The sequence below is a fragment of the Actinomyces glycerinitolerans genome, assembly GCF_900098745.1.
GTDB classification, from domain to species: Bacteria; Actinomycetota; Actinomycetes; order Actinomycetales; family Actinomycetaceae; genus Actinomyces; species Actinomyces glycerinitolerans.
The window spans coordinates 220,237-276,944 of sequence record NZ_FQTT01000011.1 but is presented as its reverse complement, the minus strand read 5'-3'; the positions used below and the strand labels follow the sequence as shown (position 1 = coordinate 276,944).

The window sequence follows — 56,708 nt, the reverse complement described above, 5'->3', positions numbered from 1 at the left end:
TGCTGGAGGGCGCCCTTCGGGTCGGGCATGTCGGCCTTAGCGGCCTGGAGGCGCTTGACGCCAAGTAGTGCGGCGATGGCGGCGACGATCAGCAGCACCACGGCGACGATGAGCTTGGCCGCCCACAGGGGCAGCGCGAGCGCAATCAACTCCACGATGGTTCCCAGCAGGAAGCCCACGCCGTACAGGGCGACGACCCCGCCCACGGCAAGCAGGGCACCGCCCACGCCCATGGTGGTGGCCATGCGCTTGCCCTTTGCCTTGGCCAGGTCGATCTCACCATGCACCAGCGCGGAGATGTTGTCCGAGATCCGGGTCACGAGCTCGCCGAGCGTCGGCTGCGCCGCCGAGGCGGATGACGAGGACGCCGCTGGGGGCTGTTTGGGTTGTTGGGCCTGCTGGCTCATGGAACCGACCTTCTCATGCCTGCTGATGAACAATCCCGGGGCGGCGGACGGCCGCTCCTACTGCTTGCACCAGAATCTCACATGCCGGGCCTGAGCGGCAGCTTGCCGCCCCTGCGTAAGTGTCTGATTCGTCGGCAGCAGGAGTAGTGCAACCGAATGGTGACGTTGCGGCGCGTCGGTGTGGTCGTGTCCCGGCCCCTGTCCTCGGGGAGTGCGCCTCCGGGGATCTGCTTGGACCGCTTACGCGCGGTTGGACCGCTTACGCGCGGTTGGACCGCCGTAACCGGCGGCTACGGCGGTCCAACGGGGGCGCGGCGGTCCAACGGGGGCTCAGCGGTCCAACGGCGTGGCACTCGCTTTCCCATGTGGAGGGCGGCCGCGTCGCCGAAGTTCACCAAGGTCCACAGGCCGGGTTCGCGCAGGGCACCGCTCGGCGCATTCACAGGCCTTCGGATGCACGCCACTGCCGGTGTGCACAGTGGAAACATGTGGACTTCACCGATTCCGATCATTTTGTCTTCGGATCTCGCCGGACAGGGGCGGCGTAGCGACGTCCTCGCTCAAGAAGCCGCGCGTTCTGGAGGAGAACTCATTCGTATCCGTCGCGGTGTCTACGTGCGGCGAAGTGAGTTCAGCAGTTTGAGTAGGCAGCAGGCACACGTGGTCAAGGTGATCGCTGCCCAACTCACCGGGGCACTGGATGGTGCCGTACTGGCCAGGGAGTCTGCTGCCGTGATACACGGCATCCCTCTCGTAGGAGCGATTCCTCAACAGGTGCAGGTGGTACGACCCGGGCGCGACGGTGGACGAATGTCGTCGGGGATTCGTACGCTGCGTGCCGGCCACGGCTTCCAGACCGTGCTGGACGATGGCGTCCCGGTGGCCTCGGTGGCGCAGACCTTGGCGGATCTTGGACGTCGTCGCCCACTGCGCGATGTACTGGCCGGCTTTGACGCCATGCTGAGAGCCGGTCGAGTGACGAAGGAGGATATCGCCGCTGCGGCTCCGGAGCGCTCGCGGGGACGACCAAGGCTGTACCGGACGATCGAGGTGGCCGATCCGAATGCCGAGTCACCGGGAGAGAGCCTGAGCCGGGCGGTGATGATCGAACATCACCTACCCATGCCCGCTTTGCAGGAGCCGGTGCGGGATCGGCACGGCGGGCTGCTTGGACGGGTGGACTTCATCTGGCCTGAGCACGGCGTGATCGGGGAGTTCGACGGTCGGGTTAAGTACGGACGGGAGCTGACGGGCAGACCGGTGGATGAGGTCCTACTCGCCGAGCGGCGCCGAGAGCTTGACATTGAGAGCGCTACCGGCATGCGAGTCGTACGTTGGCTTTGGGACGACGCCTGGAGGGAACAAGGTCTGCTGGAGATCCTTGCTGGAGCTGGTATCCGCCCTGTGCGCTGATGCGGTTCAGCCCGGTTGGACCGCTCACGCGCGGTTGGACCGCTTACGCGCGGTTGGACCGCTTACGCGCGGTTGGACCGCTTACGCGCGGTTGGACCGCTTACGCGCGGTTGGACCGCCGTAACCGGCGGCTACGGCGGTCCAACGGGGGCTCAGCGGTCCAACCGGGGAACAGCGGTCCAACGGGGGCGCGGCGGTCCAACGGCATGGCACTCGCTTTCCCATGCGGAGGGCGGGCCTACTCCTGGCTCCAGGCCTCCCACAGGCTCGCGTATTCCCCGCCGCGGGCGACCAGCTCGTCATGCGTACCCAGCTCCACGATCCGCCCATCCAGCATGACGGCCACCCGGTCCGCGTCCTGCGCGGTGTACAGCCGGTGCGCCACCTCGATCACCGTGCGCCCAGCCAGCGCCGTGGACAGCGTCCGCTCCAGGGTGCGCGCGGCGTGGGGGTCCAGCAGGGAGGTCGCCTCGTCCAGGATCAGCGTATGAGGATCGAGCAGCACCAATCGTGCCAGCGCCACCTCCTGGGCCTGCGCGGGCGTGAGCGTCAGGTTTCCCGAGCCAACCCGCGTGTGCATGCCATCGGGTAGCGCCTCCACCCACGCCTGCGCGCCGATGGCCGTGATCGCGCGGGCAATGGTGGCGTCGTCCGCGTCCGGGCGGCCCAGGCGCACGTTGTCGGCAATCGTGCCGGAGAACACATGCTGTTCCTGTGTCACCAGGGCCACATGCCGGCGCAGCTCCGTCTCCGTCAAGTCCGTCAACGGCACACCGCCCACCGTCACCGACCCGGAGGTGGGCGGGTTGATGCCCGCCAGCATTCGCCCCAGCGTCGACTTGCCAGAGCCCGACGGGCCGACGACGGCGAGCCGCTCCCCGGGCACCAGATCCAGGTCGATGCCGTGCAGCACCTCCACGCCCCGGCGGTAGGAGAAGCGGACATCGCGCAGACGCATACGCGTGTCCTCGGGCACGGCCCCGGTGGGAGTACGGTCCTCGGGCACCTCCTCCACCCCCAGGATGCGCGTGAGCGACGCCTGGGACACCTGCACCTGGTCGATCCAGTACATCAGCTGGCCGATCGGCTTGCGCAGCTCCATGGCGTACAGGGTCACGGTGGTGATCGCCCCCAGGCTCGCCCAGCCGCGGGAGGCCAGGAAACCGCCCCACAACAGGATCACCACCACCGGCGCGCGCCAGGCCACGTCCAGCACCAGGTACAGGCGCAGTCGCAGCCAGGCGGTGAACTTCTCCAGGCTCCAGGCCTCCGCGATCGACGCGGCGATGACCTCCTCCCGGCGGCGGCCAATCCCCAGGGCGTCGACGGTGAAGGCGTGGTCGACAGTCTCGGAGACGACGCCGTTGACTCGCGCATCGGCGGCAGAGCCGGCACGGTAGGCGGGCACCGAGATCGGCAAGTACCAGCTCATCATCGCCCACACCGGAGGGCCCACCAGCAGCAGCCCCGCCGCCAGCAGCGGATCCGACACCGCCGCCGCGGCGATCGTGAACACGATCGTCACCGTACACACCATGATCTGGGGCACGCCCACCCGCACCAGGAACTCGATGCGAGAGACGTCATTGGTGGTCCGCCCCACCAGGTCGCCGGTCCCCGCGGACTCGACGGCGGACAGGGGCAGGTGCACCACGCGGGTCATCATGCGCTCACGCAGGTCGGCGAACACCGACTCCCCGAGCGTGCGTGCACGCAGCTGGGCGAACCGATTGATAATCGCGCCGACTAGCGTGACCAAGACGATCACCAGGACGATCTTGTCGACGTAGTCGACGGTGGCGGTGCCTGCGGACACGCGAGTCACCAGCCGACCCAGCAGCTGCGGGGCCACCAAAGTGGCCAGCACCGCCGTGATCTGCAACATCAGCACCCACACGAAGCGCATGCGGTAGGAGGCCATGATCCCGAAGGTCTTGCGCATGGCCACCTTGCCGGGGGCTACGGGCAGTGCCATCAGCGGGTCGCCTCCTCGGTGGGGGCGACGGCGTTCGGTCGCGCCGACGGCGGGGTCCGTGGGGTTTGGGTCGTGCCCGCCTGCGGTTGCTCCCCCGTGGCCCGGGCGACGACGGCGCGGTAGGCGACGGCGTCGGGGTCACCGGCCCGGGCGCGGGCCAGCAGCTCTCGGTGCGGGGCGCGCAGGCGCTCGCGGCCGGCGTCGTCGAGGAAGACGACCTCATCGCAGACCTCCAGCACCAGCGGGGAGGCGGTGGTGACGATCGTGGTGCGCCCCGTGCGGGCGGCGCGTACCCGCCGCGCCACCCGGGCCTCCGTATGCGAGTCCAGAGCGCTGGTCGGCTCGATCAGTACCAGCGTCGGCGCCTGCGTGAGCAGCGCCCGGGCCAACGCCACGCGCTGCCGTTGCCCGCCGGACAGTGACCGCCCCCGCTCGGTGATCATGCCCGCCAGCCCCAGGTCCAGGGAGGAGAGAACGTCGTGGGCGTCGGCCACCTCCAGGGCGGCCAGCAGGCGCTCGTCGCCGTCCGCGCGGGTCACCGCCGCGTGCACGTTCTGGTCCACATCGGCGACCCCGGACCGCTCTCGTTCGGCGGCCACCAGAGTGACAACGTCAACCGGTGCGGGTGCCGCCCCGCCGCGCACGTCCAGCGCCTCGCGCAGGGTGCCGGTGAACAGCTGCGCCGTCGCCCCGGAGACCACGATCGAGGCGCGCACCTGCTCCAAGGGCATGTCGGTCAGGGCCCGCCCGGCGAGCGTGACGGCCGGAGCCGCGTCGTCGAAGCGGCCCAGGCGGGTGGCCAGCGCGGCGGAGGCATCCGGATCGGCGGCGACAAGCGCGGTCATGCGCCCGGGCGCCAGCACCACCCCCGAGGCGGAGTCCACCAGCTCGCCGTCGACCGGCACCGGGCGGGCCGGATCGAGCACCAGCCGTTCGGCAACGCCCCCGGCGACCGGTTCAACCGCGAGCAGGCGCGCCAGGCGCCGACTGCCCACCAGGGCGCGTGTGAAGTCCTGCACCGAGTAGGAGAAGACCATCAGTGGCCAGGACAGGTAGGCGGTGTAGCCGTAGAAGGTGACCAGTTCACCGGCCGTGATCGCCCCGGTGATGGCCATGCGGGCCGCCGCCCACACGACGACGGCGACGAACAGTCCCGGCAGCAGCACCTGCAGGCTCATCAACAGCGACTGGGCCCCGGCGACGTCGACGCCACGGCGCCGCAGCTCCTGGGAGGCCTCCCGGTAGCGGTGGGCGAACACGTCCTCCCCGCCGATCCCGCGCAGAATCCGCAGACCCGCCACCGTGTCGGTGGTGATGGTGGTAAGTGCCGACTGTGCCTCCCGCTGCACCGACTGGCGACGTTGCAACGGCCGGATAACCGGGGTGATCGCCCACGCCACCACCGGCATCCCCACCAGCACGATCACGCCCAGCCGCACCGACGTGCTCAGCATGACCACCGCCACCACCAGGAAGGCGCAGGCGGACCCGATCAGCTCCGGCAGCCGCTCGGCGAAGTTTCCGATGTACTGGGCGTCCGAGGCGACGATTGAGGCGACCTCCCCGGAGGAGACCTGCCGGGGCAAGTCGGCGCCGGTGGTGGACACCTGCCGCCCCACCAGACGCGTGATGTCGAAGTTGATTCGCATCCACCCGTGCACACGGAAGTAGGACAGCAGGGTGTCGCCCACCGCGTAGACCACGAACAGCCCCAGCAGGGTCAGCGCAATCGCCCACACGCGCGGGTTCAGGCCATGCTCGATGCCCGCGTCCAGGGCGGCGCCGAGGAAGGACGGCACGATCGCCTGGATAATGCTGGAGACGATCGCCGCCGCGGTGGCGACTGCCAGCGGTGCGGCGGCGCGGCGCAGCAGCCAGCGCAGCAGTCTCCCCGGTGACGTGCCGACGGGCGGCTGGGGGAGCGGGGCGTCGGGCTGCGGCAGCAGCCGTCGGACGGCGGCGCGGGGCATTCGAGAGTCGGCCATGGTGGCATGAGGCTAGCCGCCCCCGAGCAAACGGGCGCCGCCCGATCGGTGTGGGAAGGGACGCTTCGAAGGCGGGAATAGGCGTCGGCGCGGGTTCCGGTCCATGCCGGGGTGCCCGTGCCGGGAGCGGACCCGGTGTCGGGGCCCCGACACCGGCCGAGCGGCGGGCGCTACTGGTAGGTGTCCAGGATGCGCAGCTTGCGTGAGGTCACGTAGCGGGCGTAGGCCTTGGCCCGCGCCTCCAGGTCGGCGGTGTGCATCGTCGTCGCCCCCGGGGTGACGAAGGGCTCCAGGTAGTCGGTGCCGATGATGACGCTGGTGGCCTGGAAGGGGCGCAGCACGTCGTTCATGGTGTAGCCGGAGGAGGCGGCGTCCCGATCGCGCCGACGCCGTCGGAACAGCACGTCGGTCACCGAACGGCGGGTGTCGAAGCGCCGGTAGTGTGCGGCCACGGCGCCGGCGGACACGGCCAGCAGCAGCTCCTTGCCCTGCAGGGCGTCTCCGTTGGTGCCGTAGGCCCATCCCCAGGTCAGGACGTCGTCCTCCCACTTCTTCAACAGCGGCGGACTGGAGTACCACTGGATCGGGAACTGAAGCACGATCCGATCGGTGCGTTCCAGCAAGTCCTGCTCGGCCTCGACGTCGAAGTTGAAGTCGGGGTACAGGGCGTACATGTCGCGGATCTCGACTCCTTCCAGTCCCTCCGCCGCCTGCGCCAGGCGCAGGTTGATGGTGGACTGGCTGAGATCGGGATGAAAGATGAAGATGGTGGTTTTCGCCATGGCATTCCTCAACAGGCGCGGGCGGGTCTGGTACCTCCAGTGGCCGGGTGCGGCGAGAGCCGACAAGAGTCGACCACCTCATCGCGGGCTTACGGGAAGGTAATGGCATGGTAACGGACTGGGGCGGGGTTATGCAGGCGCCCCGTCCGGTTCTGTGGTTGACACGACTTGCGGTGCTGGTTTCAGCACCGGTGCCAGCGCGGATAGCACGCCGACGCCGCAGCCGATCGCCAGCAGTGGCAGCAGTTGCCGCCAGGGGATCGCGAAGCCGCCAATTCCCTGGTCGGCCAGCACGGCTCCTCCCGCCCCGGCCAGCAGCAGTCCGGTCGCCGCGCCCAGGACCAGTCCGGCTACGCAGGCGAGAGTGAATTCACACAGGAGCTGCGCGGCCCGTTGCCCGCGGCCCTGCCCTACCGCTCGCATGAGCGCACTCTCACCCGTCCGCTCAGCGGCCGATGCCGCCAGGGCTCCGGCTGCGCACAGACCGGCGAGTGCGCTCACACAGATCAGCAACGTGGGCAGTACATCCAGTTGTGCAGCCGCCCGTCCGGGGACGGCCTCATCCGCCACGGTGGCGCGCAGTGAGACGGCGAGCGGCGCGCCCGCGCAGACCGCCGCAGTGGCGAGCAGCGGGGCCACCGCGATGGTGGCCGCACTGCGGGGTGTTGCCGTCATTTGCCGCAGCGCCAGCCGGCCGCTGGAACCGAGTCGCGCCGGCAGTCCCAATACGGCGACCAGCGCGCGCACCGCCTGCGGCAGTGCAATGAGCAGCCCGACGAGCAGCACTCCGGCCGCTGCCCACAGCACGCCGACGCGGTGAGGCAGGACATCCACGCGCCAGACCACGACGCTGCCAACCGCACCCACAACAAGCAACACTGCGCCGATGACGCCGCGTGCCGGCGGTGGCTGCTGCGGTTTGGAGGGCGCGGCCGGCGTCGTCCCCGGTGGGGCGGTGACTGCGCGTAAGGCGGGCGGCAGGGTGCCGACGAGCGTGGCCAGTAGGGCCGTGCCGACGGCGAGCTCCTGCGGCAGCAGCGCCTCGCCGGAGTCCCAGGTCGGCTTGAGGGCCGAGGCGAGTTCGGCGGTGAGCAGGCGCGGCGCCACGATGCTGCCGAGCAGGCCGAGCGCACTGCCCAACAGGCCGATGACGAGCGCCTGGAGGAGGATGGCCCCCGCCAACAGCGACGTGGACGCCCCGGTGGCCCGCAGGAGCGCGAACACCCCGGCGCGCCGACGCAGGCTCGTGCTGAACGCCTCGGCGACGATCAGCGCGAGCATGAGTCCCGTCAAGCCGCCGAGGCCCAGCACCAGTGCATTTGTGCCGGCCCGAGCCAACGAGTCGGCCTGTCCGCTTACCACCGATCCGCCGTCCCGGTCGGCGGCGACAAGCGCGAAGGCGCCGACCATGATGACCGTGGCCGCGGCGACGACCACGGCAAGCAGGAGAGCGGGACCGGGCCGCATGCGCACGCCGCGCCAGGCCGCCCGGATCACTGGTAGCCCCAGGGGTCGTTGCGGTCTGCGCCGTCCGCTCCGGCGCCGCCGGATCCGGCGGCCCGATGCGGCCGTCGCCCGGGTCGGGTCGGACGGTTGCCGGGGTCGTCCCAGTCGTGGGGGGCGGCGTCGTAGTCGCGTGCGGACCTTCCGGGGCGGGGGCGCTCACCGGGGTCGTCCCAGTCGTGGGGACGGTTACCGCGGGTGTGGGAGCGGGCGGATCCTCGAGCGCCGAGCGGTTGCGCCCAGGCCTCCTCCACCTGCGAGACTTCCCGCTCGACGTTGCCGACGCCGATGCTGGCGTTGGCTGTGTCGCCCAGATCGTGTAGAGCATCCAGGAGCCGATCCCGGTCCGGCTGGTTCATCTCGGCAACGATATTGCCGTCTTGCAGGAACAGGACGGTGTCCGCGTGGGCGGCCACGTCGGCGTTGTGAGTGGCGACGATGACGCTCTGCTCCAGTTCGTCGACCGCGGTGCGCAGGATGCGCAGGATCTGCGTGGCGGCCGGCGAGCCGAGGGAGCCGGTCGGCTCGTCGGCGAGCACCACCGCCGGAGCGCCGAGGAGTGCGCGGGCACTGGCCACTCGCTGGGCCATCTCCGGACTGAGCTCGTCGGGGCGGTAATCGAGACGGCCCCGCAGGCCGACGACGTCGACGATCCGGTCCAGGCGCGCGGTATCGATGGGCCGCCGGGCCAGCGTCAGCGGCAGGGTGATGTTCTCGACAACGCTCAGGGAGGGGACGAGGTTGTGGGACTGGAAGATCAGGCCGATCCGTTCACGCCGCAGGCGGGTCAGGCGCCGCTGGTTCAGCAGGGATATCTCTTCGTCGTCGAGGATGATCGTCCCCGAGGTGGGCGTCTCCAGGCCCGCCAGGCAGCGCAGCAGGGTCGTCTTGCCTGCGCCGGAGGGGCCCAGGATGGCGGTGAAGCGGCCTTGAGCGATATGCGCGTCCACCGACTCCAGGGCCGTGACCGCGCTCTCGCCGTCGCCGAAGAGCTTGGACAGGTTGCGGGCGGTTACCACCGGATCCCCGACCGGTCCGTGAGCCATCAGCCCCTCCGGGTGACGGCGGCTCATGCGTGTCTCGCGGCGGGGCGGCGTGGATGAGGTGCTCAGGTGACGCGCCTCGGGCGAGGAGGATTCCCCGGGTGCAACTGTGGTCATAACGGTAGTGTCACACGTAATCGCGCCGGGAGTGAAGCTTGCGCCCCGTGTGAATGTGTACGCCTACTCCCAGCCGAGCTCGTGCAGGCGGGCGTCGGAGATGCCGAAGTGGTGGCCGACCTCATGAATCACGGTTACCGCCACCTGCTCCACCAGTTCCTCCCGGCTGCGGCACCAGCGCTGCAGCGGGCCCTGGAAGATGAGGATGCGATCGGGCAGCGCCAGGGACCAGTCGGCGCCGCGCTCGGTCAGCGGCACGCCGTCGTACAGGCCCAGCAGGGTGGGGTGGCCGGCGGCGTCGTAGTCGCCGGGGCCGAGCATGTCCGCATCCGGTTCGTCCTGGACCAGCACCACCACGTTGTCCATTTCGGCGGCCAGTTCCTCCGGGATGGCGTCCAGGGCGTCGGCGACGGCGGACTCGAACTCGGCGTCGGACAGGCGGATCGGGGTCATGGGAACAGCCTGCCATGCGCCGGCCGGCGGCCGTTTGGGGGAGGCTGTCTGCGGGACTTCGACGGGCGGTGAGCAGAGTCACGCCCGTAAGATTTGCGCGGACGGGTCCCGCCCCAATACCGTACATCCCGGTTCAAGGCGCGACGACGCCAAGGGCACCGGGCCCCCATCGTCTAGCGGCCTAGGACCCCGCCCTTTCACGGCGGTAACACGGGTTCGAATCCCGTTGGGGGTACGATTCACGTAAGTGATGACATATTGGCCTCGTGGCGCAGTTGGTTAGCGCGCCGCCCTGTCACGGCGGAGGTCGCGGGTTCAAGTCCCGTCGAGGTCGCGGATGCGGGTCGCTCAGTCGGAAACGGCTGGGCGATCGCGCACCTCGGCTCTGTAGCTCAGTTGGTAGAGCGTTCGACTGAAAATCGAAAGGTCACCGGATCGACGCCGGTCGGAGCCACGGCGATGGCCCTCGGGACCCACAAGGTCCCGGGGGCTTCGCTCGTTTCTGGCCACGGTTGCGGTGGTTGCCATCATCGGCGTTCGGCGGTATGGGTGCCCCCGCAGTCCTGGTCGTTGAGGCCGCCGCCGCGCTGGAGCGGAGCGCGGCCAGGGGATCGACGTCGTCCCTGTGGACCTCACGTTGCCGCGCGTGTCCGGAGACGGCCCAGACTGGAAACCGCCGGGTGGAGTGGCATGCTGCCGCGCGTGTCCGGAGACGGCCTGCTGGCCCGGTTGCGTGAGCGCGCCGAGACCCACAACCTGCCGGTCGTTGTGGTATCCGTGAAGAGGCTCTTCTGGTTAGTGGGTGTGGGTGGTGTGGGGTGTGTACCCCGGGGGCCCCGCCGTGGGACGGAATGATGCTCCTATGGTTGTCAAAATCGATGACAAACGCCGCCTACGACCGCGAGAGCCGATCTGACACCCGCATGATTCCAACGTTCTGCCCGCGGCTGCTGCCGCCTCCTACCTCGTTTGTCATAGATCTGGACACTCCCTGCCTTCGCCCGCCGGAATATGCGCTAGCGGCAAGCTGCCCGGCGTCGACGGTGACCGGCGAGCAGGCCAGCATCCGACATCGCAGGTGCCAAACACCACGTCACGTCCCCCACTCCACTCCCCGAGTCGAACAAGCCCGTTTTGTCGCCGCGCTTCAGTGGAGCCCGGTCGTGGGGACCGGGAAGACGCAGCGGTGCGATCACCATGCGCGCGTTGCTGGTCCAGCCTCAGTGGAGCCCGGCCTTGGAGACCGGGAAGACCCAGCGCGGTCGACACCTACAGGGAGGCCCAATGAGCCTCAATGGAGCCTGGCCTTGGAGACCGGGAAGACGTCGACGAGCCGGGCATCGCAGCAGCTGCCGATCGGCCTCAATGGAGCCCGGCCTTGAAGACCGGGAAGACCTGCGCACTGCACCAATCGACCTCAACCAGCCGGCGCCGCCTCAATGGAGCCCGGCCTTGAAGACCGGGAAGACACGGTATCGCCGGCGTGGTCAATGCGACTCTCATGATGCCTCAATGGAGCCCGGTCGTGGAGACCGGGAAGACCGAGTGCCCATAGGACGGATACGCTTTTCGGTGGAGCGCCTCAATGGAGCCCGGTCGTGGAGACCGGGAAGACATGCGGATGATTGGTGCCGTAGGCCAGCGGTCGGACCGCCTCAATGGAGCCCGGTCGTGGAGATCGGGAAGACCCGTCCATCCCGTACTGCGCCCAGGTTGACGGAATGCCTCAATGGAGCCTGGTCGTGGAGACCGGGAAGACACCCGGGGAGTACGTACTCCGGAGGCTGGGAGTTCGCCTCAATGGAGCCCGGCCTTGGAGACCGGGAAGACTCGACCCCTTCGCCCAGGTCACCCCCACCGACCTCAGGCCTCAATGGAGCCCGGCCTTGGAGACCGGGAAGACGGGCGTGGTCAGGATTCACTGTGGACACTGGGCAGAGCCTCAATGGAGCCCGGCCTTGGAGACCGGGAAGACGGGATCGCGTGGCGAGCCCGCGCCTGCCGAGCTCGTGCCTCAATGGAGCCCGGTCGTGGAGACCGGGAAGACGCCCGCGCCGCTGAGCTACCCGGCTCAGGTCAACACGCCTCAATGGAGCCCGGTTGTGGAGACCGGGAAGACGCCTTGGAGCACAACAATGACTGACCCAATCCTCCAGCCTCAATGGAGCCCGGCCTTGGAGACCGGGAAGACGAAAACCCCAACACCCTCGGATTCATCACCTACCCCGCCTCAATGGAGCCCGGCCTTGGAGACCGGGAAGACGTGTCGCTGCGCCCGGACTTGCAGGAGGACCCGTCGCCTCAATGGAGCCCGGCCTTGGAGACCGGGAAGACTCGTTGAGGCTATGAGCCGAGCCAACTCCGGCGACGTGCCTCAATGGAGCCCGGTCGTGGAGACCGGGAAGACGTAGCTGACCGGAGAGATGTAGCGGCGACCAGCCTCGCCTCAATGGAGCCCGGTCGTGGAGACCGGGAAGACCGGCAGGCACCCATACGTGAGCACCTGAGATGAATCGCCTCAATGGAGCCCGGTCGTGGAGACCGGGAAGACCGCTTAGGGCCCTCGTCGACAAGGAGGCTGACGATGGCCTCAATGGAGCCCGGTCGTGGAGACCGGGAAGACCCGATGCGGACGCGACCTGTCCACCCTCACCTACGGGCCTCAATGGAGCCCGGTCGTGGAGACCGGGAAGACCAGTTCATTCCCAGCACGTGGGCGACCGCCGGCAAGCCTCAATGGAGCCCGGCCTTGGAGACCGGGAAGACCAGATGATGGAGTGGCAGCAGAACGACTACAAGATCGCCTCAATGGAGCCCGGCCTTGGAGACCGGGAAGACCTCCCCGGCCACTGTCGTGTTTGCGGGGCTGGTTCAGCCTCAATGGAGCCCGGCCTTGGAGACCGGGAAGACGCATGCGCGATCAGTTCAAGCTCACCCGTGCGTGGGGCCTCAATGGAGCCCGGCCTTGGAGACCGGGAAGACGGGCGCAGGGTCGTAGCGCCCAGTCCCCTGTCGAGTTGCCTCAATGGAGCCCGGTCGTGGAGACCGGGAAGACGATCTGGCCGAGTACGTGGCCCTGATGAGTAGCGAGCCTCAATGGAGCCCGGTCGTGGAGACCGGGAAGACCTAGGAGAAGCAATGAGCACCAACCCAACCCCGACGCCTCAATGGAGCCCGGTCGTGGAGACCGGGAAGACCAGTGGGCAGGCGTTCGACACCGTGTCTCTCGCGGAGCCTCAATGGAGCCCGGTCGTGGAGACCGGGAAGACCCGGATTCCCGCCTGCCACACGGCAGGCCATCATGGCCTCAATGGAGCCCGGTCGTGGAGACCGGGAAGACAATCGACGCCGTAAACACGACCGAGAAGGAGACAAGGCCTCAATGGAGCCCGGTCGTGGAGACCGGGAAGACATGACGGCCCTGACCGAGTCGCATCTGCAGATGTACGCGCCTCAATGGAGCCCGGTCGTGGAGACCGGGAAGACCACGCAGGCTCTCGTCGAGTACCTCGGGCAGGCAGAGCCTCAATGGAGCCCGGTCGTGGAGACCGGGAAGACCCGCACATACGACGCGGAGGAATTCGGCCAGCTGTTCGAAGGCCTCAATGGAGCCCGGTCGTGGAGACCGGGAAGACTTATGTTCCGCCGGAGCTCAGTACCGGCTCCATCTAGCCTCAATGGAGCCCGGTCGTGGAGACCGGGAAGACGCGCCGTCACGCTCACCGAGCTGGTCCTGATCCATCAGCCTCAATGGAGCCCGGTCGTGGAGACCGGGAAGACTCAGCATCGTCAGGATCGGACCCTGAGACTAGGAAGGCCTCAATGGAGCCCGGTCGTGGAGACCGGGAAGACCGGCGATGGGTTACGACTACACCGAGTATCAGCCTGCCTCAATGGAGCCCGGTCGTGGAGACCGGGAAGACGCCCTGAACGATCTTCGTGACCGCGTTGCCGTTCAGCCTCAATGGAGCCCGGTCGTGGAGACCGGGAAGACCTCCCTGCTAGCCACGCGGCCGCCAATCTCGACAATGCCTCAATGGAGCCCGGTCGTGGAGACCGGGAAGACGCCAAGCAAGGGACGTGTACGTTACCGGAGACTAGGCCTCAATGGAGCCCGGTCGTGGAGACCGGGAAGACGACTGGCTACTTCGCGCAGCAAGCCGCCGACGGCCTGCCTCAATGGAGCCCGGTCGTGGAGACCGGGAAGACAGCTCGCTAATTTTGCCGCAGCATGCCAAGGATTGTACCTGATCTCGCGAGCGCTGCCGTTGAAACGCATGACTCAGCCACGGTGCCCTGCTCGGCGAATGGTAAGAAAACCGCGTCATGCCGCGAACTCGAGCGCTTCCCAGGGAATCGGTCGGCACCGGAGCGCTCGCACGCAGTCGGCGTCCTTCGGTTCGGTGAGCCTGCGTGTTGGTTGACGAGCATGAGATGTTCCTCCTCGAACTCGCAGTGCCTACACGCGCCAGGTTACCCTCATCGAAACAGGTTCAACCGATCTCAGTGATGCGGGGACGCTGCGGCACGGCGGTTTGTCAGCGGGAGCGCCAGGAGCGCAGGCCGGCCTCGCCTGCGGCGATCGCGCCGAACAGGGCGCCCGCAATCGGCCAGATCATCCAGGTGATGCCCCAGTCGGAGGAGATGAAGGACCAGGCGAGGTAGATGACTACACAGCCGATCCAGTATGGCCCGGCGATCGCCTCAATGAACGGGTTCTCCTCGGGGTTGCGCCAGGTGGGTGCGGCGTCGGCGGGACGGCCCTCCTCGGTGACGGTCGTATGCGTCATGGACGCCCATGTGGTCGGCAGGAAGATCCGCAGACCGGCCGCGACCATGAACAGGGTGAGGACTAGACCCAGCGGCGGCCCGGAGCGGTCGGCTGACTCCTGGAATAGGATGCCTGCCCCCACGGTGGGGATTGGAGCCATGATCCACAGGGCGACGGCGATGCTCAGCGCCCGCGACCGCACTCCCTCGTGCTCCAGCCGCAGTCTCGCGGTCCAAGCGGAGACGACCGGATTACGCGTGAACTTTCCGTCCGTCAGGTGGGTGAGGCCGGTGAAGGCCCGGTGGCGGCGTATCAGCACGGATACCGCGAGCGCCACTAGGACAAGCGTCAGAACGAGTCCGAGCGTTGAAGCCTGGTCCTCGTTCAGGGGGATGAGACCCAGGCCGTCGTTCCGCGACAGACCGGGGAGCAGGAACAGCGGCACCGCCGCCAGCACGCACAGGGCGACGCCATTGCCGAGCAGGGTGCCGGTGGTGCGACGCGCCTCGGCCAGTGCCTGCGCCTCCGGCAGCGTGATGACGGGGTACTCCGACGACGTCGTGCCGGGCGTGGTCGGGGTGCCGGTGTCGCTGCTGCTCGCGGCGCCGTGCTCGCCAGCAGCGGTCGTCCCGGCCTCGGCGCCACGGATATCGGGAAGGATGCCGAGCACGGGCGCCAGTTCCTCCAGATTGCCGAAGTCGGTGATCACCGACCCGACCGCCTCGTTGTGTGACTTCCCGGAGGCGATGGCGTCGGCGTAGGCGTCCTCCATCATGGCGTGGAGCTCCTGCTTGGCCTCCAACAGGCGCGGGGTGGCTGGGTAGGGGGCGAACATGGCCTCGAGAAAAGTGTCGATGGTGTCCATCATGGGCTCCTTGTCTGCTTGGAGGGGGCGGGTGATTCGCGCCTTTACGGGCGGTCGGTGGATCAGGGCTCAGCGGAGGAGGGGTGAGCGGAGGCGTACAGGGCGAAGCGGTCGATGAGGGCCTTGGTGTCCTCCCACTCGGCGAGCTTGTCGTTCAGGTGGGTACGTCCGGCGTCCGTGAGGCGGTAGTAGGTGCGGGGCTTGCCCGACTCGCTGGTGTCCGCGAAGGAGGAGACCAGTCCCGCCGACTCCAGGCGTTTGAGTGCGGAGTACAGCGTGGTCTGCTTGATCGTGTACTGCCCCTGTGCCACCTCGGCGATGGTCTTGGCGAGCTCGTAGGCGTAGGAGGGACGGTCGCGCAACAGTGTGAGCGCGATCAGGTCGATGTAGCCGCGGATGGCGTCGGCGCTGATCATGGCGACGATCTCCGGGGTCGTGCGGCCGCGGGGGGCCGATCGAGGGTTGCGACGGTGTCCATACGTCCAACGTACTACGGCAGACGTAGTACGTCTAGTGGTCTATTGCTGGCTGTTCCTCTCTTACGCCTACCCTGAAGCCGTGAGCGCAGCGCAGCACGTCCCCGGATTCCTCCCCTCCTACCCGCCCAACGACGACCCCGCCACCCTGCGGCTGATCTGGCCCCAATGGCAGGGTGCCGGCTATGGCAACGCCGGCGCGCTCGTCCCGGAACTCCCGGCGCCGGTCGCCCGTCGCGGCTACATGGCCGGCGCCCGTGCCCTGGCCGCCCTGCTCCCGCCCGCCGCCGGCCCCACCGCGACGGTCCCCGTCGATCTGACCGAGCTCGCCGGCCCGGACGGCCCCGAGGGCTCCACCGGCGGCATCGAATCGCGCAGCGCCATCCTGGCCGGCATCGACGCCGCCGTGCGGACCATCGACTCCCACCCGGGCGTCGAGCGCATCCTCACCATCGGCGGCGAGTGCTCCGTCTCCGTCGCCCCATTCGCCTGGCTCGCCAACAAGTACGGCGACGACCTCGCCGTGGTCTGGATCGACTCCCACCCCGACGTCGACACCCCCGACACCGGCTACGACGGCTACCACGCCATGGCCGTAACCGCCCTGGCCGGCAGGGGCGATGCCGAGGTCCTGTCACATCTGCCGTCCCGCATCGACCCCTCCCGCATCGCCTGGGCCGGCCTGCACGAGTGGGAGCCCGACTGCGACGAGCACGTGTCGAGCTGGGGCATTACCGCCTTCGGGCCGGATGATCTGCGCGTGGACACCCGCCCCCTCATCGACTGGCTCCACGCCACCGGCGCCTCCCGCCTGGCTATCCACTTCGACGTCGACACGATCGACGCCGACGAGGTCGCCCTCGGTCTCGGGCGGGTATCCGGCGGGCTCACTGCCGCCCAGGTGCACCGCCTGATTGCCGACCTCGGCGAGGCGGCCGACGTCGTCGGGCTGACGGTGGCCGAGTACCTTCCCCGCGAGCTGCTCGCCCTGGGATCCGTCCTCGCGGGGCTACCGCTGGTCACCGGTTGACGGTGGCGCGGCCGACGCCCGAGTGGTCGGAACCGCAGTGATGTGAATGACGACCATGTCCCGGACCTGCACAGCTCGGGCACAGCGCCGGGCCCTAGTCTTGGGCACATGGTCATCGCACCCGCTGCACTAGCCGCACCAGCACGCGCCCTCACAGCCCTGACCGCGGTCCTGAGTGCCGATAACCCCAGCGATTCCGCCACCTCCTCGGCCACCGAAGGTGCTGCCGACGCCGCCGAGGCGGTCGTGGAGGCCACCGCCGACGTATTCGCGCTGGCCTGGCGGGCGGGTATTGGGGTGCTCATCGGCATTGCGCTGGTACTCATACTCGTCGTCGTCCTGCGCGCCATGGGGCAGCGTCGGGCGCTGTACGCCGAGCTGATCCGCTTCTGCCGCAACCCCATGTACGTGCTGGCGGCGCTGATCGGAGCCTTCGTCGGCGGGCAGATCGCCTTCTTCGACCTCTCCCAGCCGGACTGGGCGCAGTTCGTGCTCCACGCCCTGGTGATCGGCATCATCCTGTCCGCCACCTGGGTGGTGGTGGGAGTGGCCAAGGCGGTGGAGTCCTCCATCGTAATCGGGGTGCGCGCCCACGGCGACGTCGACCGCACCAAGCGCATCACCACTCAGGCGCAGGTGCTGCGGCGCGTAGCGGAGTTCATCATCGTGATCTGCGGGCTCGTCGGCGCCGCCATGACCTTCCCCTCGGCGCGTGTGGCCATGGCCTCCCTGCTGGCCTCCGCCGGACTGGTCTCGGTCGTTGCCGGCCTGGCCGCCCAGTCGACCCTGGGCAATCTCTTCGCCGGCATCCAGCTGGCCACCACCGACGCCATCCGCGTGGACGACGTCGTGGTGGTCAACGACGAGCAGGGCTTCATCGAGGAGATCACCCTGACCTACGTGGTGGTGCGCGTGTGGGACGGGCGGCGCCTGATCTTCCCCTCCACCTACTTCACTCAGAACCCCTTCGCCAACTGGTCGCGCCGCGGCAGTCAGCTGACCGGTACCTTCACCATCGACCTGGACTGGCGCGCGCCGGTGGCGGCCCTGCGCGCCGAGGTGGAACGGATCCTGTCCGGTTCGTCCGTGTGGGACGGGCGGGTCGCCTCCGTGGACGTCACCGATACCTCCGCGGGTACCGTCACCGTGCGGGTGGCCGTCTCCGGCGCCAATAACGCCGACGTGTTCACCCTCCAGTGCCAGCTGCGCGAGGAGCTGGTCGCCTGGCTGCAGCGGGAGGCCCCCTACGCCCTGCCGCGCACCCGCGTGGAGGTCGACAACGTGGACGTCGCCCACGACCCCACGCCGGAGAAGGTGGCGCGCCTGGCCGAGGAGCTCGTCACCCTGCAAAAACCGAACGCCGACGGCGTTGAGCCGGTGGGGGAGGCCACGGCCGTGCAGCGTCCCATAGCGGACGACCCGATCGAGGCCGCACGCCTGCGCGCCGTCGCCAAGGGGCGGGCGAAGCTCCGCCGCGCCCGCCGGGACAAGGTGCGGCGTCGGCGCATACTCGCCCGGGATGCGGCGCAGGGCGGTGCCGTCGCCGATGGCTCCGACATGCCCGCCCGCCCGGCGGTGGACACCGGCGAGGCGACCGGCGTCATCTCCACCCAGGAACAGCAGGCCTACCTGGACGCGAACCCGCCCGCCACCGGCAAGCTCGGCATCGGCAAGTCCAGCACGGATGCCGACGAGGCCGACGACTGACCGTTGAAGACGCCAGAATGTCCATCGGTGCCCATTTTGGCAGAGGGACGCAATACGGCCGCTGGCGGAAACCGCTTGATATGGCGGAAAAGGCCGAGTGGTGCGGCGGTCGTAGGGCGTGGTGCGCGTCAAAGTGGGCACCGATGGACCTTTTCCGCCGCAGTGTTGTGCGGAGTCGATGTCAACGGCGACTCATATAGGCGTTCACCACCCGCTGGGCCAGATCGGTCCCCTCCAGTTCGCGCAGCAGCTCCAGGTGCGGGAATGGGATCGTCTCGCCGTCGCCCCGGTAGCGGGTGATCCGCGCCTGCGCATCGAAGGCGGGCCGATGCGGCATGACGCCGTCCCTCACGAAGCCGAGCCAGTCCCGCTGCGTGACGGCCATCGCCCGGCGGTTGTCGTCGGTGATGGGGATGCGCATGCGATCCAGGTTGCCGAAGAAGATCGCTACTTCCGCGCCGTGGTAGGCGCAGCGCAGCCCCCGGTAGAGGTTCGGGACGTACTCGAAGCGGTAGCCGTAGACCGTGGTGTGGGCCGATAGTCGTTCCATCAGGTTCAGTGCCGCGCTGTGAAAAACCAGCAGCTCCATCATCTTGATCTGCAGATCCGGCAGGTCCGTGGACTCCGGGCGCAGGGCGTCGGCGATGGGGGCGGCCCAGCGGCCGTATAGGCGCGTGGTGGTGCGGTCGAACTCCTCCGGGGTCTTGGCGATCCCCATGCGCCGATACCACATGGGGATCTCAATCATGGAGAACTCGTCGCTGGTGGAGCCCACCAGCACCGCCACATGCGGGAAAGCGCCCTCGCGCAGTACGTCGCGCGGATCGACCTTGAAGAAGGGCTGATCCATGGTGGTGGACAGGGTCATGGTGGGCTGTGCCAGCCGCAGCAAGCGGCTCAGCGGCGCGGCGGCCAACTCCCGGTAATCGCGCAGGTGGTTGTCCGCCAGCAGGCGGGCGAAGGCGTCCCGCTCGGCGTCGGGGTCCAGCGGCTGCGGGGTGGCGCGCTGTCCGCTGCACAGGATGAGGCGGTGGAACAGGTCGCGGTTATCCGGGTTGAGTGCCTGGTAGAGGGCGTACTGGGCGCCGCCGCAGTGGCCCATCAGGGTGATCCGCTCGGGGTCGCCGCCGAGGGCGGAGATGTTGTCCTTGATCCAGCGCAACGCAGCCTGCTGGTCCAGCAGGGCGCGGTCGCAGCTGATCCGGTCGCCGTCGACCACGTGCAGGTGTCCCAGCACTCCGATCCGGTAGGTGACGGTGACCACCACAATGCCCTGCGCGGCCAGGTGGGTGCCGTCGTAGATGGGGAGCGTGCCCGAGCCGCAGTCACCGCCGTGGATGAATACGAGCACCGGCTTGGGGGTGTCCGAACCGGAGGTCCAGACGTTAACGCGCAGTGCGTCCTCGCTCTGAATGTCGTGGCGCGGCTGCCATTCGGGGCGCAGCTGAAAATGACGCAGGAACAGGTTCATGAAGCCCGGCATGAGTCGCTGGGGGAAGCAATGTCCGCGCCCGGAGTTGACGACGCCGTCGCCCGGGTCGGTTGTCACTGGCTCCGGCGCCCGGAAGCGCTCTGCGTGGGCGTAGGGGATGCCGAGGATGCGGTAAACCGGGGTGTTGGTCGGGCCGACCCTTTCGGCTCGGAGTGTTCCGATCGCGGTGTGGACCAGCATGACTGTGTTCCTCCTCTTGCGCGGCGGCCAGGGTCCGCCGCCGGGTCTGTGCCGGCCGGCGCGTGTGCGTGGCCCTGCCGATCACCTCGGACCTCTCCTCAATGAGCTTCCACAGCTGGATAACGACGCTATCCAACGTAGTGAGGTATGTCAACCCTAATTAATACGTGTATGGGGCCGTGCGGCTAAGGGCAAAAAGAGGAGGGCGTGGGTGGCCGTCGGGTGTGGGGGATCCGAGCTAGACGAGCGTCGGTGGTATTCCCGCTGACACGCCTTGTTCAGGTGAGACTATCCACGCCGGTGCGGGGTTGTCGGCCCGCTGCGGCCGGGCCAGTATGGCGCCATGACCGCCAACGAAAACACGAGTTCTGGTCCGCGCCTCGACCCCGCTGCCGTCGCGCGCACCGACGCCGAGTGGCGGGCCGCGCTCAGCCCGCTGGAGTACCACGTGCTGCGCGAGGCCGGCACCGAGCGCCCCTACACGGGGGAACTGCTCGACGAGCATCGCGAGGGCATTTATCGGTGCCGTGCCTGCGGGGCGGAGCTGTTCCGGTCCACCACCAAGTTCGACTCTCACTGCGGCTGGCCCTCCTTCTACGACCCGTCCCACACCGACGCCGTGGTGCTGTCCACGGACACCTCGCACGGCATGGTGCGCACCGAGGTTCGCTGCGCGGCCTGCAACAGTCACCTCGGGCACGTCTTCGACGACGCCCCCAGCACTCCTACCGGCCAGCGCTACTGCATGAACTCCGTTAGCCTGAGCTTCGAGCCCGACCTGGACTCCGCCGAGGCCTAGACCCGGCCCGGGGAGCGCCTACACCGCGGCTCGATACCGGTAGCGCCAATAGGAGGCCCAACGTGCTGCGTGTGCTGACTCTGAACCTGCAACACGGTCAGCCCGGCGTCGGCGCGGGCGACGGGACCGCTGTCAGCGGGTCACTGGCCGGCGCCGACATCCACGACCCCGCCACCGCCCGCGCCGTGCTGGCGGCCTTGGCGGAGGAGATCGCCGAGCTCGCCCCCGACGTGGTCGCCTTACAAGAGGTGGACCTCGGCCAGGCCCGCTCCGGACGGCTGGACCAGGCGACAACCCTGGCCGAGCTGCTCGGGTGGCGCTACCGCCGTTTCGCCGCCGCCTACGCGGGCCCCGTCGCCGGGCTGCGCCGTCGCCCATTGCGCACCGCCCTGACCGGCCCCGGCGACGACGTGCTCGGTCCCGCCCGTGCCTGGCTCGGCCAGGGGCCGGTCGGCTTCGGGAACGCGTTGTTGAGCCGGTACCCCGTCACCGTCTGGCGGGTGATGCGGTTGGGGCGCGGTCCGGCCACCCTCCTGCGCCGTGGCAGTCCGGTCGACCCGCGCTCCTATCGTCTATTCACCGCCACCGCCCGCAATCTGCTGGTCGGTCGCCTGGAGCCGCCGGAGGGGGTGCTGCCCGGCGTCGACGCGCTCAATCTGGGCGTCACTCATCTGGCCACCCGCGCCGACACCGCCGCAAGGCAACTCGCCGCGGCCTGGTCCGGACTCGCCGCCCTCCCCGGCCCCCACCTACTGGCCGGCGACCTCAACCTGCCCGCCGATCAGATCGCGGCCCTCGGGGTGGCGCGGATGCTCGGCGACGGGCCCACCTTCCCCGCCGCCCGCCCCGTTCGCCGCATCGACCACTTCCTCACCGACCCGGGGTCCGCCGCCAACGGCCCGTCGCCGACGGCGAGCGAAACCGCCGTCCCGGAGGCGGCCGCGTCCGGTGGCGGTCTGCCGGTCGGGCCCCGGCTGCACGCCGTCGCCGCCGGCACTCACAGCTTCGTCGTCTCCGACCATGCCGGCACCTGGATCGACCTCGAGGCCGCGGTTTAAAGCGCATAAGGTGGGGGCGTGTCGGATGTCATCGGGGGCTTGGCGGTCTTCGCCGTCGTCATCGCGGTGGGCTGGGTGCTGGTGCGTACCGGGGCCGTGCCCGTGGGATCCGACACCGTCCTGACCCGACTGTGCTTCTTCGCCGCCACCCCCGCCCTGCTCATCACCACCCTCGCCGGCGCCGACCTTGCGGCCGTCACCTCCCTGGGCACCGCCGTCGCCATCGGGGCTGAACTGCTGGGGCTGGTGACCGCCTGGTGCGTGCACCGCTGCCTGCTGCACCGGCCGGTGGCCGAGGCGATGCTCGGGGCGCTCGCCTCCGCCTACGTCAACGCCGCCAATCTGGGCATACCGGTGCTGGTACTGGTGCTCGGCGACGCCACCGCGGTCGCCCCGATCCTGCTGCTGCAACTGCTGGTACTCACGCCGCTCGCCTTCACCGTGCTGGATGCCGTGACCCGCCGCGGCAGTCCCTCCCGCTTCGCCACCTACACCCTGCCGCTGCGCAACCCGCTGGTGCTCGCCGTGCTGGTCGGCGTCCTGGTCAACCTCAGCGGCTTTGACCTGGATGCCGCCCTGCGCGGGCACCTCGCCGAGTTGCTCGACACGCTGGGGCGGATCGCCGTGCCGCTGATGATGCTCTCGCTGGGCATGAGCCTGGCCGCCTCCCGGCTGCGGCCGCCGCAGAACGTGGCCGGCGCGCCGAAGTCCGGCCGGGCCGGTGGCGCTGAAGGGACGGGTGGAGCGGTGCCCCGCGTCGTCAACGTGCCGCCCGAGCCGGTGCACGACGCCGCCAGCCGCACCGCTCTGCGTTGGGCCGTGGCTTGGAAGCTGCTGGTCGTGCCCGGCCTGGCCGTGGGGCTGGGGCTGGTGGCCGGGCTGCACGGCTCCGCGCTGTTGATGCCGGTGACGACGGCGTCATTGCCGACGGCGCAGAACGTGTTCATGTACGCCTCCCGCTACGGGGTGGCCAAGCCGCTCGCCCGCGACGCCGTGCTGCTCACGACGGCGGGATTCGTGCCGGTGGTGCTGCTCGCCGCGGCGGTGCTGTGAGCCGCCAACGGGGTCGATGGCGGCGCGCAGCTAGGTGAGGGTGCCGAGCTCGGAGACCTCGGGCGATACCTACAACTGCCAGCGGATGACTAGGGGAGACAATGCGGTTCAGGGGTAACGAGGTCAAAGGAGGCCACCATGAAACAACCCGTCGAGCATCTGGTGCTTATGGGCGTCGCAGGCTGCGGAAAGACCACTGCCGCGGCCAATCTCCATGCCGCGTTGGGCTGGCCAGTGGCCGAGGCGGATGATTTCCACCCACAGGCGAACATCGACAAGATGTCCCAGGGCGTGCCGCTGACCGACGCCGACCGCCGCCCCTGGCTGGACTCCCTACGCGACTGGATGAGCGAGCAGGCGGCCAGTGGCACAAAGACCGTCGTCACCTGCTCCGCACTGAAACGGGCCTACCGGGACCTGCTCTCCCAGGCGGACGGGCGCGTCCTCTTCATCCACCTGGTCGCCGAGCAGGATGAGCTGCGCGAACGCATGGAGCACCGAGAGGGGCACTTCATGCCCCCGAGCCTCCTGCCATCGCAATTCGCCACCCTCGAGCCCCTGGCCGACGACGAGGACGGCGTCACCGTGGTCTCGCGTGCCACCCCCGAAGAGACCTTCGGAGCGATCCTTGCCGCGCTCGAGGCCGCCGCGCCGGCCTGACCGTGGGGCAGACCTTCAAGACCTGGTCGCTCATGGAGACGATCCTGTCGGTAACGGCAATGCTGGTCATCGCGCTGGTCGCCCTGCTTATCGGGGTGCTGTAGCGGGCAAACCCGGCGCCATCGTGCGCAGGCGTCAGGGTGCCGCCCCGCCCGGTCTTCATGACCGGGCGGGGCGTTCTTGTTGGCGTCGGCCGGTTATCGGGTTCTTCGTGTTTGTGGGTGTGGTGGGGTGGTTCTGTTTTGTGTCCGTTGGGGTGTTCCTCTGCCCTAGTCGTTGCGGCGTGACTGGGAGTATTGGACATGGTCACTTCGGCTAGTGTCTCTTGTCCTCGGTCTGCGGGCCGTGGGTGCGTCAGGCATGGCAGGGCGGGTCCGCGGTGTGGTGTAGGGGTCGCTGGGGGTGGGGGATGGCGGTAGGTGGTGTATGGCGTGTGGCAGGTGGTGTTGGGTACGCCTGTTCGGCGTCTGGTGCGCCTCTTGGGTGTTTGTTGAAGGGCTCAGGACCCTTCAACAGACGCCGAACAGGCGTAGTAGAGCACCAACCGGAGTAGTAGACGGCTCTCGGCACTGCCACCGCACGCGACGCCCGCGCACCGACTGCCACATCAGTACTAACCACCACACCCCAAAACACGAAGAGCCGCTTAACCACTACGTCCACGCCGATAACCCGCGGCGGCCGGAGCAGGCCCACCCGGTCCTCAGGATTCATTGAGGTTCGGACTGGAAGGTGTGCATTTCCTGGAGTTCGTACCGGAATGACGTGGGAAGGTGACGGGAAAAGCATGTGTGGGCGGTTGCTTTAACGCATCCGGGGGAGAGCGGTCTCACAGCGGGGAATTCCTGGTGTATGTTGATTCCAGGCGTTTAGGGCGCCGGTACTCCACGCGGTGATTGCGGCGTTGAGTGCATCGTTTCGCACTAGATGAAGGGAATGCGTCATGGGTGAGCTCATTGGAATGGTCGTATTCGGTGGCATTATCGGTGCCCTGGCCAGGCTCATTATGCGGGGTGACCAGAATCTGTCGATCCTGTGGACCATCGTGCTGGGGGCCGTGGGCGCACTGGTTGGTGGCTGGCTCGCGGGGGCGCTCGGCGTGGACGCAACCCCAGGTATCGACTGGATCCGCTGGCTCCTGTCGCTGATCGCCGCCATGATCGCGATCTACATCTACCTGGCCGTTGCGCGCAGGCGGTGAGGCGCGGGCGTGGCGAGGCGGCATGTGGGCCCCTCGCCACGCCGCGTGCCGGCATTCAATTGCGTGGCCCGGGTAATCGAGGTCATTGCTAGTCCGCATATGGCTGCGCGCCAGAATAGGGCAGGCCAACATTTTCTGTCCGCTTCACCGGGCGGTCGCACTGGTTGCAGCTGACCGGAATACTGGGTGACGGGACGCTGTACATAAGGAGGAGGGAACGGTGCGGTCAGTGATTACTGCCGTTGTCGCGAATATAATCGGTGTGCTGCTCGCCGTGCTCGCGTTGACGCTCCTCGAAGGGGCCATCGAGCTACTAGCGGAGGGTGGCGCCGACGTCGCGGTGGTGCCCTTCCTGATTCCGGCCGCAGGGGTGGTCGCGCTGGCGTCGGTCATCGCGCTGCTGATAGCTCGCCGGCTCTGGTCGTAGTCGCCGGGCCCTCTCCCGGTGCCGCGCGCACGGTGGCCTCGGCGACGGATGTTTCGCACTTTGGGGCGTGATGGCGGGGAGTATGCGGGTGCGGCAGCGGCATCTCGCTGGTGCCCCCCGTGGGGCTCGAACCCACGACCTTCGGATTAAAAGTCCGCAGCTCTGACCAACTGAGCTAGAGGGGCGCGCCCCCGGCCGGGAGTAGAACCCTGACGCGGTCGGCGCCGTCAGCATAGCCGATTCCGCAGCCGCCCCCTGCCGGCGAGCTGTGCGCGCGATCGGGCCCGGCCGCACCTACGAACTTGCCGCCCTACTGGTCGGTGAGCCGTGCGTGCGCCATCGGTTCCAGGAAGCGCCTGCGGCAGGCACGTGGGCTGCCCGTGCGTGCGTTGTTCACCACGCGCGCCGGGTGCCACTCACGCTTCCGCTCACCCATGCGGGACAATGCCACCAGCAACGCGAACCGGGCTACTCGCCGTCGACGCGCCGCCGAAACGGCCAACCCGGCAAACACCCGCGGATCACAAGGAGTTCCTATGGCTCGCCAGTTCCATCGCCCCGCCCGACTCGACCCCGAAGCGGCCGAGAACATCGAGGGCAGCGACGACCCCGCCGTCGCCTCCGAACTCGCCCACCGCGCCGCCCAGGCCCTGATCGGCGGCTTCCCCGAGGACGCACCCGAGACCGACGCCTCCGTCGAGCTGATCACCCGCGCCGGCGTGGTAGCCGCCGTCGCCGGCCACGGAGTCGACGCCGTAGCCGAGCTGTGGGCGGACTCCCCGGCAACCACCCTGCCGGGCACGCTCTGGCGGCTGTTTCTCGTGCGCGAGTGGATCCGCCGCGACCCGGAGCTGGTTGAGCGGCGCTACGCCACCGTCGTGGACCTGACCGCCATCACTAGCGAGGCCGCGGCCGCCGCCGCGCGCGTCCGCCTCGACGCGGCCCTGGTCGATGCCCGCCCGGCCCCCGCCCCGGAGGATGTACGTGCTGCCCTGGACGACGTCCTCGCGGGTGGCCTTGCGGGTTCCGTGCCCGCGCTCGTACCCATCCTGACCACCACGTCCGGCTTCCTGCGGGCCCTGGCCGCCGGCTCTAGCCCGGTCTGGATCGACGACGACGCCGACGAGCTGGCACACCGCGTCACCCGCCGCGAATCCGCGCTGCTGGCCACCGCCGACGAACTGGCCGAGGCGGCCCGCCGTGCCGACGTCGGTCTGCTGGACTGAGATTGCCCGACATTGTGCGGGCCCGCACGAACTTCTCCCGCAGGCGCCTGCCGCAGATCCCGGCGCCGGGCGTCGGCGCTCTCCGCACGGGGTTCCTCGGCGCGGTTCACGGCCCGCTGCCGGCCTAGACGTGGGACGATTTCCCCATGACGACGCCCGACCCCGAAGCGACCCCCTCCACGAACTCCGCGCCGCTGGCCTCCTTCCTGGGCGGCTGGGCACGCGCGCAGGCCCGGCATGCCGCCGACCCGGGTTCCTCTCCGGTCAGTCCCGAGGAGGCCGATACGCTCGCCGCGGCCTCGGCGCCGTCTGCGGATGCGGGCGACGCCGAGGCGTTGTCCCAGGACGACCTGGACATCATTGAGGATCACGTCATTGAGGCGGCCGATCCTCGCGACTTCGTCGACGATGACGCCGGCCCCCAGTACGAGGACGAGGACTTCGACGAGGATGCCCCCGCTGCCGAGGGCAATCGGGGCGATGACACCGGTATAACCCCGGTCTCGCCCCCCGACGCCAACGAGCAGACCGGCTTCTTCGACGCCGCGGATCCCACGCCGCTGCCCGAGGCCGAGTCCGCCACCGCACACACCTCCACGGATGCCGCGGCCGGACCGGATGCCGCCGGTGACGTCGTCGTCGACGACCCCGAAGCCGACCTGCCGCCGCTGGACTCCTTCACCGACCGCTTCACCGACCGTGAACTCACCTGGCTGGACTTCAACCAGCGGGTCCTGGAGCAGGCCGAGGACCAAGACCTGCAGCTGCTGGAGCGCGCCTGGTTCACCGCAATCTTCTCCTCCAACCTCGACGAGTTCTACATGGTGCGTGTGGCCGGGTTGATGCGCCGCATCAAGGCCGGCATCACACCCGTGCGTGCCTCCGGTCTGGACGCCCACCAGGTTGTCGCCGCCATCACCGAGCGCACCAAGGAGCTCATGGCCAGGCAGGCGGCCCTGTTCCAGGATGACATCCGTCCCAAGCTCGCCGAGCACAACATTGAGATCCTCGACTGGGAACAGCTTGAGCCCGAGCAGGCCGAGAAGATCACTCGCTACTTCCGTCACCAGATCTTCCCCGTGCTCACTCCGCTGGCCGTGGACCCCTCTCACCCCTTCCCCTATATCTCTGGTCTGTCACTGAACCTGGCGGTGCTGCTGCGCAACCCCCGCTCCGGCAAGGAGCACTTCGCCCGCGTCAAGGTGCCGCAGTCGCTGCCGCGCCTGATCACCGTGCCCGGGCGGGAGCTCGACCCCAAGAACAAGCAGGCCGGCACCGCCTTCATCCCGATCGAGATCGTCATCGCCCGGCACCTGGACCACCTGTTCCCGGGGATGGACATCCTCGAGCACCACCTGTTCCGGGTGACCCGCAACGAGAACCTCGAGGTGGAGGAGGACGACGCCGAGAACCTCCTGACCGCCATGGAGAAGGAGCTGGAGCGCCGTCGCTTCGGCGCCAGTGTGCGCCTGGAGGTGGAGGACACCATCAGCCCCTTCGTGCGCCGCTACCTGGTGCGCGCCTTGAACCTGCACGACGACGACGTCTTCGAGCTGCCGGCGCCGCTGGACCTGACCAGCCTCAACCAGCTGCACGACCTGGACCTCCCCGAACTGAAGTACCCGCGGTTCGTGCCGGTGACCGCCGCCGGCCTGGCCCCCCAGGAGTCCAGCACTCCGGGGGACATCTTCGCGGCCATGCGCGAGCACGACGTGCTGCTGCACCACCCCTATGACTCCTTCTCCACCTCCGTGCAGGAGTTCGTCTCGCAAGCGGCGGCCGACCCCAAGGTGCTGGCCATCAAGCAGACCCTGTACCGCACCAGCGGCGACTCCCCGATCGTCGACGCCCTGATTGAGGCCGCCGAGGCCGGCAAGCAGGTGGTGGCGATCGTGGAGATCAAGGCCCGTTTCGATGAGGAGAACAACATCTCCTGGGCCCGCAAACTGGAGCGCGCCGGCGTGCACGTCGTGTACGGCATGGTGGGGCTCAAGACCCACTGCAAACTGCTGCTGGTGGTGCGCCAGGAGTCCGACGGTCTGCGCCGCTACTGCCACGTCGGCACCGGGAACTACCACCCCAAGACCGCCCGCGGGTACGAGGACCTGGGCCTGCTCACTTGCGACCGCGACGTCGCCCAGGACCTGACCACCCTGTTCAACCAGTTGTCCGGCTACGCTCCGCGCGCCCGCTTCCGCCGCCTGCTGGTGGCGCCCCGCACCGTGCGCGACGGGCTAATCGAACGCATCGAACGCGAGATCGCCAACAAGCGGGCCGGCAAGCCCGCCTGGATCCGCATCAAGGTCAACTCGATCATCGACGAGGCCTGCATCGACGCCCTGTACCGGGCCAGCCGGGCCGGCGTCGACGTCGACATCGTGGTGCGCGGCATCTGCGGCCTGCGCGCCGGCGTGCCCGGGCTCAGCGACAACATCCGGGTCCGCTCGATCCTGGGCCGCTACCTGGAGCACTCCCGCATTTACGCCTTCTGCAACGACGGCGAGACCGACCTGTTCATCGGCTCGGCGGACCTGATGCACCGCAACCTCGACCGCCGCGTGGAGGCGCTGGTGCGCATCACCGATCCGGTGATGATCGCCCAGCTCGAGTGGCTGGTCACCCACGCCGCCTCCGACGCGGTCTCCTCCTGGTGGCTGGAGCCCGATGGCAGCTGGACCCGGCACACCCACGACGCCGAGGGCAATCGGCTGGAGGACATCCAGACCACGCTCATGACCCGGGCGCGTTCGCGTCTGCGGAGCGGGCACTGACAGCGGGAATCTCCGGAAATGGCAGATAAGTCCAAAACAGAAGCGGTGATCCGGGCGGCGGGTGCCCTGGTGTGGCGTGAGACGAACGGACACCTGGAGATTCTTCTGGTACACCGTCCCCGCTACGACGACTGGTCCTTCCCCAAGGGCAAGGTGGAGCCGGGGGAGTCGGTGCGCACCTGCGCGGTGCGCGAGGTGGCCGAGGAGACCGGCATCCAGGTCGCCCTCGGGCAGCCGCTGGACACGGTGCGCTACAAGCTGCCCGACGGCGCCCGCAAGGAGGTCCGCTACTGGGCCGGTCGCGAGCTCTCCGGCGACTCTCCGGCCCTGCGCGCCCGCACACCGGTGAGCCCGGCCGATGCGGCGGAGATCGACGACGTCGAATGGGTGCGCTCGAAGAAGGCCCGCACGTTGCTCACTCACCCGGCTGACCGGGATCTGCTCGGTTCCCTGGTGGACCTGTGGGAAGACGGCAAGCTCGACACCTGGACTTTCGTACTGGTGCGCCATGCCCGCGCGGTCAAGCGCTCGGTGTGGAACCGACCCAAGGAGCGGGACGCGGAGACCGACGAGGCGACTCGTCCGCTGACCAAGGACCAGGGGGAGGTGCGCGCCCGGGCGCTGGTGCCGGTGCTGGCCGCCTACGGCGTCGCCCAGGTGATCACCAGCCCGTGGCGGCGCTGCTACGACACCGTCGCCCCGTACACGCAGGCGGCCGGCCTGGAGCTGGTGACCGAGCCGGCGCTGACGGAGGCGGCGCACGCCGCCAAGCCGAAGGCCGCCCGTAAGGTGGTTTCCAAGGTGCTGCGTCGGCGCGACGTGCCGGTGGCCGTGTGCACGCACCGCCCGGTGCTGCCGACCGTCATGGAGGCGATCTCGGACTATGCGCCCGGCAAGCTTCTGCGCTCGGTTCCGGACCGGGACCCGTGGCTGAAGACCGGGGAGATCATGGTGGTGCACATGGCGCGCCGTCCGCGCGGCAAGATCCGCGCCGTGGCCATTGAGAAGCAGCGCCCGGTGCTTTCCGAGGGCCGCTGACGGCGTCCTGCTCTGCGCGGTTTCGGTGCCGTCTAAGGGACGTCGGGCCGGAGAGCGCCAGTCGGCGCGATGGCCGCTCGTGGCGGCTTATGTTGGAGCCCGGGGCCCGTCGCGGCCCGACGTCGCGACCAGGGTAGTACACGCGGCTCGGCTCCCGGCGCGTGTCCGCCCGCCGCGGACGTCGAGAAGCCCTCGCCCTTCCGGCGATGGTGGATGGGTCTCATAAAGCATAGGAATCGGGGACCGCAGTACCTCAGCTGAGTTAGATCAGTAACGATAAAGCCAGTCAGGTAAGGCCGGCTTGGGCTCGTATCCATCCGGTGGGGTGACACTCCACCCAAGGCCACGGAGAACATCTGCGGCGGTATCTTGCGACGATGCAACGATGGACTTGGTTTGTTCCAGTCGCCAGTCAGCGCGAGCCTGCGTCAGGGCTTCCATCGCATTGGGCGTGTACGTGAAGGTGGGAACAAGGAAGGTTCCCTGCCGGGTGATGCTCGTAGTCAAGGCGGACAAGCCATTCCCCGCCACCGTGTGGGCGCAAGCCGAACTGTGACCGCTCGATGAGCATGTACGGATGCTTCTGAGACAGCGTGCATTGGAAAGAGACCGTGAGGTCAAGCAGGCATCTACCACCTATGGTCAGGTTGATTGCGGCCTCGTCTTCAGGGCGGACGGTGGCGAACCACGGATCATCGCCAGCAACGTTGACCTGAAACTCGGGAGCTTCCATGGTCACCGCCCGGACCGTGTGAGTCAGGCCGTTGGCAAACCGTAAGGTCTGCTCGTCGACGCTATCGGTCATGCTCTAGTAAGAACAGCACGTCATGGTAGGCACCGAATAGCCGCAGGTCTTCCGAGGGGTAGTCTCCGGTGTACTCCTGGGCAAGCGCCGCGTCCAGGCTGCCGAAACGGCGCTCTAATTCATTGACGATGTCTCGTTTGCGGGCCTCTAGCTCCGGGCGTGTAAAGTGTTTTACCACGCCGCGAGGCGGCGCAACTGCAGTGCTCACAGTACATCCCTCCTTTGTGCGGGATTCGCGCGGCGCGCCTTCCCCTCAAGTATCCAAGGCGTGTCAACCCCTCGCTCGCTGCTGCGAACGACGAACGGCCGCCGCCCGCTTGGGCAACGACCGTTTGCAGGGGTATTCGGCCTGACGGCCTCTTACTCCCTCCTCTGCGAAGATCTCATGAGCAAGCTCATGGATCTTCTTATCGTCGGGGTATTCGGCCTGGCGGCCTTGTTACCCCTTCCTCCTCGGACGCCTAACGAGCAAGCTCACGGGCGCCCTCGTCGTCGGGGTATTCGGCCTGACGGCCTCTTACTCCCTCCTCTGCGAAGATCTCATGAGCAAGCTCATGGATCTTCTTATCGTCGGGGTGGCGGGATTTGAACCCACGACCTCTTCGTCCCGAACGAAGCGCGCTACCAAACTGCGCCACACCCCGTGTGCGGCACGACTATAGCCGCCGTCGCGCCGGTGGGGGAAATCGTGTCTCTGAGGGGTCGGTCACCCGCCGGGCCACGGGAGAGCGAGATCACAGGTTCCGTGGCTGTCCTCTGACGGCGTCGGGGCCCTAGCCGGCGGGGCGCAGCGTCAGCAGCGTCGCCTCCGGGTGACAGGCCACGCGCACCGGCGTGTATGGGCTGGTGCCCAGGCCGGCGGACACATGCAGAAACATGGCGTCGGCCTCCCGGTCTCCGGGGCGGGCGTCCGGCCAGTGGGACAGGCCCGAGGCGCGGCGGCGGTCCAGGTCGCAGTTGGTCACCAGCGCCCCGTAGCCGGGCAGGCACAACTGCCCGCCGTGGGTGTGCCCGGCGAAGGCCAGTTCCACGCCGTCTGCCACCATGGCGTCCAGAACCCGCCGGTAAGGGGCGTGCATCAGTCCCAACCGCAGCGGCCTGCCACTGCGGTCGAGGACCGGCTCACCGTCGTCGGCGCTCGGGACCACCAGGGCGGGTGGTGGGAAGGCGTCCCGATCCACATGCGGATCATCCACCCCGACCAGCTCGACACGGCGGCCACCGACGTCGAGGGCGCCGCGGGCATTGCTCAGATCGACCCAGCCGGCGCCCGTCTGCAGCTCGCGAACCTCCCGCCAGGGAAGCGGCTCGACGGCGGCCTCCTGCTCGGGGTCATCGCCCGAGCGCGGATCGCGGCGCAGATAGCGAGTGGGCAGCTTGAACACCGTGGTGCGGTAGTCGTGGTCGCCCAAGACGAAGGCGCCCGGCAGGTGCGCGAAGGGCTCCAGGGCCCGGCTGAGCGGCTCCAGGCCGCTGGCGAAGGACAGGTTGTCACCGGTGTTGACGACGACGTCGGGGCGGGCTTCCGCCAGGCCGCGCACCCAGGCCACACGTGCCTCGGTGTGATCGGTCAGGTGCAAGTCCGACAGGTGCAGGATCGTCAGCGGACGCTGGCCGGCCGCCAGCACGGGCACGTCCACCCGGCGCAGCACCGGCAGGCGAGCCTCGATCAGGGCATAGCCGAGCAAGCCGGCGCCGGCGGCCAGACCGCCGAGTACGGCGTTACGAGCCGCGGGCATATCAGTCCTCGTCGTCGGAGTCGTCGTCGCCGTCATGGGACCCGGCGGAGTTTTGCTGCGCCTGGCCGCCGTTGTTTGAGTTACTGGATGTTGGCGCACCGGCGCCCAGGCTCACCTGGTTGAAGGCCTCCACCGGCTCGCCGGCCAGGGCCGCGTCCATGTAGGTCTTGAACATGGGCGCTGGCAGGTCGGCACCGTACATGGTGGCGTAGTAGCGCCCGCCGATGTACTGGTGATTCATGGCGTAGTAGCCGTCGGAGTGGCCGGCCCAGATGGCGGTGGCCAGCTGCGGGGTGTAGCCGATGAACCAGGCGTTGTCCATCAAGTCGGTGGTGCCGGTCTTTCCGGCCGCCGGGCGCCCGCTCAGGGCGGCCCCAGGGCCGGTGCCCTTACTGGTCAGCACCGACTGGAGCGTGAGCGTCACCTGGTCCGCCGCGGTGGCGCTCATGACCTGGCTGCAACTGGCCGACGGAGTGCTCATCTCATTGCCGTCGGCGTCGATGATCGAGTCAATGGCGACGGGGGTGCAGTACACGCCGTGGGCGGCGAAGGTCGCATAGGCGTTGGCCATGGACACCGGGGTGGTCTCGGTGCCGCCGAGTACCACGGACGGGTAGGGGTCGACTGGATCCCCGCTGGCCTTGGTCACGCCCATGTCGGCCGCCAACTGGGTCACGGAGCACACGTCCATCTGCGCCAGCATTTCCGCATAGCCGACGTTGATCGACATGGCGGTGTCCTCAATCACCGTGTGTCGGCCATTCTCGCTGGGGTCGGCATTCTTGGGCGCCCAGGCCTCCGGATGGAGGTCAGGGTCGCAGGAGATGGTCCAGTCGGAGGAGTAGAAGGTGCGCGGGGTGGTGTTCGTAACCGTGTACCCGGAGCGCCCCTCCTGGTACCACTGGGCCAAGGCGAAGGTCTTGAAGGCCGACCCCGGCTGGAAGCCGTTCGACTCCATGCCGCCGTGCAGGTAATCCGCCGAGTAGGAGATCTGGGTGGCGGTGGGGTCGGAGCCCGTGGCGTCGCCGTAGTTGGTGTTCTGCGCCATGGCCAGGATACGGCCGGTGCCCGGCTCGATCGACACCAGGGCGGACTTGACGTTCGACGGGTCGCCGGTGGGCACGTAGGCCTGGATCGTGTCGTTGGCGTTCTTCTGCTTGGCGGGGTCCAGCGTGGTGGTGATCTCCAGGCCGCCGCGCAGCAACAGTTGGCGTCGTTCGGCCTCGGTGTCGCCGAAGATGTCCGAGTTCTCGATCTCCCCGACCACGTACTCACAGAAGTAGGCTGCCGAGCCTGCGGCCCCACAGCCTCCCACGGAGTCGGTGACGTTGAGCATGTCGGCGATCTGGGTGTCCAGACCCGCCTGGTACTCGTCGGCGGTGATGAACTCCTCCTCGTACATCTTCTGCAGCACCCAGTCCATGCGGCTCTTGGCCTTGTCCGGGTACTGGACCGGGTCGTAGGCGCCGGGGGCATTGGTCAAGCCGGCCAGCAGTGCCGACTCCGCGATCGACAGGTCCTTGGCCGAATGGGAGAAGTAGTGCTGCGCGGATGCCTCGACCCCGTAGGTGGACGGGCCGAAGGAGGCGATGTTGAGGTAGCCCTCGAGGATCTGCTGCTTGGAGTACTTCTGCTCCAGGGTGAGCGCGTACTTGATCTCTCGCAGCTTGCGGGCCGCGGTCGGCGCCTTGGCGGCGGCGATGGCGGCGTCGTCGTCGTTCTGCAGCCCCGCCTCGACCAGGACGTTGCGGACGTACTGCTGGGTGAGCGTGGAGGCGCCCTGTGAGCCGCCGTTGGCGTTGGAGACCACGGCGCGGACAATGCCGGCCGGGTCGACGCCCTTGTGCTGGTAGAAGCGCTGGTCCTCAACCGCCACGATGGCGTTCTGCATGCTCGGGGCGATGTCGTCCAGGGAGACGACGATGCGGTTCTCGGCGTAGAACTGGGCGATCTGGCTGCCGTCGGAGGCCTTGATCACCGAGACCTGGCTGGGCTCGAGGACGTTGAAGTCGTCGGGCAGCTCGTCGAAGAGCTGTGCGGAGGCGTTGGTGATTGCGGAGGCGACGCCGACGGCGGGCATGGCGAAGCCCGCCGCCAGTACTCCGCCTGCGCCGGACAGCAGCAGGAAGACCAGCAGCATCGCCACGACCTGGGCAGGGGACGATAAGGACCTGCCGCGGGAGGAAGACTTCGACATGGTGTCCACACTACGGCGAAATGGTGTGTTTGTGCACCGGGCTACGACGAACAGCGGCTGGAAAACGCCTTGGAGGCGCCGGTGCGTGGTGGTCGTGGTGTGGTCGACGGCCGCATGGTGGGGAGTGCGGGGGTGCTTGGTCGGCGCACGAACCCTTGTGCGGATGCCAATTTGGCAAATGACCATCGGTTGGCATACCGTCTACGTGTGATCCGGCCGACATTGTAGTCGACCGCAGCGGTAGGGGAGTGAGAAATGACGAGCGACCAGACTTGGGCGGCCCGTGCGGCCTGCGCAAGCGTCCAGCCCGACCGGCTGTTCGGCAAGGGGGCGGAGCAGCGCGATGCCCGTTCGCTGTGCTTCACCTGCCCGGTACGCATGGAGTGCCTGGCGGAGGCCCTGGACTCGGAGTTGAGCTTCGGCGTCTGGGGAGGGCTCACCGAGCGTGAACGTCGAGCGCTGCTGCGGCGGTTCCCGGAGGTCACCGACTGGAGCGAGTGGCTGCGCCGCGAGGACGACGAACTGGTCGCCGAGATTCATGCCCGACGCGCTCCCCGCATCCTCGCGCGCGTGCGGTGACCGGCGCCGGTGTTGGGCCCGCGGTAACTGGGTCCGCAGCGCGCCCGTATGTGCTCGTTGCTTTGCGGGGCGGAATGCGCGGCCACGCCGCCGCTGAGCTTTCGGCTGTGCTTCTTGCCCCATAGGCTTTAGGTCATGACCGACGCAACAAGCAACAGCAATGCCCCGGGAATTACCCGGTGGGAGTACGCCACCGTGCCCCTGCTCGTCCACGCCACCAAGCAGATCCTCGACCAGTGGGGCGCCGACGGCTGGGAGCTCGTGCAGGTGGTTCCCGGCCCGACCGGCTCGGACAACCTGGTCGCCTATTTGAAGCGGCCACTGGCCTGAGACGTGGTTGCGGTCGGCGGTCCGGGTAACCGCGGTCGGCCGGACCGCCGACCACTCCGAGCGGCCGCGCCAGCAGCAACGAACGCCGAAACCGGCACGTCATTCGTGCCGGTTTCGGCGTTTTATCCGCGCCGAGCTTGCGGCGAAGGAGATGCGGGCGTCAGCGGGCGCGACGACGCAGGCGGTCGACGTCGAGCAGAGTGACGGCGCGCCCCTCCAGACGGATCCAGCCGCGGGAGACGAACTCCGCCAGCGACTTGTTGACCGTCTCGCGGGAGGCGCCGACCAGCTGGGCGAGCTCCTCCTGGGTGAGGTCGTGCGGCACGTGCACCCCGTCCTCCGTGGTGGAGCCGAAGCGGTCGGCGAGGTCCAGCAGGGCCTTGGCGACGCGGCCGGGCACATCGGAGAAGACCAGGTCGGCCAGGGCCGTGTTGGTACGGCGCAGCCGCTGGGCCAGGGCGCGCAGCATGTCCTTGGCCAGGGTGGGGTGCGTCTCGATGAAGCTCATCAGCTGGGTGTGCTCCAGCGCCAACAGGTCGGTGGGGGCGACCGCGGTGGCCGTGGTGGAGCGCGGGCCCGGATCGAACAGGGTCAGTTCGCCGACGACCTCGCCGGGGCCGAGCACCGCGAGCAGGTTCTCCCGCCCGTCGGCGGAGGCGTGGCCGAGCTTGATCTTGCCGGATAGGAGGATGTACAGGCGGTCGCCCGGGTCACCCTCGTTGAAGAGGATCTCGCCGCGGCGCAGGGTGGTCTGCGTCATCATGTTGCGCAGCTCTTCCCGCTCCTCCGGATTCATCCCCTCAAACAGTGGGATCTTGGAGATGATGCTGTCTTCCACGAGGGTCCTCCTGTGGTGTGTAGTAGGGCGGGCCCGGAAACGAGCGGGGCCTCTTACGTCATATCCTAGCCACGGCTTGTGACCTGTGGCACGCCGACGAGCATTGTAGTCTCACTGTGTGCCAGGTCAAATCATCGAGTCATCGGCCACGTCGACGGGTCCGGGCGGGTCGACCCCTAGCCCGGGCGCGCCGGTTCCCACCCCGGGTGAGCCAGACGCCCCGAGTGACGCGGCCGCCCGGCGGGCCGCCGCCGTCGACGACGTCCTGATCGGCCTGTACCCGGACGCCCGCTGCACCCTGGACCACGACAGCCCCTTTCAGCTGCTGGTGGCGACGGTCCTGTCCGCCCAGACCACCGACGCCCGCGTCAACACCATCACCCCGGAACTGTTCGCCCGCTACCCGGATGCGGCCGCGCTCGCTGGCGCGGACCGGGTCGACCTGGAGGCGCGGCTGCGGCCCTTGGGCATGCACCACACCCGTGCGGCCCGACTGATCGCGCTGGGTGCCGAGCTGGTAGCCGCTCACGGCGGCGCGGTGCCCGCGGACCGGAAGGCGTTGGTGGCCCTGCCCGGAGTGGGGCGCAAGACCGCCAACGTGGTGCTCGGCGACGCCTTCGGCGTGCCCGCGATCACCGTGGACACGCATGTGGGCCGCCTATCGCGCCGCCTGGGCTGGACGACGGCGCGCGATCCGCTCGCCGTCGAACGCGATCTTGCCGCCCTGTGGGAACCGGCGCGGTGGACGGGCGGGTGTCACCGGCTCATTGAGCACGGGAGGACGGTGTGCCGCGCCCGCGCTCCCCGCTGCGAGGCGTGCGCGCTGAACGCCGCCGGGCTATGCCCCCGGGTGGGCGTATGAACGACGTCCTGCGGCGCGCGCCGGTCCGCTGCCTACGGATGGAGGAGTGCGACTGGGACTGGGCCTGTCGGGGCGGGGCCGCCAGCTCGGTGAGGAAGGGCAGCAGCACGTCAACCAGCCGCTCGGGTGCCTCCTCCTGCGGGAAGTGCCCGACGCCGCGGATGGTCACCTGCTGCAGGACGCCGACCACATGGTGGGTGTCGCGGGCGTGGGCCCGGGCGGGCTGCACCGGGTCGAACTCGCCCTGCACGGACAACACCGGCACCGTCGTCGGCCGGTTCAGCGCCTGCACCTCGGCGCGTGTGAGGGTGGAGCGGCGGGTGCTCTCCAGTGCGGAATGCGCCGCGCCCGGGCGCGCCAGCAGTGCGGCGTAATACTCGGCGCCCTCGGTGACCAGTGGGCGCGTGGCTGGGGCCGCCCAGGAGCGCAGCAGCCGCTCGACGCCCGCCGTCGTCCGCAGGCTGCGTTCGGGCAGCAGGGGGACGTTGAAGAACAGGTGCTGCACCGTGGAGCCCATGACGGTGCGCATGGGCAGGGAGCGCACGGCCAGAGGATGCGGCGCCCCAATCGGCACCAGCCCCACCGTCAGCTCTGGTTCCAGGCTGGCCAGCGTCCAGCCGACCTGCCCGCCGAGCCCGGCGCCGACGATGATCGCGTGGTCGTGCCCGAGCGCGCGCACCACGGCGGCGACGTCGCGAGCGAGAGTGACCAGGTCGTATCCCGACGGCGGGCGGTCGGAGCCGCCGAAGCCGCGCAGGTCGACGGCGATCACGCGGTGGCCTGCGTCCGCCAGCGCCGGGATCACATGTCGCCACGTCCACCAGCACTCGGGGAAGCCGTGCAGCAGCAGGACCGGGTGTCCGGCCGGCGCGGCCGTCTCGGGGTTGCGTGCCGCCGGTGAGGCCGGGGGCGGGACGGCGGAGGCCAGCGGAGCCTCGGGGCCGGCCAGGACGACGTGGAAACGAGTACCGCCTGCGGTGACGTGGCGGTGGGTCCACGGTCCGGGACGAGTCACGGTGGCTTGCACAGCGGCAGCCTACTGGTAAGACGTCGATGCCCGCTCGGTCTGCCGCGGCCCTTCACCGACATTGCTTGAAAGAGCTGTTCGTGTTTGTGGGGGTGGTGGTTCGGGCTGGCGGTCGGGGTGTGGTGGTCGTGTTTGGGTGTGGGAGGTCGACGTCGGGCTGGCGAGGTCGTTCTCGGGTTGATGAGGACGTCGTCGGCGCCGTTGCGGGTATGGACGGTTCGTGTGTTCCGGTGACGGTTCGTCAGGTAGCAGCAACGGTTCGGCATGAACGACGACGGTTCGTACCCCTACCCCACGAACCGTCACCGGATGTGCCGAATCGTCGACCGCAACGTACGAACCGTCAGGCCAGCGCACGAACCGTCGGGCGAAGGTGCCGGACCGCTGGGTGAGTACACGAACCGTCAGACGAAGGCGTGAACCGTCACCGGCGTCGCCCGATTGTCGAGTGCCGAGGGCCGGCGTGTTCCCGAGGGAGGTCCGATCCATCCCCGAGCGAGGTTCATGCTGTGCTCGCGGAGCGCTCGGCTGGTGGCCGCGGAGCGAAGTGGTTCAGGCCATCAGTAGCGAGGCCGCCACGTAGACGGCGGTACCCCCGACCAGGGACAGGCCCATCGCATGGCGCCACAGGTGCAGTCCGGCAGTAGTGCCGATACCGACGACGGCGGGCAGCCAGGTGGCCGGGGAGGTGGTCACGCCGTCGAGCGTGTAGGCCACCAGCACGATCATGACGCCCAGTGGCATGGCGTCGCCGAGGAAGGTCAGCAAAGGTACGCGGCCGCGGCCGCGCAGGAGCACGAAGGGCGCGATACGGCAGGCGAAGGTGATCGCCGCCACCACCACGACGGTCAGCGCCAGCTGGGAGTTGGTCAGCATCAGCGCGCCTCCTCGCCGGCGGTCCGGGCGGCGCGTTGCCGCCAGGTGTACAGCGCGATCAGTGCGACGGCGAGAGTACCCAGGGCGCTGAGCAGGGCCGCCGATCCGCCCACCGCCAGTCCGACTGCGCCGGCCACGAACCCGATCAGCAGCACCGCCAGGTCCGGGTGGGAACGCCAGTTTTCAATCGCCAGGACCACGAACAGCGCCGTCAGCACGAAGCCGAGCAGTTCCACCCGCTCCCCGACCAGGGCAGCCAGACCCGTACCCGCAAGCGCCCCCGCCGTGGTGCCGAAGATCCACGCGCAGTGGCTCATGACCTCGACGGTGACGATGTAGCGCCCGCTCATCGCCGTCCGCTCCCGCGAGGCCAACAGGGCGTACACCTCGTCGGTGATGGCATGGATCGCATACAGGCGGGTGACCAGGCGGCCGCGCACCCGGTCCAGGGGAAAACCCAGTCCGTAGAAGACGTGCCTGCCGGAAACGAACAGTGTGGAGGCGGCGATCGCCGCCAGCGGCTCCCCGGCACCGGCCAGCGGTACCAGCAGCATCTGCATGGTGCCCGAGTAGATGAGCACGCTCCAAAGCGGCGCCCACCACCAGTTCAGGCCCTCGGCGACCAGTAGCAGGCCGGCCGCCAGGCCAAGCGTGATGTAGCCGATTACGACCGGCACGGCGTCGCGGGCGGCGTCGCGCCTCGTCACCATCGGCAGCGACGCCGGGCGGGACGCGGACGCCGGGCGCGGGCCGGTGGGGGAGGTACGGGGAGCGGGCACCGGCCCAGGTTAGGCCGCCGGCGGGCGCGGGAGCGCCGTTGGTTTCATGGTGAGACCGCGCCGCTGTTCGGGGCCGACCTGCCTGTGGGCGGCACCGCCGCGGACGCATCGGTGTTGGGGTCAGTCGTTGTGACGGCCGCGATCGATGATCTCCTGCTCGCGGCGACCCGCACGGCGGGCGTTGTGCGAGACCACGCCAACCATGATCATGAACATACCGAAGGCAACGAACTTGCCGCTGACGGCGTCCGCCCAGAAGTAGCTGGACAGGGAGGCGCCCAGGTTCGAATGTGCCGTGAGTCGGTCCAGTAACGGTCCGATCGAGCCGTTCATCGCCGTCGGTGCCACCAGGAACGGCACCCCGACCAGCAGCGAGACCACGCCGACGACGAAGGATCCCAGGCTGGAGCGGCTTGCCGTCCACAGGGCGATGGCGAGCACGACGGCGCCCGCACCCAACTCCAGCAGCGCGCGCACCGGCGTGCCGAAGCTCAGCGGGGTGGCGCCGTCGACCGCGGCGGCGGCCCCGTCGTGGAAGAGGTACCAGGCCAGGGGAAGGGCTACCACCCAGACCAGCACGCCGGCCCAGTGGGCGGCTGCGCGGGACTTCGGGCGGCCGACGACGCTGGAGCCGTCCAGCAGGATGTCGTCCTCCGTGCGTGCCTTGGGGGCGCGCGGCTCGGGTTGCTCTGCGGCGGGGCTGGCGTCTGCCTGGGTGTCGGGCGGTAGGTCCGCGGTGTCCTGTGAGGCGAGCGGCGGTTGAGCCGCCGGGGCCGGGGCGGGGTCCGGTGGGAACAGGGTGGAGGTGGTCTTCTCCTCCGGCGTGCTGGAGGCGGTGGGGATGGCGTCCGCGGAGGCGGCGGGGGTGGCCGCGAGATCGGCAGCGCTGGGCTCGGGCTCGGCGGTGTTCGGTGCGTCGGGCGTAGGTCCGTCGGCCGCGGCGTCGCCCGGCGCGGATGCGCGGGCCCAGGCCGTGGATTCGAGATCGGAAGCGGTGGCCTGATCCTCGGGGTCGTTCCCGGCGGTGGTGTCGGTGCTCATCGTGACCTCCTTTTCCGCCCACGGTAATGGTCGGGTACCCGCCCGCGGGGAGGCGTGCCGGGCGGGGGCCGAAAGTCGACCGAGTTGGCAGGTGAGGTGGCGTCGGCGGAGGCCGGGCCTGCTGCGGCGCCTTACACGTGCGGCGGTGTCTCGCGGGAGTGCAGTTCGGCGAGTTCACCCGCCCGCCCTCGGCGCCGGGCCAGGTGCGCGCCCCACCCGACCGTGACCAGCACCGTGCCCGCCAGCAGCAGGCTGATACCGGTCGGGTCGTGGGGAAGCAGCCGGGCCAGCAGCCCGGCACCAGGCAGCTGCGGCCACACCTGCGCCAGCATTGCGGGCAGAGAGAACAGTGCCAGCAGCGCCCCGGTGACGCGGGCCCCCAGGGTCGATCGCCCGGTCAAGGTTGCCCCCAGGGCCAGCAGCACCAGTGCCAGTGCGGGCTCGAGCAGGGCGCCTCCGAGCGACGCCCCCGGGGACACCAGGGGCGCATACCCGACCGCGAGCAGGGTCAGGCCGGCTCCCACCGCCACTGCCGTAAGCGGGAAGGAGATCACGTGGTCGCGCCGTCGCGAAGGCGGGGCCGCCGGGGTGACCCCCAGTTTCCGATCGCTCGCACCAAGCCTTACCGATAGGCGTGCCTCCACGCGCCCCGCGCGGCGAGCCCGGCGCATCCCCCAGGAACCGCCCAGCAGCAGTCCCGCGACGATGAGCACGGCGCCGGTGGGGATCAGGGAGCGGGCCCACTCGAAGGGTGCGGCGGCGGCGCGCTCGGGGCTGAGCAGGATGATTGCCTGCGCCACCAGCGCGACCACACCGCCGACCAGACCGCCCAAAGAGGAACGCACCGCGAACAGCCACTGCGCCAGGGCGGACAACAGCAGCGTGAGCAGCCCGAGCACGATCATGCGCAGCAGCTGGCCGGCGGTGGAGGCCTGGGCGGTCGCACCAGCCAGGGCGAGCGTCAGCGGCGGCAACACCACGCCGACGGCGGCGGTCAGCAGGTAGTCGCCGCGGCGCGAGCGCGGCGCCTGGCGGACGCCGTCGGGATCGGGATCAGGGGTCGACGGCGTGGGGACGGCTCGCCCCGATGACGCCGTCGCGGGGGAGGACTTGTCTTGCGCCACAACCGGATTCTAGACGATTGGCGGTTGGCCGTGCTCGGCGTCGTCCGTTGGCTGAGGTGTAGGGGTCTCCTCCCGTGGCATGACCGTGGCCGACGGGGCAATCGGTCGGCGGGGGGATTCGGACGGTGTCGGAGATGTTTACATTCCCGTTCATGAGAACGAAAATGATTCACAATAAGGTTGCTGCTCCGCTTGCGGTAGCGGCAGTCGCATGCCTGGCATTGTCTGCGTGTACCGCAGTCAGCGACAACCGCAGCGGCTCGACGGCGTCGGGCGGTACGACATCCGCCATCCCGGTGGATGCGCAGAGCGCTCCGCCGGTACCCGCAGGCCTGGAGACCTTCTACAATCAGAAGCTCGACTGGAAGGAATGCGACGACGACGCCTCTTTCCAGTGCGCCACGGCGAAGGTTCCGCTGAACTACGACGAGCCCTCGGGTAAGACCATCGACTTGGCGTTGAAGAAGCTCCCCTCCACGTCGGGCAAGCCGATCGGCACGCTGCTGACCAATCCCGGAGGACCCGGTGGGAGCGGCCTGGAATACGTCTCGCAGGAGGGCGTCTTCTCCGACGCACTGCGAGCGGGCTACGACATCCTCGGCTTCGACCCGCGCGGGGTGGGCGAGTCCACGCCCCTGACCTGCCTCAGCCCGCAGGAGATGAGTGAGGTGGCCGAGGCCACATTGCAGCAGAAGAGTTCCGGAGCCACCAACCAGCAGCAGGACAATGATGCCGCCGATCCGCGGCAGGGCTCAACGCCGGTGGACTTTGAGGAGGAGACCGCCGAGAGCACCGAGCAAACTGCGGCCGAACTGGCCGCCAGGTGCAAGCAGTACTCGCCTGAACCCGATCTGATCGACCACATGGACACCGCCTCGGTGGCGCGTGACATGGATGTGCTGCGGGCGCTATCGGGTGATGCGCGCCTGCACTACTTGGGAACCTCTTACGGGACCTACCTGGGAGCGCGCTACGCGGAGATGTTCCCCGCGAACGTGGGCCGGATGGTGCTGGACAGCGCGCAGGACCCCTCACAGGAGAATGCGGACAACGTGGTGCAGCAGGCGGAGGCCATTGAGAAGAGCCTGCGCGCCTACGTCGAACACTGCCAGGCGGGAGAGGACTGCCCACTGACCGGGGATGTCGACTCCGGCGTCGAGCAGATCAGGCAACTCATTGAGAAGGCCAACACCACGCCGCTGCCGTCCACTCTGGGCGACTCCGTAGACGGGGCGACGCTCACGAAGACCCTGATCGACATGATGTATGACAACAGTGCATGGGACCTTCTGACCGCGGCGCTCAGCCAGGCGATCAAGAACAATGACGGTACGGCCCTCGCCGTGCTGACCAATCCGTCACTGGTGGACGATGAGACGGACCCGCAGGAGCTGGCTGAGAAGGAGGCCCGCGAGGCGGCCAATGAGAACGCCATCAGCGCCATCGACTGCCTCGACTACCCGGTCCGTGGAGACGAGTCCGAGTGGGACGAGCAGGCGGCCAGAATCCAGGAGGTGGCGCCCACGCTCGGCACGGGGCTGACCTACCCCGACGCGTTCTGCAAGGGCTGGGGACACCACACCGATAACCAGCCGGGTGAGATCCGTGCCACGGGTGCGGCACCGATCCTCGTCGTCGGCATCACCGGAGACCCCGCCACCCCGTACCAGTGGGCCAAGGATCTGGCCGCCCAGCTGGACTCTGCCCGCCTGCTGACCGTGGAGGGCAACGGTCACGGCGCCTATAAGCGCAAGGGTGACTGCGTGGACAACACCATCGACAACTACCTGCTGCGCGGCGAGCTGCCGGAGAAGGACTTGACCTGCAAGGAGGAGATTGAGCAGTACTACTGAACCCGGGCGGGGCGGGTCGGTTGAACGGACTCGCTCAACCACCGCTGTGCAATGTTCAGAAAGCCATAGAAGTTGAAACGACCGTTGAAAGTGAAGCATCTGATGACTGAGTCCAGTCCAACCTCCTTCTCACTCACGCGCCGCTCTGCCGTAGCGGCTATCGGGGCCGCGCTCCTGCTGCCATTGGCGGCCTGCGCGGGCGGCAATGACTCGCGGGGCAAGAGCCCGGTGTCCACATCGCCGGCCCCCGAGCCCCCCGCGGGAGCGCAGGACCCGCTCGGCAGTCTGGCAGGTGCGCCGTCGCTGTCCGATGAGCAGTACGAGACCGTGGTAGAGGGGGTGTCCGTCTGGGTGACCCGTGTCTGGCCGCTTATGGGGCAGGTGTGGCCGGGGGTCGATTACACCAGGCATCGGATCGTGGCCATGCAGGTCGACGAGCAGTTCAAGGTGAAACGTGCGTGGGCGATCTCGGTTGACGGTCAACGGGAACTCAAGGCCGACGAGTACGCGAGCATTGAGGTGCCCACCTCCTACGGCAAGATCACCTTCGAGGACCAGCCGTCCATCACCCTCAACCTCGGTCAGGCAGCCACGGTGGGGGTTAGCGGCAGAGAGGGCGGTGGGGCCGCCGCGGGTATGAACTCCACGCCGTCCGTGACCGCCACCGGCGCCTCGGAGCCCGTCGCGGATCTGAAGGATCCGGCCACCTACGCCTTCGCGCTCATGACCCACGAACTGGTCCACTTCTACTATCAGGGCGAGATCAATGTGACCGCCTCCAGCAGCAGGGACACCCCCTACCCGTACCAGGCGCAGCCCCGCACCCTGCGGCGCATGATGCTGCACCGCTTGCGCCAGGCGGCAACGGATGCGGACAAGCGGTCCGAGCACTTGGGGCACGCCCGCTACTGGATGGACACCTGGAAGTCGGAGTTCGCGGGCGAGGCCGAGGACATCCATCAGTACGACATCGTTGAGGGCACTGCCCGGTACGTGGAGTACATGGCGCTGTCCATCCAGGAGAATCAGTCCCCTGAGCAGCTTCAGACCCGGCAGGCGGCGCTGCTGAAGGAGGAACCGCTGGACGTATCGGTCGACGTGGAGTCCTATGCATTCGGATTCATCACCGGGGTGCTGCTGGACGCGGTCAAGCCCGACTGGAAGAACGGCTTCTTCACCAGTGGCAAGACGCTCACGGAGATGCTCCTGGAGGACGTGGCCCCCGTTCCGGAGGAGGTTGACCCCGAGGTCGGTGGTCAGGTTGACGAGGCGATCAAGGAGGCCGACCAGTACGTTGCACCGGACATCAAGAAGATCGACGACGCCGAGGCGGATACTTCGGTGGCCTACCTGCACCTGCCCAAGTTGGATGAGATCGGTTACGGCGGTTCCTTCGTCTACAAGGACAAGGTGGTGCTGACCACCACCATTCTGGTCCTGAATGGTGAGGGGCAGAATCTTCAGGTGCTGGGAGTGCCGACCTTCACCGGCGCTGACAAGGAATCGCTGAATATCCCCTTGATCAACGCGCCGCACAGCTACGCCGACGGCGTGCTCACGGTCACGGGTGATGAGATCACCGGAACCATCAAGGCCGAGAAGACCACCGAGAACGGCAGGGAGGTGTTTGTCGCCAAATGACTCTTGGTGGGGAGCAATACGGCCCGCGTCGCCCAGAAGCGGGGCGCGTATAGGGGGGCGGCCGACGGTAAACAGCGGATGAGCATGGGACACGGTGACGGGTAAGTCCGCACCAGAACACCTCGCACCGACCGCCGCCGCGGCGGTCGGCCAGCAGGACCGAGTGTGGCGACCGGAGCGACATAGCTCCTCCAGGGCCCATTCGAGGTTCATTCAGCCCGTGCCCGCAGCCGTTCGGCTTTGTGCTCCCGCTCCCAGCGGGGAATGGGTCTGGCCGTCATCGCCAGCAGCGCCAGCACTCCCAGCGCCGCCGCGACGATCGGCCCCCAACTCGCCTGGCGAATCCCGACCCCGGAGATCTCGGTCATGAGCGAACCGAGGCTCAGACCCAGCACCACCATCAGGGCGATGCGGGCACGGGGATGCCCGAGCCAGACCGCCACCGCCAGCCCCAGGATCAGGGCCGTCATCACCGCGGTGGTTACCGTCGCCGTCGCCACGACCAGTCGACGGGTGTCGGCGACGCCACTCCCATCCAGTTCACGAGCAATGTCGTCGATGGCCGCACCGCCGAACAGCCTCAGCGCATTGGCACAAAGAAGCGACACCACCAGCACCATGGCCACAATCAGCTCCGGCGGCCGCCGACGGCGCACCTCGGCCTCAGTCCTGCGTGCCCGTTGCAATTCGCCACCGGAGTCGGGTACCAGGCGATCCAGGTTCAGCACGTACAGATCGCCGTCGGTGACGATCCGGTCGCCACCGCCGTTGCGGTGGTGGTAGGCGGTGAAGAAGTCCGGCCATATCTCCAGCGAGGCGGCATCATTGGCCCAGCGGACGTCGTCGACCACATAGTCGCGCTCGACGTCGATGTCGGCGTCGATCTTGTGCGTCACCTGGAAGGTGAGGGTGGACAGCCCCACGGAGCGGTCGTAGGTCGCACCGGCCAGCCAGTCCACGCGGCGGCCGCCGGGCATGACCCAGCCCTCGGGCACACGCCAGAACCGGATGTGATGCCGCTGGGCCGGGTTGCCCTCCACCTCCTTCTGGTAGGCGAAGTCCTGCTTGCGCCCGAACAGCAGTAGGTCGGAGACCGGTGCGGCCGGGTAGGAGCGGCGCAGCAGCGAGGAGACGACGATCCCCCATGCCGAGCGCAGCGTGATGGGGTCGGCGCGCACCCAGCCGGCCTTCGTCATTGCGGCATGGATGTCCTCCTCGTCGCCTAGCACGGCGAGGTTGACCGGATCGCCCAGCAGACCGTCGGCGGTACGGGTGCGGCCGATGAAGTAGTCGGGCACGTACAACCAGGTGAGTATCTGATGCAGGCGGGGCAGCGCCAGATAGGACAGCACCGCCCAGAACAGCACGATGTTGACTATCGCCCCCGGGCTCAGGTGGGTGCCCGAACCGAGCAGCAGCCATGCCAGCCAGAGCGTGGCCAGCGCGGCGACGGCGAAGAAGACGGCGTCCAGGACGTCGTCGAGGCCCCAGTCACGGGCGCCGGCGGCCAGCACCTTGTCCGATCCCGCCGAGTAGACGGGCGGGGAATCAGGACGGGGGCGAGTGCGCACCATCGGTGCGGCGGCGCCGCTGCGGTCGGCCTGGGCCGGTAACGCGCGAGCATTTCGTTCACCGGTCATGTCCCGCACAGTACCGGACCTATGACATCAGACAGCACCGGTCGCTTCCTTGACAAGCTGCGCAGGCCTTGCGGGGCCGAGGCCCCAACTTGGACGGCGGTGCTGGGTGCCTGTCCACTTGACCGCCTACTGCGCCGGTTTGTGCTCTGCTACGCCACTTAGCGGTCTGTTGAAGGCCTCCGAGGTATACAGCGGACCTCTAACCGGCGTACCAAACGGCGAAGTGGCGTAGCAGACGAGTTCTGCGGCGGGCACGACGGATCCGTCGCGCGTCGTCGTCGTAGTAGGTCGCCAGCCAGGAGACACGACGTGCCCGTAAACGCCTACGAAGCCGTCTTCTATCGAAGCGAGTAACCACCCGTACGCAGCTACACCGGGTCTCCGGCGAGTAGGACTGTTAGCACTCGGGGTGCGGTGAAGCGGCGCGGCTGTGCGTCGGGATTGAGTGTCCGCAGGACTCCCAAGTCGGCCAACTGCCCCACCAGACCACTGGCTCGCCCGTAGGACAGTCCAAGTCGCTGTGCCACCGTGCGCACCGTGAAAGACGGCGTCGACACCGCCAGGTCCACCAGGTCGGCAGCGCGTGCGGAACGCAGAGACGAGGAATGGATGACTTGTTTGAGTTCACCTTGCACCTGCGTGAGTGTCTCCATCTGCTTCTGGGTGCTGGTTGCGGCAGCGGCAAGGCCGGAGGCGAAGAAACTGAGGAAGGTGTCCCAGTCGCCGTTCGTGCTCACCCCGAGGAGGGCGTCGTAGTAGTGGCTGCGGCGAGCCTCAAACCAGGGTGAGACTGTGAGCGTCGGCTCACTTAGTACGCCGAGGGACAGCAGCGTCAGGACGATCAGGTAGCGTCCGAGTCGTCCGTTGCCGTCGCGGAAGCGGCCTCATCGCGACGGCCGATTACCACCTGGGTGGTGCGCAGGTGGCCCGATTCGGGCTCCAAAGGAGTCCCCCGCATCAGACGTCCCTGAAGGTCCTCGATGAGACCGACGGTGAGAGGTCGTCCCTCCTGAACCCAGGCGAAGCCCTGATCCGCCATGGCCACGTAGTTGAGGATCTCAGTCATCTGGGGCGTGGATGGAGCGTCTTCATCGGCTGTGAGGACATCGTCAAGCGGAGCGTAGGTGCCTTCCAACGCTGAGGTTGACTGAGCCTCGCGGCGCAGTACGGGCGTACGCAGGAGGTAAGGATTCGGCAGGCGACGAGCGGTGGCGTCCAAAGCCGCCAGAGCGGCGCGGGCCTGGGCGATGGAGCGGTATGTGGCTCCGGTCAACTCAGGTTCGTGCGCGCCCAAGGATGCCGGGATGAAGGCCTTGTGTCTCCAGTCTCCAAGGAGCGCGTCAGAGCCTGCGATGTCGACGAGTTCTCCCATCGAGCTGTGTTTGAACATCTCAAGGTCCACCATGTCAGCCTAACGGCACTTGTGTGACATGTTCCAGAGGAACTTTGCATACAACGGGCACTTGTGTGACATCTGCTCTTGGTGCGTTGCACATAACGGGTGTTTGCGACGCAGTCGCATGCGCACCGGCTTGTGGCGGGCTCCGCCCGCACGCCTACAGTGGCTCCGTGATCAGCATGGGGGTGTCGATCGGACCGCCGCCTGGCGAGCGGCCGGCGCGCGGGGTGCCGTCCGTGCGCGCGGCCGAGTCCGCGGGCGCGCCACGCGCGCGGCACCAGCGGCCTGCGCGCACCAGTGATCCCACCGTCCGGGCACTGGAGGCGCTCGCCGCTCACCCGCGGGTCAAGCGCGCCGAGGATGCCGTGCGCGACGCCTCCACGCAGTTGCGCTGGCACCAGGCCCTACGTCGCCGCTGGCGCGAGGCCCGCGCCGAGACCGCAATACGTGGCGCCATCGCCTCCGCCGCCGTCGAGGGCGTCGTCCTGCCCGCCGCGGTGCTGCGCGACGCCGTCGCCGCCCGCGGCCTGGCCGAGGCCGCCACCGGCGATCCCTCCCTAGACGCCGCCGCCGGGCTGTGGCGCGCCGGCGTGCGCCTGGGCGAGTGGATGCCCGACCTGGGCGGCCCCGCCCGACCCGCCCAACCGAGCCCCCGCACCTTGCTGACCGCCTTGCACCGCGACGTCGCCGGCCCCCTCGCCGCTACCGGACAAATCCCCTTGGACGCGGTCGCCATCCCGCGCGCCCCGGGGGTGTCCCCGCGCGAGGGCGGCCCCGGAGCGGCTCCCGACGCCGCCGCACTGCGGGACCGCATCGCGGCCCTGCTCAGCCTCCTCGACCTTCCCGGCGTCCCCGCGCTCGTGCGCGCCGCCGTGGTACACGGCGAGATGATCACCGCCCGCCCCTTCATCGCCGCCAACGCCGCCGTCGGTCGGCTGCTGGTGCGCTACCTGATCACCCGCGACGGGCTGGAACCCACCGGCGTGGCCGTCACCGACCAGTACGCCGGCCGCGCGCCCGGCGCCTACGCCGATGCGGCCGCCGCCTACGCCTCCGGGCAGCCCGACGGCGTGATCGACTGGATCGTTTGGCAGGCGGAGGCGATCCTCGTCGGTATCCAGGAGGGGCAGGCCATCTGCCGCTCCGTCCTGGCCGGGACCACCGCCGTTCGCTGAGCCGCGACCGGAGCCCACAGGCGCGGTTCAAGACACCCCGCGCGGACGCTATCCACAGGCCGCCGGCACCATTGCCGGCTCCCGGCGCACCCTGTTGGCGGTCGGCACGAGTCACGACCGTCCGGCATCGTCGCGCAGGAGGCCCCATGGAAACCGCTCCACTCGTCCCCAACGTGCGGGTACTCCTCGCCGGCACCGCCGACGGCGCGCAGCCTGCCGCCCAACCGCCCGCAGTCCCGGAGGGCTTCCCGGCGGACATCGTGCGGGCCTGCACCGGCGCCGAACCCGTCGTCACCGTGCCCGGAGAGGATCCGCTCGGCTCCGCCCGGGCCCTGCTCGCCGAAGCGGATACCTCCGCCGTCCTGCTGCTGACGCGGCAGGGGAGCCCCGAGGTACCCACCCAACCGGGGATCGTGGTGGGCGGCCTCGAGCGCTGCTGCGCCCCCGACGGCGCCGACCACCTCCTCGTCCTGCTGCTGTCCGCGCAGCATCCGCCGCGGGCCCGGCTCCTGGTTGTTGTCGGTGCGCGGGGCGGACTAGGCGCCAGTACCTTCCTGCTGCATCTGGCGCGCGCCTGCCACGCCCGCGGCAGCGGCGTCGCCATCGTCGACGCCGACCCCGCCGGTTGCCTGGGCCTGCTCATGGGGGACGGCGTACTGCCCGGGCTGCGCTGGGCGGACCTGCCCGACGACGAGCCCGCCTTCCGCCCGGAGAAACTCACCACCGCCCTGCCCACCTGGCTGGGCATGCCCGTGCTGACCGGGGACGGGCGCGGCGGCCCCCACGATCCGCAGCAGCTGCGCCCCGTCCTGGACGCACTGCGCGCCGAGCATGACCTGGTGCTGCTCGACCTGCCCCGCGGGTGGCCGGTGCCGCAGGGCGCCACCGTCCTGCTGGTGTCCGGGCTCGACCTGCGCTCGGCCGTCGCCGCGGAGGCCCTGGCCGCGCGGTTCCAGGCGGCGAGGCGGGATACCGCCCCGGCGGGCGCGGGGGCGGACGCGCCACCCGGGCTGTACACGGTGGTGCGCAAGCTCGGCGAGGACGTCAGCCCCGACGAGTTGGCGCTGATGACCCGCACCGAGATCCTCGCCGTCCTCCCGCACGAGCGCACCGTCGCCCAGCGCATCGCCCGCGGTGACGATCCCACCCGCGGCCGCGGCACCCTGCGCGCCCAGGCGCGCGCCGTCGCCGAACGACTGCTGGGCGACGTCGAAGCACCCGAGGGCGCGTCATGGTAGCCGCATCCTCACCGGTCGGCCCGGGCATCACCCCGGCAGAAGCTCCGGGAACGGGCGCCGGGGACGCCGACCGCGACGAGCTGGCCCGGGTGCGCAACGCCCTGGCTCACGGCGCCAGCCTTGACGCCGCCCTCGGCTCCGGGGCCGCCCCCACCACCGGCGCGGGCGGCCTGGCCCGCCTCACCCGACACGTGCGCGCCGACGTCGCGGGTGCCGGCCCCGTCCTACAGCCTTTGCTGGAGCTGGACGGCGTCACCGACGTGCTCGTAGGCGCCGGCTGCACCTGGATCGACCGTGGCCGCGGGCTCGAACCGGTCCCCGACGCCGGCCTGCCGGAGACGCAGGCGCGGGCGCTGGCCGTGCGCATGGCGGCTGCCTGCGGTCGCCGCCTGGACGACGCCAGCCCCATCGTCGACGTCACCCTGCCCGACGGCACCCGCCTGAACGCCGTCCTGCCGCCGCTGAGCGCCGACGGCACCCTCATCTGCCTGCGCACCAAACGGCGCCGCGCCTTCACCCTGCCCGAGTTGGTCGCCGCCGGCACCATCGTCCCCGGCATGGACGCCGTCCTGACCGCACTCGTGGAATGCCGCGCCAACTGCCTGGTCACCGGCGCCACCGGCACCGGCAAGACCACCCTGCTGGCGGCCCTGCTGGGGCGAGTGCCCGGCGATGAACGGATCGTGTGCATTGAGGAGGCCAGCGAGCTGCGCCCCGACCACCCGCACGTCATCCACCTGCAGGAGCGCGGGGAGAACGTTCAGGGTGTCGGCGCCGTCCCCATGACCACCCTGGTGCGTACCGCCCTGCGCATGCGGCCGGACCGGATCGTGCTCGGCGAGTGCCGCGGCCCCGAGGTCCGCGACGTACTGACCGCGCTCAACACCGGCCACGAGGGCGGCTGGGCCACCCTCCACGCCAACTCGCCCGCCGACGTTCCCGCCCGCCTGACCGCGCTGGGCGCCCTGGCCGGCATGGGTGAGACCGCCGTGTCCGCCCAGGCCGTCAGCGCCCTCGACGCCGTCGTCCATCTGCGCCGCCAGGCCCGACCCGGCACCACCACGTTGCGCCGGGTAGTCGCCGTCGGGGTACTGGAGCGGGACGGGGAGCGGATGCGCTGTCGGGACGCCCTGGTGGTCGGCACCGACGGCGTGGTGACGGCCGGTCCCGGCGTGGACCGCCTGGCCGCACGGATCGGGGAGACACCCATCGCCGCCGCCCTGGGTGTCGACGCCGCGCGGAGCCCCGCCCCGGACGCAGTGGCGCCGGTGACCAACGCCGAGTCTCCGAGGCGCACCCGCGCGGGCGGACGCAGGAGCCGAACATGAGCGGCGCGCAAGTATTGGCCGGGCTGCTGGTGGCCCTGGCCGCCGCGGTGATCCTGCTGCCCGCCCGGCGTGAGCCCCCGGCCGCGCTCGGCACCCACCACGCCGGACGCCTGGCCCGACCACCCCGACCCGGCGCCGAGGACCTCGACCTCGGACTGGTGCTGACCGAGGTCGCCACCCTGCTGCGCTCCGGCGCGACCCCGCAGCGCGCCTGGGAGCGCACCTTCCAGCGCGCCGGCATCAGCGAGGGCACTCGGCCCGACGATGACGGCGTCCCACCCGCCCTGCGCGCCCTCGCCCGGGAGCCTCCCACGGGCTGGCTGCCCCGCCGCCGGGCGGGACGCTGGCAGTGGGAGCCGCCGCTGCCGGGGCGCCGCGCCCGCAACGCCCGTCGGCGTCTGACCGCCGCGGCGGTGCCCGGGGCCGTGGCCGCCTGCCGACTGACAACGGCGCTCGGCGCCCCGCTCGCGGGTGTGCTGGAGGCCGTCGCCGGGGGAGTGGCCGACTCCGGGCACGCCGACGCCTCCCGCCGCACCGCCCTGTCCGGGCCGCGGTCCACCGCACGCCTGTTGGCCCTGTTGCCGCCGGTCGGGCTGCTGCTCGGCTCCGCGGTCGGCGCTCATCCCGGGCGGATGCTCCTCGACGGCGGCTGGGGCAGTGCCCTGGGGGTGGCCGGCGTGGTCCTCATGGGCGTCGGCCACTGGCTGACCGGAAGGCTGGTCGCGGCCGCGGCTGCCGCCCCGGAGGAGGTTGATGAGGCCCTCGTCCTGGACCTGGCCGGGGCCGCGCTCGCGGCCGGCGCGTCGGTGCCGGGGACGCTGCAGGCGTTGGGGCGGGCCTTGGACGACGAGATGCTGGGCGTGGTCGGTCGGGCCCTGCTGCTGGGGGCCGACTGGGACGAGGCATGGCGGGCCGGACGCGGGGGAGTGGGCGCTGCCGCGGACGGTTCGCAGGATGGCGCCGAGGAGGGTGGTGCCGCGAACGGGCCGCACCGACGCCGGTGGTGGGGTTGGGCGGAGTCGCGGGGGCCGCGCCGCTACGGCCGGCTCGAGGCGTGCCTGCGGCCGGGCTGGGAGGACGGCGCCTCGCCCGCGCCGCTGCTCGCCGGCACCGCCGCCTCCTTGCGGGCCGGCCGGCAGGCCGCAGACGCGGAGGCCGCCGAGCGCCTGGCGGTCCGACTGGTGCTGCCGTTGGGCACCTGCTTTCTGCCGGCCTTCATCATCCTGGGGATCGTCCCGGTGGTGCTCAGCGTAGGCGTGGACATGCTGGCCGGATGAACCCGGGAGACGGCGGGGCGGCTGGCTGCGGTGGGCACGACCGGATACGCGTGCGGCCCGCGGTGGCCGGCGCGCGGTAAAGCGGTACGGTCGCCCCTATGACCGACGCCCCCACCGCTCCACCTCCGCCCGTGGCCACTCCGGCCCAGGCCGCCTCCCTGCGCGCCGACCTGGAGGCGTCCGGCTGGGGCGTGGACGCCGTCGCCGAACTGCTCGGTCCCGCCGCCGACGCCGCCCTGCGTCGCGAGCAGCGCTACCCCGCCCTGCGGCGGGTGCGGGAGGTGCTGAGTGCCGAGGGTTCCGCCCGCACCGATGCCGAGCCGGGCGGTGCGGCCGACCCCGTGGCCGTGCTGACCGCTCTGTTCATGCTCGGGGAGCCGGTGTCCGCAGCGGAACTGGACGCGGCCCTGCCGCGCACCGGTTCCGCCGGCGCCCGGGCCATGGGGCTGGTCGTCGCGGTCGCGGACCGGGTGCGGGCCGCCATCGACCTGCGCCCCCACGAGGCGCGCGACGACGTCGGCGAGGTGCGCTGGTGGGTGGCCTCCGACCTGGGGGAGCTGGTATCGCAGGGGCAGTTGGCCCCCGACCACGTCCTTGGCATTGGCGGAGCCGGCCTGACCCTGGCCGGCCTGACCCCGCGCACCCCGGTGGACACCGCCCTGGACCTCGGCTGCGGCTGCGGCATCCAGACCCTGTACCTGCTGCGGCACGCAGAACACGTCGTCGCCACCGACATCTCCGCGCGGGCACTGGCCTTCACCGCCTTCAACGCGGCCCTCGCCGGCACCGACCCCGGGCGGTTGGAACTGCTGTGCGGCTCCTTCCTGGAACCGGTGGCCGGGCGCCGCTTCGACCTGGTCGCCACCAATCCGCCCTTCGTCATCACTCCGCCGGCGGTCCGCGCGGCCGGCCTGCCGCTCATGGAGTACCGCGACGCCGGCGGCCCCGTTCTGCCGATGCTCCTGCCCGCCCTCGGGGCGCACCTGACGGGCGGCGGCATCGCCGTCATGCTCGGCAACTGGGAGCACCACGCCGGCCAGGACTGGCGGGAGCGTGTGAGCGGCTGGCTGCCGGAGGGCGTCGACGCCTGGGTCATTCAACGGGAGGTGCAGGACCCGGTCGAGTACGCCACCATGTGGCTGCGCGACGGCGGCACCATTCCCGAGCGCGACCGCACCGGCTTCGAGGCCGCCCTGGGGGCGTGGATCGACGACTTCGCCGCCCGGAAGGTGGAGGCCGTCGGCTTCGGCTACGTGGTGCTGCACCGGCCGGATGAGGCAGATGCCGGGGGCCGTGCGCCCTGGCGGGCGCTGGAGGAGGTCGGCACCCGGCCGACGGGCCCGCTCGGACCGCATGTGGCGGCGTCTGTGGCATCGCGCAGCCGCCTGGCCGCCATGAGCGACGTAGAGGTGGCGGCGCTGCACCCCGTCGTCGCGCCCGACGTCACCGAGGAGCGCCACCTGCGTCCGGGCGACAGCGAACCCAGCGTGATCCTGCTGCGTCAGGGCGGCGGCTTCGCTCGCACCGTGCGGGCGGACACGGCGCTGGCGGCGCTGGTGGAGGTGGCCGACGGTGAGCTGAGTGTCGGACAGATCGCCACCGCCGTGGCGGCACTGACCGGCGCCGACGCCGAGGCGCTTACCGCGCGCATGGTCGCCGACGCGCGCGACCTGCTGGCCGACGGGCTGCTGCTGTGGGAGTAGGACGGGTGATCCGCAGATCGGGCTTGTCGATCGCGCGACTGTGTCACCATAATGATGGGGAGCCGAGCGGCGGCAACCGCCCGACTCCCCGGAGACATCCGGAGATGTTGATCTCAGCGGCCTAGCAGGACGCTGCGCAGAGCCGCAAGGGCCCAGATCATCGGCGGAATGCTTTCGACGACAGTCCGCCAGATCTGGGCCTTTTGCTCACTCTTCATCCCCCTCGGCGCCTTTGGCCTGGTGGCGTCGGCACTGCTGGCGGAGGTGGAGGCGGCACCACGGTGAACATCACCCGCGGGTCGCGAGCTGTTGCGGGTTATAGGCGCGAACGTGTTGCTTTAGACCGGCGTGTCGGGGTGTTCTAGCTGGTTCGTCCGGCCCAGCCTTTGCGGGCCCAGAGGCCTTCTTCGGGGTTGTCGGCGCGAACGTGTGTGTGGTTCGGGCGCCCCCGGGCTCACTAGGTCCTGTTGTGTAAGTGCTTGGGTGGCGATGCACGGTTGGGTGGCGGTGTGCGTGGCTGTTGAGCCTGTCTGTTGGACCCCTGTTCCCCGGTTGGACCGCTGTTCCCCGGTTGGACCGCCGTAGCCGCCGGTTACAGCGGTCCAACGGGGCGTGGGCGGTCCAACGGGGCGTGGGCGGTCCAACCGGGGCGGTGCACTTCCACCGTTGGGTGCCTGCGGCGGTGCGGCCGGGCTTCTTCATAGGGGTCTGACAGATCGGGCAGAGCCTTGCTCGTGGGGACCGTGTTCTCACGGCCCGCACATCTACCCCCGAAAGTCAACCACCGCCCCGGGTTAACCTCCCAGGCCATAATCACCCCGACTT

45 protein-coding genes, 5 tRNA genes, 1 pseudogene and 1 CRISPR repeat array (1 of these 52 running past the window's edge) are annotated in these 56,708 nt (G+C 69.4%); of the genes and pseudogenes, 25 read left to right on the top strand and 26 right to left on the bottom strand.

What is annotated here, in order from left to right; translation table 11 throughout:
- Positions 1 to 407: the 5' portion of a phage holin family protein gene (locus ACGLYG10_RS09770; RefSeq protein ID WP_073331420.1), read on the bottom strand. The gene continues 61 nt to the left of window position 1, outside the view; only the first 407 of its 468 coding nucleotides appear in the window; the start codon lies at positions 405 to 407; the stop codon falls past the left edge of the window.
- Positions 408 to 893: 486 nt separating this feature from the next.
- On the opposite strand from ACGLYG10_RS09770, the gene ACGLYG10_RS09765 reads away from it, so the two are divergent.
- Positions 894 to 1,820, top strand: coding sequence for a hypothetical protein (locus ACGLYG10_RS09765; protein ID WP_073331091.1), 927 nt, complete (start codon positions 894 to 896; stop codon positions 1,818 to 1,820).
- A gap of 238 nt (positions 1,821 to 2,058) precedes the next feature.
- On the opposite strand, the gene ACGLYG10_RS09760 is transcribed toward ACGLYG10_RS09765, so the two are convergent.
- From ACGLYG10_RS09760 to ACGLYG10_RS09735, 6 genes are all read right to left on the bottom strand, one after another.
- Positions 2,059 to 3,795 (bottom strand): ABC transporter ATP-binding protein, encoded by a 1,737-nt coding sequence (locus ACGLYG10_RS09760; RefSeq protein WP_073331089.1) that lies wholly within the window; start codon positions 3,793 to 3,795, stop codon positions 2,059 to 2,061.
- Positions 3,795 to 5,780: an ABC transporter transmembrane domain-containing protein gene (locus tag ACGLYG10_RS09755; RefSeq protein ID WP_244542646.1), complete on the bottom strand. Its 1,986-nt coding sequence runs from the start codon at positions 5,778 to 5,780 to the stop codon at positions 3,795 to 3,797. Before ACGLYG10_RS09755 ends, ACGLYG10_RS09760 begins: the two co-directional genes overlap by 1 nt.
- Positions 5,781 to 5,950: 170 nt before the next feature.
- Entirely contained in the window at positions 5,951 to 6,562 is a 612-nt protein-coding gene (locus ACGLYG10_RS09750; protein WP_073331086.1) for an NAD(P)H-dependent oxidoreductase, read from the bottom strand.
- A 129-nt stretch (positions 6,563 to 6,691) separates the two neighbouring features.
- Complete coding sequence (locus tag ACGLYG10_RS09745; protein WP_139240943.1) at positions 6,692 to 8,029, bottom strand: FtsX-like permease family protein; 1,338 nt, start codon at positions 8,027 to 8,029, stop codon at positions 6,692 to 6,694.
- Positions 8,030 to 8,055: 26 nt separating this feature from the next.
- A complete protein-coding gene (locus ACGLYG10_RS09740) occupies positions 8,056 to 9,225 on the bottom strand; it encodes an ABC transporter ATP-binding protein (RefSeq protein WP_244542645.1) in 1,170 nt (389 codons plus the stop codon).
- 63 nt (positions 9,226 to 9,288) lie between these two features.
- A complete protein-coding gene (locus ACGLYG10_RS09735) occupies positions 9,289 to 9,678 on the bottom strand; it encodes a metallopeptidase family protein (protein ID WP_073331078.1) in 390 nt (129 codons plus the stop codon).
- A 162-nt stretch (positions 9,679 to 9,840) separates the two neighbouring features.
- On the opposite strand from ACGLYG10_RS09735, the gene ACGLYG10_RS09730 reads away from it, so the two are divergent.
- The 3 genes from ACGLYG10_RS09730 to ACGLYG10_RS09720 all read left to right on the top strand — a co-directional run bounded on the left by ACGLYG10_RS09730 (position 9,841) and on the right by ACGLYG10_RS09720 (position 10,132).
- Positions 9,841 to 9,913 (top strand) — tRNA-Glu (locus ACGLYG10_RS09730).
- 25 nt (positions 9,914 to 9,938) lie between these two features.
- Positions 9,939 to 10,012: transfer RNA gene (locus ACGLYG10_RS09725), tRNA-Asp, on the top strand.
- A 47-nt stretch (positions 10,013 to 10,059) separates the two neighbouring features.
- Positions 10,060 to 10,132, top strand: a tRNA-Phe gene (locus tag ACGLYG10_RS09720).
- Between the two features lie 690 nt (positions 10,133 to 10,822).
- Positions 10,823 to 13,887: direct repeats of the CRISPR family, unit length 36 nt; unit sequence GCCTCAATGGAGCCCGGTCGTGGAGACCGGGAAGAC.
- Between the two features lie 329 nt (positions 13,888 to 14,216).
- Here ACGLYG10_RS09720 and ACGLYG10_RS09715 read toward each other — a convergent pair.
- Both ACGLYG10_RS09715 and ACGLYG10_RS09710 read right to left on the bottom strand, forming a co-directional pair.
- Complete coding sequence (locus ACGLYG10_RS09715; RefSeq protein ID WP_073331075.1) at positions 14,217 to 15,317, bottom strand: permease prefix domain 1-containing protein; 1,101 nt, start codon at positions 15,315 to 15,317, stop codon at positions 14,217 to 14,219.
- A gap of 59 nt (positions 15,318 to 15,376) precedes the next feature.
- A complete protein-coding gene (locus ACGLYG10_RS09710) occupies positions 15,377 to 15,730 on the bottom strand; it encodes a PadR family transcriptional regulator (protein ID WP_073331072.1) in 354 nt (117 codons plus the stop codon).
- A 142-nt stretch (positions 15,731 to 15,872) separates the two neighbouring features.
- Between ACGLYG10_RS09710 and ACGLYG10_RS09705 the strand changes: the two genes are divergently transcribed.
- Together ACGLYG10_RS09705 and ACGLYG10_RS09700 are read left to right on the top strand one after the other, a co-directional pair.
- Entirely contained in the window at positions 15,873 to 16,820 is a 948-nt protein-coding gene (locus ACGLYG10_RS09705; RefSeq protein WP_244542644.1) for an arginase family protein, read from the top strand.
- Positions 16,821 to 16,928: 108 nt separating this feature from the next.
- Positions 16,929 to 18,527, top strand: a complete 1,599-nt coding sequence (locus ACGLYG10_RS09700; protein WP_073331068.1) for a mechanosensitive ion channel family protein — start codon at positions 16,929 to 16,931, stop codon at positions 18,525 to 18,527.
- A 181-nt stretch (positions 18,528 to 18,708) separates the two neighbouring features.
- Here the strand turns inward: ACGLYG10_RS09700 and ACGLYG10_RS09695 are convergent, their stop codons facing one another.
- On the bottom strand, positions 18,709 to 20,199 hold the full coding sequence (locus tag ACGLYG10_RS09695; protein ID WP_073331065.1) for an alpha/beta fold hydrolase: 1,491 nt from the start codon (positions 20,197 to 20,199) through the stop codon (positions 18,709 to 18,711).
- 343 nt (positions 20,200 to 20,542) lie between these two features.
- Here ACGLYG10_RS09695 and msrB point away from each other — a divergent pair, with 343 nt between their 5' ends.
- The 6 genes from msrB to ACGLYG10_RS09665 all read left to right on the top strand — a co-directional run bounded on the left by msrB (position 20,543) and on the right by ACGLYG10_RS09665 (position 25,397).
- Positions 20,543 to 20,998, top strand: coding sequence for a peptide-methionine (R)-S-oxide reductase MsrB (gene msrB, locus ACGLYG10_RS09690; protein WP_073331062.1), 456 nt, complete (start codon positions 20,543 to 20,545; stop codon positions 20,996 to 20,998).
- 62 nt (positions 20,999 to 21,060) lie between these two features.
- Positions 21,061 to 22,056, top strand: coding sequence for an endonuclease/exonuclease/phosphatase family protein (locus tag ACGLYG10_RS09685; protein ID WP_073331059.1), 996 nt, complete (start codon positions 21,061 to 21,063; stop codon positions 22,054 to 22,056).
- Positions 22,057 to 22,074: 18 nt separating this feature from the next.
- A complete protein-coding gene (locus tag ACGLYG10_RS09680; protein WP_073331056.1) occupies positions 22,075 to 23,109 on the top strand; it encodes an AEC family transporter in 1,035 nt (344 codons plus the stop codon).
- Positions 23,110 to 23,247: 138 nt separating this feature from the next.
- On the top strand, positions 23,248 to 23,769 hold the full coding sequence (locus tag ACGLYG10_RS09675) for a gluconokinase (RefSeq protein WP_073331053.1): 522 nt from the start codon (positions 23,248 to 23,250) through the stop codon (positions 23,767 to 23,769).
- Between the two features lie 943 nt (positions 23,770 to 24,712).
- Positions 24,713 to 24,970 (top strand): GlsB/YeaQ/YmgE family stress response membrane protein, encoded by a 258-nt coding sequence (locus tag ACGLYG10_RS09670; RefSeq protein WP_073331050.1) that lies wholly within the window; start codon positions 24,713 to 24,715, stop codon positions 24,968 to 24,970.
- Positions 24,971 to 25,199: 229 nt separating this feature from the next.
- Positions 25,200 to 25,397 (top strand): hypothetical protein, encoded by a 198-nt coding sequence (locus ACGLYG10_RS09665; RefSeq protein ID WP_073331047.1) that lies wholly within the window; start codon positions 25,200 to 25,202, stop codon positions 25,395 to 25,397.
- A gap of 108 nt (positions 25,398 to 25,505) precedes the next feature.
- Here the strand turns inward: ACGLYG10_RS09665 and ACGLYG10_RS09660 are convergent.
- Positions 25,506 to 25,582: transfer RNA gene (locus ACGLYG10_RS09660), tRNA-Lys, on the bottom strand.
- Between the two features lie 351 nt (positions 25,583 to 25,933).
- Between ACGLYG10_RS09660 and ACGLYG10_RS09655 the strand changes: the two genes are divergently transcribed.
- From ACGLYG10_RS09655 to ACGLYG10_RS09645, 3 genes are all read left to right on the top strand, one after another.
- Entirely contained in the window at positions 25,934 to 26,623 is a 690-nt protein-coding gene (locus tag ACGLYG10_RS09655) for a hypothetical protein (RefSeq protein WP_073331044.1), read from the top strand.
- A 146-nt stretch (positions 26,624 to 26,769) separates the two neighbouring features.
- Positions 26,770 to 29,394: an RNA degradosome polyphosphate kinase gene (locus tag ACGLYG10_RS09650; RefSeq protein ID WP_073331041.1), complete on the top strand. Its 2,625-nt coding sequence runs from the start codon at positions 26,770 to 26,772 to the stop codon at positions 29,392 to 29,394.
- A gap of 18 nt (positions 29,395 to 29,412) precedes the next feature.
- A complete protein-coding gene (locus ACGLYG10_RS09645; RefSeq protein WP_073331039.1) occupies positions 29,413 to 30,432 on the top strand; it encodes an NUDIX hydrolase in 1,020 nt (339 codons plus the stop codon).
- A 412-nt stretch (positions 30,433 to 30,844) separates the two neighbouring features.
- Here the strand turns inward: ACGLYG10_RS09645 and ACGLYG10_RS15605 are convergent, their stop codons facing one another.
- The 5 genes from ACGLYG10_RS15605 to ACGLYG10_RS09625 form a co-directional block, all read right to left on the bottom strand.
- A complete protein-coding gene (locus ACGLYG10_RS15605; RefSeq protein ID WP_244542643.1) occupies positions 30,845 to 31,237 on the bottom strand; it encodes a hypothetical protein in 393 nt (130 codons plus the stop codon).
- A complete protein-coding gene (locus ACGLYG10_RS09640) occupies positions 31,227 to 31,445 on the bottom strand; it encodes a hypothetical protein (RefSeq protein ID WP_073331036.1) in 219 nt (72 codons plus the stop codon). Before ACGLYG10_RS09640 ends, ACGLYG10_RS15605 begins: the two co-directional genes overlap by 11 nt.
- Before the next feature lie 362 nt (positions 31,446 to 31,807).
- A tRNA-Pro gene (locus ACGLYG10_RS09635) sits at positions 31,808 to 31,881 on the bottom strand.
- 129 nt (positions 31,882 to 32,010) lie between these two features.
- Entirely contained in the window at positions 32,011 to 32,976 is a 966-nt protein-coding gene (locus ACGLYG10_RS09630) for a metallophosphoesterase (RefSeq protein WP_073331033.1), read from the bottom strand.
- Position 32,977: 1 nt separating this feature from the next.
- Positions 32,978 to 35,173 carry a transglycosylase domain-containing protein gene (locus ACGLYG10_RS09625; RefSeq protein WP_083565840.1) on the bottom strand — a complete coding sequence of 732 codons (2,196 nt, stop codon included), beginning with the start codon at positions 35,171 to 35,173 and terminating at the stop codon, positions 32,978 to 32,980.
- A 255-nt stretch (positions 35,174 to 35,428) separates the two neighbouring features.
- On the opposite strand from ACGLYG10_RS09625, the gene ACGLYG10_RS09620 reads away from it, so the two are divergent.
- Both ACGLYG10_RS09620 and ACGLYG10_RS09615 read left to right on the top strand, forming a co-directional pair.
- Positions 35,429 to 35,752, top strand: coding sequence for a WhiB family transcriptional regulator (locus ACGLYG10_RS09620; RefSeq protein WP_073331031.1), 324 nt, complete (start codon positions 35,429 to 35,431; stop codon positions 35,750 to 35,752).
- Between the two features lie 171 nt (positions 35,753 to 35,923).
- Positions 35,924 to 36,082, top strand: coding sequence for a Sp36 family protein (locus ACGLYG10_RS09615; RefSeq protein WP_073331415.1), 159 nt, complete (start codon positions 35,924 to 35,926; stop codon positions 36,080 to 36,082).
- A gap of 160 nt (positions 36,083 to 36,242) precedes the next feature.
- On the opposite strand, the gene ACGLYG10_RS09610 is transcribed toward ACGLYG10_RS09615, so the two are convergent.
- A complete protein-coding gene (locus tag ACGLYG10_RS09610; protein ID WP_073331028.1) occupies positions 36,243 to 36,920 on the bottom strand; it encodes a Crp/Fnr family transcriptional regulator in 678 nt (225 codons plus the stop codon).
- A 133-nt stretch (positions 36,921 to 37,053) separates the two neighbouring features.
- Between ACGLYG10_RS09610 and nth the strand changes: the two genes are divergently transcribed.
- Positions 37,054 to 37,782 carry an endonuclease III gene (gene nth, locus ACGLYG10_RS09605; protein WP_432416226.1) on the top strand — a complete coding sequence of 243 codons (729 nt, stop codon included), beginning with the start codon at positions 37,054 to 37,056 and terminating at the stop codon, positions 37,780 to 37,782.
- Here nth and ACGLYG10_RS09600 read toward each other — a convergent pair.
- The 5 genes from ACGLYG10_RS09600 to ACGLYG10_RS09580 all read right to left on the bottom strand — a co-directional run bounded on the left by ACGLYG10_RS09600 (position 37,685) and on the right by ACGLYG10_RS09580 (position 42,629).
- A complete protein-coding gene (locus ACGLYG10_RS09600) occupies positions 37,685 to 38,809 on the bottom strand; it encodes an alpha/beta fold hydrolase (RefSeq protein ID WP_073331027.1) in 1,125 nt (374 codons plus the stop codon). The two genes, nth and ACGLYG10_RS09600, sit on opposite strands and share 98 nt — an antisense overlap.
- 552 nt (positions 38,810 to 39,361) lie before the next feature.
- Positions 39,362 to 39,685 (bottom strand): branched-chain amino acid transporter permease, encoded by a 324-nt coding sequence (locus ACGLYG10_RS09595; RefSeq protein ID WP_073331024.1) that lies wholly within the window; start codon positions 39,683 to 39,685, stop codon positions 39,362 to 39,364.
- Positions 39,685 to 40,395 carry an AzlC family ABC transporter permease gene (locus ACGLYG10_RS09590; protein WP_073331021.1) on the bottom strand — a complete coding sequence of 237 codons (711 nt, stop codon included), beginning with the start codon at positions 40,393 to 40,395 and terminating at the stop codon, positions 39,685 to 39,687. Before ACGLYG10_RS09590 ends, ACGLYG10_RS09595 begins: the two co-directional genes overlap by 1 nt.
- 189 nt (positions 40,396 to 40,584) lie before the next feature.
- Positions 40,585 to 41,505, bottom strand: coding sequence for a hypothetical protein (locus tag ACGLYG10_RS16670; RefSeq protein WP_244542642.1), 921 nt, complete (start codon positions 41,503 to 41,505; stop codon positions 40,585 to 40,587).
- Between the two features lie 131 nt (positions 41,506 to 41,636).
- Positions 41,637 to 42,629, bottom strand: coding sequence for a hypothetical protein (locus ACGLYG10_RS09580; RefSeq protein ID WP_244542641.1), 993 nt, complete (start codon positions 42,627 to 42,629; stop codon positions 41,637 to 41,639).
- 152 nt (positions 42,630 to 42,781) lie between these two features.
- Between ACGLYG10_RS09580 and ACGLYG10_RS09575 the strand changes: the two genes are divergently transcribed.
- Together ACGLYG10_RS09575 and ACGLYG10_RS09570 are read left to right on the top strand one after the other, a co-directional pair.
- Positions 42,782 to 44,482, top strand: coding sequence for an alpha/beta hydrolase (locus tag ACGLYG10_RS09575; RefSeq protein ID WP_244542640.1), 1,701 nt, complete (start codon positions 42,782 to 42,784; stop codon positions 44,480 to 44,482).
- A gap of 102 nt (positions 44,483 to 44,584) precedes the next feature.
- Complete coding sequence (locus ACGLYG10_RS09570; RefSeq protein ID WP_073331016.1) at positions 44,585 to 46,123, top strand: hypothetical protein; 1,539 nt, start codon at positions 44,585 to 44,587, stop codon at positions 46,121 to 46,123.
- A 209-nt stretch (positions 46,124 to 46,332) separates the two neighbouring features.
- Here the strand turns inward: ACGLYG10_RS09570 and ACGLYG10_RS09565 are convergent, their stop codons facing one another.
- The 3 genes from ACGLYG10_RS09565 to ACGLYG10_RS16660 all read right to left on the bottom strand — a co-directional run bounded on the left by ACGLYG10_RS09565 (position 46,333) and on the right by ACGLYG10_RS16660 (position 49,168).
- Complete coding sequence (locus ACGLYG10_RS09565) at positions 46,333 to 47,697, bottom strand: LssY C-terminal domain-containing protein (RefSeq protein ID WP_139240953.1); 1,365 nt, start codon at positions 47,695 to 47,697, stop codon at positions 46,333 to 46,335.
- A 434-nt stretch (positions 47,698 to 48,131) separates the two neighbouring features.
- Positions 48,132 to 48,500 (bottom strand): Fic family protein, encoded by a 369-nt coding sequence (locus ACGLYG10_RS16665; RefSeq protein ID WP_244542639.1) that lies wholly within the window; start codon positions 48,498 to 48,500, stop codon positions 48,132 to 48,134.
- Between the two features lie 104 nt (positions 48,501 to 48,604).
- The gene (locus ACGLYG10_RS16660) at positions 48,605 to 49,168 is read right to left on the bottom strand and encodes a Fic/DOC family N-terminal domain-containing protein (RefSeq protein WP_244542638.1); all 564 of its coding nucleotides are present in this window, start codon (positions 49,166 to 49,168) and stop codon (positions 48,605 to 48,607) included.
- Between the two features lie 173 nt (positions 49,169 to 49,341).
- Between ACGLYG10_RS16660 and ACGLYG10_RS09555 the strand changes: the two genes are divergently transcribed.
- The 5 genes from ACGLYG10_RS09555 to ACGLYG10_RS09535 all read left to right on the top strand — a co-directional run bounded on the left by ACGLYG10_RS09555 (position 49,342) and on the right by ACGLYG10_RS09535 (position 55,883).
- Complete coding sequence (locus tag ACGLYG10_RS09555; protein WP_348520450.1) at positions 49,342 to 50,337, top strand: Fic family protein; 996 nt, start codon at positions 49,342 to 49,344, stop codon at positions 50,335 to 50,337.
- Between the two features lie 146 nt (positions 50,338 to 50,483).
- On the top strand, positions 50,484 to 51,575 hold the full coding sequence (locus ACGLYG10_RS09550; protein WP_073331009.1) for a cellulose synthase operon protein YhjQ/BcsQ: 1,092 nt from the start codon (positions 50,484 to 50,486) through the stop codon (positions 51,573 to 51,575).
- Positions 51,569 to 52,903 (top strand): TadA family conjugal transfer-associated ATPase, encoded by a 1,335-nt coding sequence (locus tag ACGLYG10_RS09545; protein ID WP_170866498.1) that lies wholly within the window; start codon positions 51,569 to 51,571, stop codon positions 52,901 to 52,903. Before ACGLYG10_RS09550 ends, ACGLYG10_RS09545 begins: the two co-directional genes overlap by 7 nt.
- Positions 52,900 to 54,180 carry a hypothetical protein gene (locus tag ACGLYG10_RS09540; protein WP_073331006.1) on the top strand — a complete coding sequence of 427 codons (1,281 nt, stop codon included), beginning with the start codon at positions 52,900 to 52,902 and terminating at the stop codon, positions 54,178 to 54,180. The genes ACGLYG10_RS09545 and ACGLYG10_RS09540 overlap by 4 nt, the downstream gene beginning before the upstream one ends.
- A gap of 98 nt (positions 54,181 to 54,278) precedes the next feature.
- Positions 54,279 to 55,883, top strand: a complete 1,605-nt coding sequence (locus ACGLYG10_RS09535; RefSeq protein ID WP_073331004.1) for a DUF7059 domain-containing protein — start codon at positions 54,279 to 54,281, stop codon at positions 55,881 to 55,883.
- A gap of 654 nt (positions 55,884 to 56,537) precedes the next feature.
- Here ACGLYG10_RS09535 and ACGLYG10_RS16995 read toward each other — a convergent pair.
- Positions 56,538 to 56,636 (bottom strand): annotated as a pseudogene (locus ACGLYG10_RS16995) (transposase-like zinc-binding domain-containing protein); the annotation flags it as partial.
- Positions 56,637 to 56,708 lie beyond the last annotated feature (72 nt).

Coding starts and splice junctions, on each gene's coding strand:
- ACGLYG10_RS09715 (WP_073331075.1), bottom strand. CDS start 15,317: ATGATGGACACCATCGACACTTTTCTCGAGGCCATGTTCGCCCCCTAC.
- ACGLYG10_RS09595 (WP_073331024.1), bottom strand. CDS start 39,685: ATGCTGACCAACTCCCAGCTGGCGCTGACCGTCGTGGTGGTGGCGGCG.
- msrB (WP_073331062.1), top strand. CDS start 20,543: ATGACCGCCAACGAAAACACGAGTTCTGGTCCGCGCCTCGACCCCGCT.
- ACGLYG10_RS09535 (WP_073331004.1), top strand. CDS start 54,279: ATGACCGACGCCCCCACCGCTCCACCTCCGCCCGTGGCCACTCCGGCC.
- ACGLYG10_RS09630 (WP_073331033.1), bottom strand. CDS start 32,976: ATGCCCGCGGCTCGTAACGCCGTACTCGGCGGTCTGGCCGCCGGCGCC.
- ACGLYG10_RS09735 (WP_073331078.1), bottom strand. CDS start 9,678: ATGACCCCGATCCGCCTGTCCGACGCCGAGTTCGAGTCCGCCGTCGCC.
- ACGLYG10_RS09625 (WP_083565840.1), bottom strand. CDS start 35,173: ATGTCGAAGTCTTCCTCCCGCGGCAGGTCCTTATCGTCCCCTGCCCAG.
- ACGLYG10_RS09670 (WP_073331050.1), top strand. CDS start 24,713: ATGGGTGAGCTCATTGGAATGGTCGTATTCGGTGGCATTATCGGTGCC.
- ACGLYG10_RS09570 (WP_073331016.1), top strand. CDS start 44,585: ATGACTGAGTCCAGTCCAACCTCCTTCTCACTCACGCGCCGCTCTGCC.
- ACGLYG10_RS09545 (WP_170866498.1), top strand. CDS start 51,569: ATGGTAGCCGCATCCTCACCGGTCGGCCCGGGCATCACCCCGGCAGAA.
- ACGLYG10_RS09740 (WP_244542645.1), bottom strand. CDS start 9,225: ATGACCACAGTTGCACCCGGGGAATCCTCCTCGCCCGAGGCGCGTCAC.
- ACGLYG10_RS09695 (WP_073331065.1), bottom strand. CDS start 20,199: ATGCTGGTCCACACCGCGATCGGAACACTCCGAGCCGAAAGGGTCGGC.
- ACGLYG10_RS09565 (WP_139240953.1), bottom strand. CDS start 47,697: ATGGTGCGCACTCGCCCCCGTCCTGATTCCCCGCCCGTCTACTCGGCG.
- ACGLYG10_RS15605 (WP_244542643.1), bottom strand. CDS start 31,237: ATGACCGATAGCGTCGACGAGCAGACCTTACGGTTTGCCAACGGCCTG.
- ACGLYG10_RS09765 (WP_073331091.1), top strand. CDS start 894: ATGTGGACTTCACCGATTCCGATCATTTTGTCTTCGGATCTCGCCGGA.
- ACGLYG10_RS09540 (WP_073331006.1), top strand. CDS start 52,900: ATGAGCGGCGCGCAAGTATTGGCCGGGCTGCTGGTGGCCCTGGCCGCC.
- ACGLYG10_RS09645 (WP_073331039.1), top strand. CDS start 29,413: ATGGCAGATAAGTCCAAAACAGAAGCGGTGATCCGGGCGGCGGGTGCC.
- ACGLYG10_RS09575 (WP_244542640.1), top strand. CDS start 42,782: ATGAGAACGAAAATGATTCACAATAAGGTTGCTGCTCCGCTTGCGGTA.
- ACGLYG10_RS09655 (WP_073331044.1), top strand. CDS start 25,934: ATGGCTCGCCAGTTCCATCGCCCCGCCCGACTCGACCCCGAAGCGGCC.
- ACGLYG10_RS09755 (WP_244542646.1), bottom strand. CDS start 5,780: ATGGCCGACTCTCGAATGCCCCGCGCCGCCGTCCGACGGCTGCTGCCG.
- ACGLYG10_RS09710 (WP_073331072.1), bottom strand. CDS start 15,730: ATGATCAGCGCCGACGCCATCCGCGGCTACATCGACCTGATCGCGCTC.
- ACGLYG10_RS09675 (WP_073331053.1), top strand. CDS start 23,248: ATGAAACAACCCGTCGAGCATCTGGTGCTTATGGGCGTCGCAGGCTGC.
- ACGLYG10_RS09620 (WP_073331031.1), top strand. CDS start 35,429: ATGACGAGCGACCAGACTTGGGCGGCCCGTGCGGCCTGCGCAAGCGTC.
- ACGLYG10_RS09750 (WP_073331086.1), bottom strand. CDS start 6,562: ATGGCGAAAACCACCATCTTCATCTTTCATCCCGATCTCAGCCAGTCC.
- ACGLYG10_RS16660 (WP_244542638.1), bottom strand. CDS start 49,168: ATGGTGGACCTTGAGATGTTCAAACACAGCTCGATGGGAGAACTCGTC.
- ACGLYG10_RS09650 (WP_073331041.1), top strand. CDS start 26,770: ATGACGACGCCCGACCCCGAAGCGACCCCCTCCACGAACTCCGCGCCG.
- ACGLYG10_RS09590 (WP_073331021.1), bottom strand. CDS start 40,395: ATGGTGACGAGGCGCGACGCCGCCCGCGACGCCGTGCCGGTCGTAATC.
- ACGLYG10_RS09700 (WP_073331068.1), top strand. CDS start 16,929: ATGGTCATCGCACCCGCTGCACTAGCCGCACCAGCACGCGCCCTCACA.
- ACGLYG10_RS09745 (WP_139240943.1), bottom strand. CDS start 8,029: ATGCGGCCCGGTCCCGCTCTCCTGCTTGCCGTGGTCGTCGCCGCGGCC.
- ACGLYG10_RS09555 (WP_348520450.1), top strand. CDS start 49,342: ATGGGGGTGTCGATCGGACCGCCGCCTGGCGAGCGGCCGGCGCGCGGG.
- ACGLYG10_RS09550 (WP_073331009.1), top strand. CDS start 50,484: ATGGAAACCGCTCCACTCGTCCCCAACGTGCGGGTACTCCTCGCCGGC.
- ACGLYG10_RS16670 (WP_244542642.1), bottom strand. CDS start 41,505: ATGAGCACCGACACCACCGCCGGGAACGACCCCGAGGATCAGGCCACC.
- ACGLYG10_RS09760 (WP_073331089.1), bottom strand. CDS start 3,795: ATGGCACTGCCCGTAGCCCCCGGCAAGGTGGCCATGCGCAAGACCTTC.